The organism is Pseudomonas fluorescens (assembly GCF_902497895.1).
GTDB classification, from domain to species: domain Bacteria; phylum Pseudomonadota; class Gammaproteobacteria; order Pseudomonadales; family Pseudomonadaceae; genus Aquipseudomonas; species Aquipseudomonas fluorescens_BP.
This window is the reverse complement of the sequence record NZ_CABVHQ010000032.1, coordinates 1-57671: the sequence shown is the minus strand read 5'-3', so window position 1 is coordinate 57671 and position 57671 is coordinate 1. Positions and strand designations below refer to the sequence as shown.

The window sequence follows — 57671 nt, the reverse complement described above, 5'->3', positions numbered from 1 at the left end:
GTGGCCAAACAGCTGTGGGCCAATGCCGAGCGCTTCACACCCCACAGCCGAGTCAACAACTACACCCAGGCAATGATGGACCTCGGCGCGACGCTCTGTACCCGCAGCAAACCCAGCTGCCTGCTCTGCCCGCTGAAAAGCGGCTGCCAGGCGCACTTGCTCGGGCTGGAGACTCGCTACCCGATTCCCAAGCCGCGCAAGAGCGTGCCGCAGAAGCGCACCCTGATGCCGTTGCTGGCTAACCGCGATGGCGCCATCCTGCTTTACCGTCGTCCCTCCACGGGCCTCTGGGGCGGTCTCTGGAGCCTGCCGGAACTGGATGACCTCGGCGACCTGGAACATCTGGCGCTGCAACATTCGCTCGAACTGGGCAAACATCACGCACTGCCAAGCCTGATTCACACCTTCAGCCATTTCCAACTGGCTATCGAACCCTGGCTGGTTCAGGTCCAGGAATCCGGCCATCACGTGGCCGAGGCTGACTGGCTCTGGTATAACCTCGCCACCCCGCCGCGCCTGGGCCTTGCCGCCCCGGTGAAAAAGCTGCTCAAACGCGCGGCCGACGTATTGAACGCAGGAGAGTCGTCATGACCCGCACCATCATGTGCCGCAAGTACAAAGAAGAATTGCCCGCCCTTGAGCGCGCTCCATTCCCGGGCGCCAAAGGCCAGGACATTTTCGATCACGTCTCGGCCAAGGCCTGGGCTGACTGGCAAAAGCACCAGACCCTGCTGATCAACGAAAAACGCCTGAACATGATGAACGCCGAGGACCGCAAATATCTGCAGGGCGAAATGGACAAGTTCTTTTCCGGAGAGGACTACGCCAAGGCCGAAGGCTACGTGCCGCCGTCCGAATAACCCCGCTTTATCGGGGCTTGGGTCGTAAGCGACGGTAATAATTAAACTTTTTTTGAAAACTTGCTTGACGACCCCCCGAAAAACCAGTTTAATGCGCCCCGTTGCCCAGATAGCTCAGTCGGTAGAGCAGGGGATTGAAAATCCCCGTGTCGGCGGTTCGATTCCGTCTCTGGGCACCACATTCAGTTTTCATGTGGTGTTATAGATCACATGAAAGCCCACAAAAAACCCGCCTAGTGCGGGTTTTTTGTGGCCTGCAGTTTTTCAAGACGCGCTATTGGTTTTTCAGAAATCAGCGATCAATAGCCATCATTCCAATGGAAGACCAGATCACGAATAGCCCCGCCTTTGATCTCGGCATCATTGCGTTTTTCCTGACCATTGCGAGCGGCGACCACCGAGTATTTACCGGGCGGCAGTTGAACGTAAACGATAGGCCCTGCCTGACTCAGCTTCAGCACTGAACTGCCCTGCATGTTCTGAACCACTACATCGACATCAGGCACGTATTTATTGTCCGGGCCGATCGCAAAGGTCATGTGCAGGTTGTAACCCTTGGCCTGATGAATCGCCCGCGACTCATCCAGACCGATACCCCCCGACAAATAAGTAATTCCGTTTTGCTGTTGCGGCTCCACCTGCACGCCAGACATATTAATCGGCTCCTCGGTGGCAGCCTGCGGCACCCCTGCTGGCAACCCCGACAACATGAACGCTACCGCTCCTGAAAACGCTAGTAAGTGGAAGGACTTCATGATGACGACTCCCAGGTTCGTACAGACCCCTATGAATACGACCATTAGACGCTATGCCATAAAACGGCGGCACCCCGAGCAAATCCCCTCCCTGTACTGTTGATCCGTTCGACTGCGAAAAGTTTATGCCTTACTGACTCGCTGTTTAGATCAAGTCAGCTCTTTATTCTCACGCAAGCCTTCGATCCAACATCCCCTTCCGAAAAAGAAGCTGCCGACAGGTACGCGGGAATTTCCCTACAGACCAGAACCACCCCCCAAGGGAATGCTTATACCGGGGGCGTTAATCGGGTCAGACGCCAAATCTTCAGCAACAAGTCAGGAAGCTGAAATGCAAGCGTTAGAAGGGAAGGCAAGCGTACCTGTGACACTGCCTGTGCCGCTGATCAGTGTTGTTATCGCCGCTTACAACTACGCAACTGTACTGCCGCGGGTACTGGATTCGGTACTGTCACAGTGGGCTGAGGATATTGAGTTGCTGGTCGTCAACGACGGCTCCCGGGACCACACCGCGCAGGTACTCCAGGAGTATGCCCAACGGTTCCCGGACAGGATTCACATCATCCACCAGGAGAATGCCGGCCCGGCAGCCGCCCGCAACCATGGGATTCGTATTGCGCACGGTAAGTATGTGCTGTTGCTGGACGCCGATGATGAATTGTTGCCCGAGGCTCTGGAGACTCTGCGCGCAGTACTGCACAACAATCCCGCAGCAGGCATGATCCTGGGTGCGCACATCTGCGCTTTTGCCGACGGTCGTGAGCGGGTTCGCCTGCCTACTCCGGCCTCCGGTTCGCCGCCGGAACTGATTCGGCGTTATCTGCTGGACAAGAAAATATCCATCTCCCACAGCCGCACGCTATTTCGGCGCGACCTGTTGCTGCAGCGCCCCTACCCCGAGGAGCTGCGAGCAGGAGAAGACATTGCAGTCTTTGCATACCTGCTGGTCAGCGCACCCGTCGCGCTGACCAATCGACCCCTGGCGCGAATCCATAAGCACGCCGACAGCTTGCGACATGACCGCCATGACGAAAAGGCGGTGGCCCAAGGCATGCTGCGCGAGGTTTTCGCCAGCTTGCCCGAAGAGTGCCAGGTTTATCGAGCTGCGTATGAGGCGCAACGTTACCTGTCGTTGTTTCGTGCAGCCATGCTGGCTGGTGACAAGCCCGCGGCACGACGTTTTTATCGGCATGCCCTGGGCTTGTCGCCCTTGCAGGCACTGCGCTGGAGCTATCTGAAAAAGGCTTTGCGACTCGGGGCTGGACTGGGCTGATGCGCGTTCTAGTGTTGACCGCGGCCGAACGTCTGCCAGATCTGACAACGTTATACGACGAGCTTGCGCAACGGGCGTCCCTTGAAGTTCACCGACTGACAAAAAGTCAGCAACGTAACTTGCGCAAATTCCTGGGCGATCTCGATCTGCCTGATTTTCAGCGAATCTTGCTGGATCTGCCGTTCAAGAATGTGTATCGCCAAACGAACTATTTGGCACAACTCAACGGCTTGCTGGTTTACGAGGAAGATGCCTGCCAGAACTACCTGACCCGCTCGCGCTGGTGCGGGGCATTCAGCCGGTTCTATCGTCGTTTGCCCCGCGCACGCGTTCTGGTTACCGGAGCCGGTATCGCGGCCCGTTTGCAGGCTGAGGGTTTCAACGTGAGTTTCACGGCCAAAGGTTATGACCCGGCCAGGTTATTTGCCGAGTCGGTCGAGCGTGATATCGAGTTAGGTTTTATTGGCCGAACGACGAGTGATACCTATACGCAACGCAAATCGCTGCTTGAGCAGCTGGCCACCACTGAACCCTTGCAGGTACTGCGCACTGATCCGGGTGAGCCTTATCGGCAGATGCTCAACCGCATTCGCCTGTTTATCAGCGCCGATATCGGGCTAGGCGAGTACATGGCAAAGAACTTCGAGGCCATGGCTTGCGGTTGCGTACTGCTGGCCTGGCGTCAGGGCACGGAAGAGGCAGCGCTGGGTCTGCGCGACGGTGAGCACCTGCTGCTCTACAGCAGCCTTGAAGAACTGCGCGGACATATCACCAGGCTGCGCAGCGACCCGCAGCTGGGGCAACGCATCGCGCAGGCCGGTCGCGCCTTTGTCGAAACCCATCATAGCTACAGGCACCTGGCCAAGCAGATCGCCGGACTGCTGGCAGAGCCTTGGCCGGTCATTCCCTCTCCCACCCATTGGCGAGCCTTGTGGCAGCGCCTGTGCCCCTTCTGAGAGCGCCTGTATGACCCAGTCCGTGGCTGATCAACCCTTGGTCAGCATCATTATTGCTTCATACAATCATTGCGCCTTTATCGAGGCGAGCATCACCAGCGTACTCACGCAGACTTACCCGAACATTGAGCTATTAGTGGTCGATGATGGTTCAACAGATGGCAGCGTCGAATGCATTCAGCGATTGCAGCAACTCCATGGTTTCAGTTTTCTCGCGCAGGAAAACCAAGGCTTGTCGCGAACCCTCAACGAAACCATAGCCCGGGCACGGGGCAACCTGATCGCGCCCTTCGGTTCGGATGATGTGATGCTGCCCGCGCGCATAGCACTGCAAGTTGCGTATCTAAGGGATAAACCCGAGGTCGGGATTTGTGCCGGCAATATTCAAGAAATAGATACCGAAGGGCACCCGCTAGGGAAGGTCCGCGATCTACCGCGGCGGCGCCTGGCCTTCAAGGATGTTTTTCTCGACCGCAAACCAGGAGCGCCGGCACCGACGCTACTGTTTCGTCGTGAAGCACTGGAAAAAGTCGGTGGTTTCGATCCGCAGATTCGTTTGGAAGACTTGTTGATTCAACTAAAGATCACCCGGGCAGGTTACTCCATCGATGTACTGAACGAAGTGCTGGCCAACTACCGCGTGCACGGCAATAACACCTACAAAAATCATCGTTTCATGACCGACAACGTTCTGCGCACCTATGCACAATTCAGTGATCACCCGGCCTATGCGCGGGTGTGCGCAAACTTTCGCAACTCGATGCTGCTCAAGTGCGCGCGCCAGGACAAAAAGCTCGCTCGCGAGTTGCTGGCGCAACTCCCGCTCAGAACATGGAATGCAAAGACTTTACGGGGTCTGTGGCGCCTGGCTTTTGCCTCATAACGATAAATGACGCGGTATTTACCTGAATGACGACCACACAATCATTGAAAGCAACCCATCGAGGCTCTGCTCAGACTGGAAAAATTTCTACCTGGCTCATATTGTATTGGCTTCCCATCGGCTGGCTTGCCTTACTCAGCGGGATGTTCTGGGTCGGTGATCGCGCCTTGTATCACAAGCTTTACTACCTCACCCTTGCCGCACCGACCTTGATAGTGTTGCTCCTTGAGCCACAGCTGCTCAAACAATTATTAAGCTCTCCTTTGATAAGACTGTTTCTGTTGTTCTCGGCTTACATCCTGATTTCGGTGCAATGGTCCGGCACCGAAGAAACTTCCCTGACCATGAGTAAACGCCCGCTCTACATTTTGATGCTGCTGTTTGCCGCGATGCTGATCACCCTGAAATCCCCCGCCCGACTTGACGGCATGACCAGGCTGGCAGCGATTCTTGCGGTAGTCTGTGCCGCCGCCTCAATGGTTTATTTCTTTTATAGTGAAGAAGGTGGCCGCCTGAATGGTTATGGCGCCTTGTACAACCCACTGCTTAGCTCCCATGTATTTGGCTTTTTTTGCGCTTACTGGCTGAGCAGCTGGTATCTGGGCAGCAGATCGACCGCACTTTTACCTCTGAGCGCCATGGTCGTGCTCTGGGTACTGCTGATCTTTACCGGATCACGCACCCCGATTATGGCTATGGCCGGCTGCATCCTGTGGATGGCCATTGTTCAATGGAAACATCGACTGTGGCTGGTCATTGCCGTGGCGGTAGCAGTCGTCGTTGCCACCCAATCACTCCCGCAATCGGATGATTTAATGGCCCGCGGGGTCTCCTACCGCCCCGCGATCTGGGCTGAAGCCCTGCGGCAAATCCAGGCAAGCCCATGGATTGGCCTGGGCTTTACCCACCCGCAAGTCTTCTGGATCGAAGGGACCCAGCATGCGTTGGCTGACCCGCACAACATTGTGCTCGGCGTACTGTTTGAGGGTGGCGTGGTTGGCCTGACGCTGTGGCTGATGATGTATGCCTATGCCATGTTTTACGCTTGGCAGCATCGTGACCAACCCTGCGTGCTGATTGCCTCCACTTTGGTGGTCTATGGCTTCATGGCCGGCCTCACCGAAGGCAGTGCATTTTTTTCCCGACCCAAGGAGCACTGGTTTCTGATCTGGATCCCCCTGGCCTTATTGGCAGCGACCCGATTGCGCTCGGAGCAGCACGATCAAAGGAACGCCGCCGTTAACCACAGATCTGAAAATCGTCCATTTACCTGAGGAGCTCGCAGCGAAAAACCCCAAGAGTGTTTCCCTGGGGTTTTTTATTGCCGGGAATTTGTTAGCTTCTGACTCCTGCAACACGTCTTGCGGGGAATGCATCAACAGCATAGGGGCGCCAGCACTCATGATTCAGCAGACCACGCCTGCGCCGGAGCTCCGGGCAACCACCGCGCAGACTGCCCCCAAAACGAAACCCGGTGAATCATTCAGGGAAGTAGCCGCTGATGGTTTCACCCTCGGCGGTTTCACCTGGCGTCACCCCCGGACGGACAACAAACGCCCGGTGGTGATCATCAACGCGGCGACCTCGGTGCGCTGCCGACATTATTTTCGCTTCGCCGATTATCTGTTTGCCAACGGCTTCGACGTCATCACCTACGACTATCGCGGGATCGGCGAGTCACGACCGGCATCCTTGCGCGGCTTCAACGCGTCATGGACCGATTGGGGCGCGCTCGATTTCGAGGCTATGTTGCAACGGGCGACCCGGGAGTTTCCCGGCCAACCCATAGATGTGGTCGGGCACAGCTTCGGCGGCTGCGCAGCCGGACTGGGTAGCTCGGGATACCTGATCCGACGCCTGGTGACCGTAGGCGCACAGTTCGCCTATTGGCGCGACTACGCATCGGCCAAGCGTTGGCGAATGTTCTGCAAATGGCACCTGTTGATGCCGCTGGTGACGATGTTCTTCGGTTACTTTCCCGGCAAGCGCCTGGGCTGGCTTGAAGACACGCCCGCTGGCGTGGTCCGGGACTGGAGCACCCCGACGGCACTGTACGAGAGGCGTCCCAGCGGGCGCTTGCTCGATAAATTGCCCTTCCACGCTGTCACCGCGCAAACCCTTGCCATCAGCCTCAGCGACGATCCTTATGGCACTGTCCCGGCCATCGAGCGATTGCTTGGCTACTTCAAGGCCAGCTCAAACTCGCACCTGCGAATCGCACCCGAAGACATCGGAGAAGCGGAAGTCGGACATTTCGCCTTTTTTCGCAGCCCGTACCAAGCCACACTATGGCCCATTGCATTGTCCTGGCTGCAAAACGGCGAGCTTGCTCCCGGTACGCCTGGGCGCTTAATGCCGCGCACCTGATTGACCTGCCTGCCCTACTCAACGGAATACGGAACGAAGCCCATGGCATCCGCGAACAAACAACACAAACGCGCCACCCGCGCAAAAGCCAAGGCCAAGCAGAATCGAACTCAACGCGCAGGCGCCCCAGTCGAAGCGCTGGATCCGAATGACGATCGCATCGATTTTGAATCGGTGGATCTGACCGAGCTGTTCAAGAAAATGCGCACAGCCGAAACCACCAGCCAACAAGCCATGTGTGCGGTCTTCCTGGCAGATCCCTTGCTCGAACTGGTGCTTGAGCAGGAAGGTGAAGAAGGCGCCACGGACTTCATCCTCGCGGCGCTTATCGAGTATCGCCAGTGGTCCACCGAAGTGGACGAGGCTGCAGCCCTTGCCTGGATCGAGAGCCCGCAATTCCAGGCCGACTACGTTGCTGCGTCGGACGCGCTACTGAAGTCGTAACCCGACAAAAACGGCCGCTGTCATCATTGACGGCGGTCGCTTTCGTTTATCGCCTATTCCTTCCGATCAATCAGACCCTTCCCACAAAGACCGCTCAGCGTTTGCAGGCATCCTCTTCTTCCACCTCGGTCAACGTCCCCGACCGCGCATCAGCCCCTGCTGTGGAAGACTCATGAGCACACCCACCTCAACCCACGATCAAGATCCACAACTCGCGCCACTACTCGTCAGTCTCGGCGAACTGATCCGGCAGGCGCGCCAGAAAGCGCTGCGGGCTGTGGATACACTGCAAGTTCAAACCTGCTGGCAAATCGGTCGGCATATTGTTGAATTCGAGCAAGAGGGCGCTGAGCGGGCTGCCTATGGCAAGCGATTGCTGCCAACGCTAGCCAAGCTGCTGACTGGGGAGTTCGGAAAAGGCTTCGATGAGCGAAACCTGCGCCACATGCGAGACTTCTACCAAACATTCCCAATTTGGAACGCAGTGCGTACCGAATTGAGCTGGGAGCGTCTGTTCAGTCAGAATCCACAGTAGAAACCGCATGCCGGACGAATGATTTATTGGATCGTCACTTTGCGCTTTAATACTCAGCAATCTCCCTCCAGAAAACGACCAAAACCAATGGCATCCCTGAACAAACAGCAGAAACGCGCCAAACGCGCGAAGACCAAAGCCAAACAACTGCGCATGGGAATCAGAAGACCCACGGCAATGTACGACGAGCCGACCGGCCTGGACGACGAGGTAATTCCGGCGGACATCCTGGAGATGTTCCTCTTCATGAAAGACGCAGAAGAGACCACCAATCGCGTAGATATGCTGGTGAGAATGCTCATGTCGCTGAGCAAGATTATCGACAAACAGCCAGAGCTGCTGGACATGGAAAATGCTGAGAACGAGGCGATGGCTTCCACTCACCTGGCCGCGGACATGCTGATTGATTACCGCATGTGGGCCGACGGTACTGATCACCAGCAAGCCCAGCTCTGGCTTCAAGACCCTCAAGTCATAGCTGATTTCGGGACCGCGCTGGACAGCTATAAAAAGATGCTCGATATAGTGCTGGGAACGGAAGAGTAAACCCGTTCGTTAAAAGCACCGGAAACAAAAAACGGCAGCTGTCAGGAATGACAGCGGCCGTTTTCATTGAGCGATTAAATCAAACCATCAACTCAACACCACCACCCCACGCTTCTCGATTCTGCGGCGACGCGCAACCAACAGGCCGGCCGCAACCACCAGAACACTCAGCAGCCCAGTCGCGAGGATCTCCACGCGGTGCGCTTCCTGGAACAGCATGATCGCCAGCACCCCGACGATGAACACGATCACCGCGTAAGTCAGGCCCGGAAACAGCCACATCTTGTAGTCGATCCTCTCGCCGACAGCCATGCGCTTCTGACGCATGCGCAGTTGGGACACGGCAATCACCAGGTACACCAGCAAGGCAATGGCGCCGGAGCTGGCGAGGAGGAATTCGAACACCGCAGCCGGGGCCACGTAGTTGGCGAATACCGCGAGGAAGGCTGCCGCGGTGGACAGGATTACCGCCCAGTAAGGCGTGCCACTGTTGTTGGTGATTTTCGCGACGGCTGGGGCATCGCCGCGCTTGCCCAGGGAGAAGAGCATGCGCGAGGCGGTATACAGTGCCGAATTCAGGCAGCTGGTTACGGCAACCAGGACCACCAGATCAACGATCAGTTTGGCGTTGGGAATGCCCATGCGGTCGAGCACGGTCTGGTAGGAACCGACCTGCGCCAGACCTGAGTCGTTCCACGGCACCAGCGCCACGACGATGAAGATCGACACCAGGTAGAACAAACCGATCCGCCAGATCACCGAGTTGGTGGCCTTGGAGATTTGCTTGCCAGGATCTTTCGATTCGGCAGCGGCGATGGTGACGATTTCGGTGCCCATGAACGAGAACATCGTAGTCAGCATCGCGGCCAGGACCGCGCCCATGCCGTTGGGCAGGAAGCCTTGGGTATCGAACAGGTGCGAAACACCGCTGACCTGGCTGCCCGGCAGGAAGCCGAAGATCGCCAGCACACCAAGGATGATAAAGCCGATGATCGCGACGACCTTGACTAGCGCGAACCAGAATTCGAACTCGCCGTAATTCTTCACACTGAACAGGTTGGTCACCGTTAGCAGCAAGGTAATGACCAGCGTGAACGCCCAGATCGCCACATCGGGGAACCAGGCGTGGAGAATGGTGGCGGCGGCGTTGGCTTCCAGCGGGATCACCAACACCCAGAACCACCAGTACAACCAGCCGATGGTGAAGCCGGCCCAGTGACCGATCGCCTGATCGGCATAGGTCGAGAATGAGCCGGTGTCCGGCGACGCAATGGCCATTTCGGCCAGCATGCGCATTACCAACACCACCAAGGTACCGGCGGCGGCATAGGCCAACAGCACAGCGGGACCGGCTGCGGCGATGGCGTGTCCGGAGCCGACGAACAGCCCGGCGCCGATCACACCGGCGATCGACAGCATGGTCACATGCCGTGGTTTAAGCCCCTGTTCGAGGCCATTGGAGCTATGGGTACTGCTCATTCAATCTACCTTTGCGGGTGAAAGCGATTCAGTCCACCCCGTCTGCAGACTTTCTCGTAAAAAGTATCCAACGGGGGTGTTCCTTATTCTTTACGCAAAATTTACGCCAAAATGTTTCAAAGCCCGTGACTCCGGGGCCTGCAAGACGAACAGTCGGTCATCGCAAGTCATTGAGTTTAATGGCTATTCGCCACAGCGTTACCCAACACCCCACTTCAAGAACGAAATGCCGCACCAGAAACACATCGGAAAAGTCGGTCGCGCACAATAAAGGTGCGCATTCGCAACCTTTGGCTGACCGGCGCTTCCAACACCCGGCCAAAGCTGGCACCATCGCGCCCTTTTTTACGCGACAGCCGCCGCGACAGAGGTTCAAACGAGTGTTCGGTTGTTGATAGCGCGACAGTCTGCTGCGCCGATGCGACAACCTGCCACATGCCAGCTGTTTACCCCCCGTAGCGCTGTTGGCTGTCATTCAAACGCTATGCTAGCTTGGCCGCCTCGCCAGGAAGGCCACCAACAGCAGGAGCGCTACAAAACAATGAGGACCGCACATGGCTGAGGCCACGCCCGCGCTTGAAATCCGCAACTTGCATAAACGCTACGGCACGCTTGAGGTACTCAAAGGTATCTCGCTGACCGCCCGCGACGGCGATGTGATCTCGATCCTGGGTTCCTCCGGTTCCGGCAAGTCCACTTTCCTTCGCTGCATCAACCTGCTGGAAAACCCGCATCAGGGCCAGATCCTGGTGGCCGGCGAAGAGCTCAAGCTCAAAGCCGCAAAAAACGGTGATCTGGTCGCTGCCGACGGCAGGCAGATCAATCGCATGCGCAGCGAGATCGGTTTTGTATTTCAAAACTTTAACCTCTGGCCGCACATGAGCGTGCTCGACAACATCATCGAAGCGCCACGCCGGGTGCTGGGGCAGAGCAAGCGCGACGCCATCGAAGTTGCCGAAGCCTTGCTGGCCAAGGTCGGTATCGCTGACAAACGCCACGCCTACCCGGCCCAACTCTCCGGTGGTCAGCAACAGCGTGCGGCCATTGCCCGTACGCTGGCGATGCAACCCAAAGTCATTCTGTTTGATGAGCCGACTTCGGCCCTTGACCCGGAAATGGTTCAGGAAGTGCTTAATGTGATCCGCGCGCTGGCCGAAGAAGGTCGCACCATGCTGTTGGTCACCCATGAAATGGGCTTCGCCCGTCAGGTATCCAGTGAAGTGGTGTTCCTTCATCAAGGCCTGATCGAAGAGCAAGGATCGCCACAGCAGGTTTTCGAGAACCCGCTTTCGGCACGCTGCAAACAATTCATGTCCAGCAACCGCTAACGGAGCTACACGCATGCAGAGCTATAAAAAATTCCTTTTGGCCGCTGCCGTTACCCTGGCGTTCAGCGCCACCGCTGCTGCCGAAACCCTGAAAATGGGCATCGAAGCGGCCTACCCGCCGTTCAACAATAAAGATGCCAGCGGCCAGGTCGTCGGTTTCGACGTCGATATTGGCAACGCTCTGTGCGCCAAGATGAAAACCGAGTGCACCATCGTCACCTCCGACTGGGACGGCATCATCCCAGCCCTGAACGCGAAGAAGTTCGACTTCCTGATCTCCTCGATGTCGATCACTGACGAGCGCAAGCAAGCCGTCGACTTCAGCGAACCGTACTACTCGAACAAGCTGCAATTCATCGCGCCTAAAGCCAATGCCGATTTCAAGACCGACAAAGACTCGCTCAAAGGCAAAGTCATCGGCGCCCAACGCGCGACCCTGGCCGGTACCTGGCTGGAAGACAATCTGGGTGACGCGGTCCAGATCAAACTCTACGACACCCAGGAAAACGCTTATCTGGACCTGACTTCCGGCCGTGTCGACGCGATCCTGGCCGATAAGTACGTCAACTACGAGTGGCTCAAAAGCGACGCGGGCAAGCCTTATGAGTTCAAAGGTGAGCCGGTTGAAGAAAGCGACAAAATCGGTATTGCCGTACGCAAAGGCGATCCGATCCGCGAGAAGCTGAACGCCGCACTGAAAGAAATAGTGGCTGACGGCACCTATAAAAAGATCAACGACAAATACTTCCCGTTCAGCATCTATTGATCCTGACTTGCCTGACCGTCACCGCAACCCCGCGGTGACGGTCCTTGGCAAAGCCTGCTGCGATCTAAAAAAAAGAACTCCATGAATATCGATCTCTACGGATTCGGCCCGGCGCTCGCCGCTGGCGCGCTGATGACCGTCAAACTGGCTCTCTCGGCATTGTGCCTGGGGTTGGTTCTCGGTTTGCTCGGCGCCTTGGCCAAGACTTCCCCGTACAAGCCACTGCAGTGGCTTGGCGGTACTTACTCAACGCTGGTGCGCGGTATCCCGGAATTGCTTTGGGTACTGTTGATTTACTTTGGCACCGTCAACCTGATGCGGGCCCTGGGCGAGTTCTTCGGTAATCCCGATCTGGAGCTCAACGCCTTCGCTGCCGGTGTGATTGCCTTGGGCCTGTGCTTCGGCGCCTACGCCACGGAAGTTTTCCGCGGTGCGATCCTGGCAATCCCCAAAGGCCATCGTGAAGCCGGCGTAGCCTTGGGCCTGTCGAAATTCCGGATCTTCACCAGGCTGATCATGCCGCAGATGTGGCGCATCGCCCTGCCGGGGCTGGGCAACCTGTTCATGATCCTGATGAAGGACACCGCGCTGGTATCGGTGATCGGCCTGGAAGAGATCATGCGTCACTCGCAAATCGCGGTGAACTTCTCCAAACAGGCGTTCACCTTTTATATGGTTGCCGCCTTCATGTACCTGGGCCTGACGGTTCTTGCCATGACCGGCATGCACTTTCTGGAACGACGCGCCGCTCGCGGCTTCGCGAGGAGCACGCAATGAACTGGGAAGTGATCATCAAATGGCTGCCGAAACTGGCGCAGGGCGCAACCCTGACCCTGGAACTGGTCGCCATCGCCGTCATCCTCGGCTTGCTGCTGGCCATTCCGCTGGGCATCGCCCGCTCGTCCGGGCGCTGGTACGTACGAGCCCTGCCTTACGCCTACATTTTCTTCTTCCGTGGCACGCCGCTGCTGGTGCAGTTGTTCCTGGTCTACTACGGCCTTGCGCAGTTCGACGCGGTGCGCGAGAGCGTCCTGTGGCCTTACCTGCGTAATCCGTTCTGGTGTGCCACTGCCACCATGACCTTGCACACGGCTGCCTACATTGCCGAAATCCTGCGCGGCGCGATCCAGGCCATTCCACCCGGTGAGATCGAAGCGGCGCGGGCCCTGGGCATGTCCCGGCCCAAGGCGCTGTTCTACATCATCCTGCCGCGCGCGGCGCGGATCGGTTTGCCGGCCTATAGCAACGAAGTGATCTTGATGCTCAAGGCCAGCGCCTTGGCCAGTACCGTGACCCTGCTGGAACTGACCGGCATGGCCCGGACCATCATTGCGCGGACCTATCTGCCGGTGGAGATCTTCTTCGCCGCAGGCATGTTCTACTTGCTGATGGCTTACGTACTGGTACGCGGTTTCAAACTGCTGGAGCGCTGGTTGCGCGTCGATGCCTGCCAGGGACGCTGATCTGCCGCAGGTATTGAAGGGCGAGCAGCTGCTCGCCCGCTTCAAGGCCCTGGATGCATTCCTCATCGAGCATCAGGCGCTGTGGCGACCGCGGCCCTTTATCCATCGGCAACTGCCCTGGGAAGCGCAGCATCCCCAACTGGCCCACTGGCTGCGCCAACGTTCACTGGAAGACGCCGAAGCCAGCCACAATCAGCCACAACACCTGGATGCCCCGGCACCCTTTGCAGCGCTGGCGGCCACCTCGGTCGCGCTCAGCGCTCTCGGTGATCTGCCCAGCCATCCGCTCGATCCTGCCACCCGACGCTTGAACGTCGATGTTCCCGGACGCAAATGGCAGCAGATCGAAGCTTTCGCCGGTTGCTTGCAGTTTGCTGAGCCCCCCACCCACTGGCTCGACTGGTGCGCGGGCAAAGGGCATCTGGGTCGACGTCTGCTGCAAACCGGGCAACTACTGACTTGCCTGGAACACGACCCGGCACTGATCGCCTCCGGCCAGCAGCTCAGCCAACGCCATCGACTTCCCGCAACCCACGTGCAACAGGACGTTCTGGCAGAAGACGCCGTCTCGCGTCTGGACACCGGACACACTCCGGTCGCCCTGCACGCCTGCGGCGACCTGCATGTGCGCCTGATGCAATTGGCCAGCGCCGCGGGCTGCAAGCAACTGGCTATCGCCCCCTGTTGCTACAACCGCATCCAGAGCGATGAGTACCAGGCACTGTCGATCGCAGCCAAGGCATCAGGCCTGCGGTTATCGCTGGACGACCTGGCACTGCCCCTCAGCGAAACAGTCACCGCTGGCGCTCGTGTACGGCGCCAGCGTGACACCTCGATGGCCCGGCGCCTGGCCTTCGATCTGCTGCAGAGGGACCTGCGCGGCTGCGACGACTATCTGTCGACGCCCTCATTGCCCAGCGCCTGGCTGGACAAGCCGTTCGCCGACTATTGCCGCGACCTCGCCGCCCTCAAAGAGTTATCCACAAACGAACAGGATTGGTCGGCCCTGGAAGCCGCCGGCTGGCAGCGGTTGGCGCATGTGCGCAATCTGGAGCTGGTACGTGGCCTGTTTCGTCGGCCCCTGGAACTCTGGCTAGTGCTCGATCGGGTATTATTTCTGCAAGAGCAAGGTTATGGCGTTCGTCTCGGAGTGTTCTGCGAAACCCCACTGACGCCGCGCAACCTGATGCTGCTGGCCGAACGCAAGTAGCCACCAACATCTACCCTCCAGCCTGTGGATAACTCTGTTGATGAAAATTCTGCGGATCCAATCCCAGCGCTGTTTCAGAGCTGAATCAACAACTGTTCAATTTTGTTTCACTCAGTAAAAAAACCGAAAAAACAGCCAGTTGCGCATAGATGCGAACGGATCCAAAAAATCCCTTATAAATCACGATTACTACGAGCCAGTTGTGCATAAGCATTCAAGCCAAACGACATAAACAGCCCGGAAAACCTGAGCTATTGTCTTCAAACGCCAGAATGGTCTGGCGCAAGGATAGCAAGGAGCTGGAACACCATGAGCACAGTAAAAAGTGCACAGGAAGCTGTAGATAAAGTCGCCGATCAGGCTATTCTGGCCGCCATTCAGCAAACCTTCGCCGTCGGCGGCGCCATCATCCATAACGCGACCGGCGAAGTCATAGTCGCGATGCACAACAACGTACTGATGCCCTTCCTGGGCAGCACCACCTACTTCCTGCCTCACGACCCGACCGCCCATGGCGAGCGACAGCTGGTCGACTGGTATTACGAGAACGTAGCAGCGCTGAACCTTCCTCCGCCCAACCAACTGACGGTCGTGACCACCCTCGACCCTTGCGCCATGTGCGCCGGCTCGCTGCTTACCGCCGGCTTCAATGTCGCCGTCAGCGCAATCGATACCTATGCCGGGATCAACTACAACAGCCAGTTCAACTTCCCGTCCCTGCCGCCCCAGATTCGTCAGCAGGCGCAAAACACCTGGGCCTATTACGCCATCGGCGCCCCGGTCAACCGGGCCTATCAGGGCTCGACGAAGCCGGCATTCGGCGGCCAGGGCATCGACGCATCGAGCTACTACCTCACCGCTTCGATCTTCGACGCCAGCGTCAATACCGTGCGCGCAGCCAGCAACAACAGTGGCCTGGACCCTTCGCAACTGCAGAACCCGGCGACACTCCCGGCCAACAGTCCGGTACGCCGGGCGTTGACCATACTCAGCCCCTTTGCCTTGACCGTAACCTCGGCCAACCCGCGAGACCCCGGCGCAGAACTGGCCGCGCCGTTGCTGAAGACTGCGCAAAAAGCCGAGATCTTCAACTCCGTGGCGTTGCTCGATCCATTCGGCAACCTCCTGGTGTGCCTGGGCGGAGTAGAGAACCAGTCGCCGATCCGTACCGCCTTCATGGAGACCACCCGCAACTACGCCGTCATGCGCTGGACCTTGATGAACGACCCGGACCCGGTCGTTCGCGCACAGGCCGAGCAATACCTGACGCACCCAAAATATGGCACCTTCGTGTTCCTCTACGCCCCCGACCCGACCACCCCGCAAGCGGTGATGACCTTCGGCGCTTATGGATCAACCATGGAGGGCCCGGTGCCCCAGAGTTACCCGTCGAACCTGCAATACGTGCTGCTGCCGGGTAACACCACGCCTGAAGCGCTGGCGACCCTGGCCCAGAACCTGCCCCCCTTCTATACCCAAAGCGTTCAAGTGGCGCCGAATCAAGTCCTTAGCCAGGACCTGATCAACGCAGTCAAAAATGGCGTGTAGAGAGTGGAGTCAAGCTCCAAGCCTGATCCCTGATTGATTCAGCGGATCAGGCGTCTCCACGCCTGACTATCGGGAAGCGCAAAACCCTGCTGGTTCGTGGCTAGACGTTTGTAGGAGCTGCCGAAGGCTGCGATCTTTTGATCTTCAGATTTCCCCTAAGCGAAAGGGCATAACGATCCTTCAGAGCGGGTTTTTAACACTCAACAGCGTTAAATCACAGAATGATCACCAGTCCACTCAGGGAGACGACGCCTTGGGCTGCGCTCTTCTAGACTTAATGGGTGGTCGTAGAAAGAATCGAACACGTCGCTTTGGTGCAGATGAATCAAAGGCAGCGTGGCAAGCTGCCTGTTATGCCCTGAAGAGGTGCGGCAAAGACCGCACCGGGCCCAACAAGATGCCCGCTCAGGGTGCCTGGCCAACGGCCTGAAAATGCCACGATACCGTGACGTGGTGTGAGTGCCGCAGCCGACACTTTCGGACAACCGACAACCGCCTGGTTTGCCCGTGACCGTGAGGAATGCTGTATGCCTGATGAGATGTTGCACCTGCCTATGGTCAACAGCCTGCTGGAGCGCCACAAGGGCACTCCCGGCGCACTGTTGCCGATCCTTCATGAGATTCAGGAGGGCATCGGTTACATCCCCGATGCCGCCATCCCCGAGATTGCCCACGCCCTCAACCAGAGTCAGGCCGAGATTCGCGGGGTGATCAGCTTTTACCATGACTTGCGCACCGCGCCCCCGGCCCGGCATATCCTGCGTCTGTGCCGGGCCGAGTCCTGCCAGAGCCGCGGCGCCGAGCAGCTCGCCGCGCAATTGCGCGAACGCCTGCAACTGGACGACCACGGCAGCAGCGCCGACGGCAACATCAGTCTGCGCCCGGTATATTGCCTCGGCGCCTGCGCCTGCTCGCCAGCCCTGGAGCTTGATGGCCAGCTGCATGCGCGGCTCAGCGCCGAACGCCTGGATGCCCTGCTCGACGCTTGCCAGGAGGACGCATGATGCCGTGCCTCTATTTGCCCGGTGATTCCCTGGCCCGTGCCGTGGGCGCCGATGAAGTCGCCGTGGCCCTTGCCACTCAGGCCCGGGAACGCAATCTGCCGCTGGACCTGCAACGCACCAGCTCTCGCGGCCTGTACTGGCTCGAACCGCTGCTGGAAATGGACAGCCCGCAAGGCCGTATCGGCTTCGGCCCGCTGACCGCTGCCGATGTGCCATCCGTGCTCGATGCGCTGCAAGGCGAGCCGTCCGCCCATCCACTGGCCTTGGGTCTGGTGGAGCAGTTTCCTTATCTAAAGACTCAACAACGCCTGCTGTTCGCCCGCGCCGGCATTACCCGGCCGCTGTCCCTGGAGGATTACCGGGCCCACGGCGGCTTCGAGGGCCTGACCCAGGCCATCGCCCTGGGTGGCGAGCAGACCGCGACCGCAGTGTTCGATTCGGGCCTGCGTGGCCGTGGCGGCGCGGCCTTCCCGGCGGGGATCAAATGGCGCACGGTGCGCGGCACCCAGGCTGCGCAGAAATACATCGTGTGCAACGCCGACGAAGGCGACTCCGGCACCTTCGCCGACCGCATGTTGATGGAAGGCGACCCCTTCCTGCTGATCGAAGGCATGGCCATTGCCGGTCTCACCGTCGGCGCCAGCTACGGCTACATCTATGTGCGCTCGGAATATCCACAGGCCGTGGCCACACTGCGCGAGGCGCTGGACATCGCCCGGGCCGCCGGTTACCTCGGCGCCAATGTCGGCGGCAGTGGCCAGACCTTCGATATGGAAGTGCGAGTTGGTGCCGGCGCTTACATCTGCGGTGAGGAAACCGCGCTGCTGGACTCGCTCGAAGGCAAGCGCGGGATCGTCCGCGCCAAGCCGCCGATCCCTGCCTTGCAGGGCCTGTTCGGCCTGCCGACCCTGGTGCACAACGTGCTGACCCTGGCCTCGGTGCCGCTGATTCTGGCCAAGGGCGCGCAGTTCTATCGCGATTACGGCATGGGCCGCTCCCTGGGCACCATGCCCTTTCAGCTGGCGGGCAATATTCGACACGGCGGCCTGGTGGAACGGGCCTTTGGCCTGACCCTGCGGGAACTGGTGGAAGACTACGGCGGTGGTACCGCCAGTGGCCGGCCGCTGAAGGCCGCTCAGGTTGGCGGCCCCCTCGGCGCCTGGGTGCCACCCGGGCAATTCGACACTCCGCTGGATTACGAAGCCTTCGCCGCCATCGGCGCCATGCTCGGTCACGGTGGTGTAGTGGTGGCTGACGACAGCCTGGACATGGCCCGCATGGCGCGCTTCGCCATGCAGTTCTGCGCCGAGGAATCCTGCGGCAAATGCACCCCATGCCGCATCGGCTCGACCCGAGGTGTAGAGGTGATCGACCGCCTGCTGGCCGCGCCTGACCAGAGCGGTCGCGATGCGCAGGTGATCATCCTCAAGGACCTGTGCGACACCCTGCAGTACGGTTCGCTGTGCGCGTTGGGCGGCATGGTCTCCTTTCCGGTAGCCAGCGCCCTCAAGCACTTCCCCGCCGACTTCGGTCTGCAGCCCTCGGAGGCCGACCAATGATCAATCTCTTCGACCCTGCCACAGATATCGCTCTCGGCACTCTTGACCTTGGAACCCCGGCCCGCGACAGCCAGGTGCAGGTCACCCTGAACATCGACGGCCGCAGCATCAGCGTGCCCGAAGGTACCTCGGTGATGCGCGCCGCCGCGCTGCTGGGCACCACCATTCCCAAACTATGCGCCACCGACAGTCTGGAAGCCTTCGGCTCCTGCCGCATGTGCCTGGTGGAGATCGACGGCATGCGCGGCTACCCGGCGTCCTGCACCACGCCGGTCAGCGAAGGCATGAGCGTGCACACCCAGACGCCGAAGCTCGCGACCCTGCGCCGCAACGTCATGGAGCTGTACATCTCCGATCACCCGCTGGACTGCCTGACCTGCTCGGCCAACGGCAACTGCGAGCTGCAAACCGTAGCCGGCCAGGTCGGCCTGCGGGAAGTGCGTTACGGCTATGAAGGCGACAACCATCTGGCCGACCTGAAGGACACCTCCAACCCCTACTTCGACTACGACCCGAGCAAGTGCATCGTCTGCAACCGCTGCGTGCGCGCCTGCGAAGAAACCCAGGGCACCTTTGCCCTGACCATTACCGGACGCGGTTTCGAATCCCGGGTCGCGGCCGCCGGTGGCGAGAACTTCCTCGACTCGGAATGCGTGTCCTGCGGCGCCTGTGTGCAAGCCTGCCCCACCGCGACCCTGATGGAAAAAAGCGTGGTCGAACTGGGTCAGCCCGAACGTAGCGTGATCACCACCTGTGCCTATTGCGGCGTGGGCTGCTCGTTCCGCGCCGAGATGAAAGGCGACCAGGTGGTGCGCATGGTTCCAGACAAGAACGGCCAGGCCAACCACGGCCACTCCTGCGTCAAAGGGCGCTTTGCCTGGGGCTACGCCACCCACCCGGATCGCATCACCAAGCCGATGATCCGCAAGTCCATCAACGACCCTTGGCAGGAAGTCAGCTGGGATGAAGCGGTGACCTACGCCGCCAGCGAATTCCGCCGGCTGCAGCAAAAATACGGTCGTGACTCCATTGGTGGCATCACCTCCAGCCGCTGCACCAACGAAGAAACCTACCTGGTGCAAAAACTGGTGCGCGCCGCTTTCGGCAACAACAACGTCGACACCTGTGCGCGGGTCTGCCACTCGCCTACCGGTTACGGCTTGAAGCAAACCCTGGGCGAGTCCGCCGGCACCCAGAGCTTCGACTCGGTGATGCAGGCCGACGTGATCCTGGTGATGGGCGCCAACCCCAGCGACGCCCACCCGGTGTTCGCCTCCCAGCTCAAACGCCGCCTGCGTGAAGGCGCCCGGCTGATTGTCATCGACCCACGACGCATTGATCTGGTGGACTCGGTGCATGCCCGCGCCGAACTGCACCTGGCCCTGCGCCCGGGCACCAACGTCGCCATGCTCAACGCCCTGGCCCACGTCATCGTCACCGAAGGCCTGCTCGACCAGGCCTTTATCGACGCCCGTTGCGAGGGCAGCGATTTCGCCCGCTGGAGCGAGTTCGTCAGCCGCGCGGAAAATTCGCCGGAGATCCTTGGCGCCATCTGCGGCGTAGCCGCTGCCGACATCCGTGCCGCCGCCCGTCTGTATGCCACCGGCGGCAATGCGGCGATCTACTACGGCCTGGGCGTCACCGAACACAGCCAGGGCAGCACCGCGGTCATGGGCATCGCCAACCTGGCCATGGCCACCGGCAACATCGGCCGCGAAGGCGTGGGCGTGAACCCGCTGCGTGGGCAGAACAACGTTCAGGGCTCCTGCGACATGGGCTCCTTCCCCCACGAGCTGCCCGGCTACCGGCACATCTCCAACGAGGTGGTACGGGCGCAGTTCGAACAGGCCTGGAACGTCACCCTGCAACCCGACCCGGGCCTGCGCATCCCCAACATGTTCGAGGCAGCCCTGGGCGGCAGCTTCAAGGGCCTGTATTGCCAGGGTGAAGACATCGCCCAGAGCGACCCCAATACCCAGCACGTCACCGCGGCTCTGTCGGCCATGGAATGCGTGGTGGTGCAGGATATTTTCCTCAACGAAACCGCCAAGTTCGCCCACGTGTTCCTGCCGGGCAGCTCGTTCCTGGAAAAAGACGGCACCTTCACCAACGCCGAGCGGCGCATCTCCCGGGTGCGCAAGGTCATGGAACCTCTTGGCGGCAAGGCCGACTGGGAAGGCACAGTGGCCCTGGCCAACGCCCTGGGTTACCCCATGAACTACCGGCACCCGTCAGAAATCATGGATGAAATCGCCAGCCTGACGCCGACCTTCAGCCACGTCAGCTACACCTCACTGGAGCGCCACGGCAGCCTGCAATGGCCGTGCAACGCCGCGGCACCGGACGGCACGCCGACCATGCACATCGAGGAATTCGTGCGCGGCAAGGGGCGCTTCATGCTCACCGGCTATGTGCCCACCGAGGAAAAGGTCAACAATCGCTACCCCCTTCTGCTGACTACCGGGCGCATCCTCAGCCAGTACAACGTCGGCGCCCAGACCCGGCGTACCGACAACGTCGCCTGGCACGCCGAAGACCGCCTGGAAATCCACCCGACCGACGCCGAGAGCCGTGGCATCAACGAAGGTGACTGGGTCGGCATCGGCAGCCGCGCCGGCCAGACCGTACTGCGTGCGCGGGTCACCGAACGGGTAGCCCCGGGAGTGGTGTACACCACCTTCCACTTCCCTGAATCGGGGGCCAACGTCATCACCACCGACAACTCCGACTGGGCCACCAACTGTCCGGAGTACAAGGTCACCGCCGTGGAAGTCAGCCGCGTCTACCACCCTTCCGAGTGGCAAAAACGCTACCAGGAGTTCAGCGACGAACAACACCGCCTGCTCGACAAACGCCGCCAGACACGCAGCGCCGGAACAAAAGCCGAGGTACGCCGATGAGCACCGCCAACCTGATCAAGATGGCCAACCAGATCGCCCAGTACTTCGCCGGCGAACCGGACCAGCAACAAGCCGTGCTCGGCGTGCGCAATCACCTGCAGTTGTTCTGGACGCCCGGCATGCGCAAGGAGTTGCTGGCCTGGCAGACCGCGCATCAGGGGGCAGACTTGCACCCACTGGTGCAGGCGGCGGTAAGTGGGGCGGGCTGGGAGGCTTAGGTTCACACAATCCCTTGGGATTCCCCTTGGCCTGTGAAGACAGGCCAAGGGGCGTTCCAGAGGCTTTTAAAGTCGACAATTCGAGGGCGCGGATAACCCACACACACCCCAGCGCAAAGCATCAGCACGCCCCACGCAAAAATAGTCTGAATTCAGGGGTTTACAGATCCAAACCAATCGATATAATCGTCGCCCTAACACGCCGGTATAGCTCAGTTGGTAGAGCAACTGACTTGTAATCAGTAGGTCCCGGGTTCGACTCCTGGTGCCGGCACCATACAAGGTTCCAGAGAAGGCTTTCAAAATCTCTTGAACCCCCGAGAAACCCGCCTTCTGGCGGGTTTTTTCGTTTTGGCGCTCCATCGGTTTCCGTCAAAAACTGGTGGATTCCAACCATTTTAAGGGTAGAGTTTGGGATACAGGTCACTTCGATAAAAGGGAGTACCCTTATGTCGCGCACCACAGCTCCGCTCTCTGACGCAGCTTGCCGCTTGGCAAAACCGACAGACCGCGCCTACAAGCTTTTCGACGGCGATGGCCTCTACCTCCTAGTCCAACCCAATGGCCGCAAAGGCTGGCGGCTCCGTTACGTCAAACCTGACGGACGGGAAGGACTGACCTCGTTCGGCAACTACCCCGTCATCGGCCTCGCCGATGCGCGCCGCAAGCGCTTGGAGGTCAAGCGAATGCTGGCGGATGGCATTGATCCCATAGAAACCAAGCACCAAGCCAAGGCGGAAGCTGTGATCAAAGGCAGAACCTTTGAAAGCGTTGCGCTGGACTGGCACACGGAAATGTCGGCCAAGTGGGCACCTGGCCACTCGAAGACTGTGATGAGCCGCCTCAAAACCCACGTATTCCCGCTGATCGGCGCACGCGCCCTTGTTGATCTCGACACCCATGACCTTATGCAGCCCTTGGAAGCGATCAAGAAGCGCGGAACGATCGACGTTGCTTTAAGGGTACAAAACTACCTGCAGAGCATCATGCGCGAGGCAAAGCGCCTCCGGCTTATCACCATAAACCCTGCTTACGATCTCGAAGGCTCGATCAAAGCCCCGCGGGTGGTACATCGCCCCGCTCTACCCTTATCGCGACTGCCGGAACTGCAGGAGCGGATCGACACCTATAAAGGCCGAGCACTTACCCGTCTGACGGTGATGCTGTCGCTGCATGTGTTTGTACGATCCAGCGAGCTGCGTTTCGCACGCTGGAGAGAGTTCGACCTCAAGCGCGGCACCTGGGAGATACCGGACACTCGACCCGCGTTGGAGGGCGTACCCTTTTCCACAAGGGGTACTAAGATGGCAGGGGATATCCATTTAGTACCCTTATCGCCACCAGCAGTGGCCCTGCTTGAGCAGATCCACGCAATCACAGGCAAATTCGACTTGGTCTTCGCAGGGGATGCCAAACCCTGGAAGCCCATGTCCGAAAATACCGTGAACAACGCGCTTCGGACGATGGGATACGACACCAAAACCGATATCTGCGGGCATGGATTTCGTTCGATGGCCTGCAGCGCACTGATCGAGTCAGGATTGTGGTCGGAGACAGCTATTGAACGGCAGATGAGCCACAAGGAGCGCAACAACGTCCGCGCCGCTTACATCCACAAGGCCGAGTTCATCGAGGAGCGCAGGCTGATCATGAACTGGTGGAGCCGGTACCTGGAGGCCAACTGGCAGGAGCATGTCACTCCACACGAATTCGCGAACCAGACCGGACCGAACGTCACTCGCTTAAAAGCAAAACGTGGCGCAACTGAGTAAGCGCTCGGTCTTTATATCTCAGTGATCCGCTTATCCACGCGGGTCCATCCAAACAGGGCTGCAAAGCCGCCCTGTTTGGATGGACCTCACTTAAAAAATCTAAAGCCCGCGCAACTGTCTGTGGAAAACCACTGATTTCCACCGGTGGATAATTTCATCCACAGCCGCAGAACTCCTGAAAATTCGAGCCTTGACCCGAATTATCCACAGGCGTAGAAAAGATCGGGCAAAGCGCTGTCGTTGACAGCAACCCAGGTAGCCAGAACCTTTGAGGCTACGCCACATCGTGGTGGTTCACCCCCAAGTGCGATTAGCGTCCGGCGGCTCGCACAGTCACAGCGATGTGATGGATGCCTACTTCTACCAGAGTACCCACTGCGGCAACTCATACCTCTACATTCCTGCCCTGCAGCAACCTATCCTCTTGGCCATTTCACTGCGCCAACCTGCGCCCGTCTCTTTCTTCCGGAAAGAGACGGGCGCTCCTACCGCTGCTGCAGCCCAACTCGTACAAGGCTTTGCGGCATTCCCCCTAGTGACAATCGGCGTGACAACCACCGAAGTCGCCAGCAACAGTGATGCAGATGATGGTGCCGCAGCCCACGGAATGGACTGCACCTGACTGACAGTCAGGCATGCCCCGGTCATCGCTTCACTGCCTTCACCCGACTCAGGATCTTGCGGCATTGGTCTCGTCAGCCAGCGCAGCCTCCACCCGCCCACGTCTTCGGAAGTGTTCAGGAGGCCAGATCATGAGATGCCCAAGCTCCCGGTCGTAAAGAGCCGCCAGTCCCGCGTGAGTGGACAACCCTCACAGGTCGCAGGGGCCTTGATCCCTGATAGCACTCAACATCCATGGCGGGATGACGTGGGGAAAGTTTCAAGGGTTTTGGCTTTGAGAGGAGTTTGAGCATGGCATTGGTCGGTAGACGGGATGGGCGCAATTTTGGATGGGGTCGGCAACTGAGCTATGCCGGGCCGCAGGCATTGAAAGACATGTTTGGCGGCGGACATTACGGCACGGTCAAAGCGCACAGTGATCGCTGGCAGGCGTTTGTGCGCTGGTGTCGGTCGGAGGATGGACCGGGGTTTAACGATGCGCGAAAAATTGATCGGCAAACCTTGCTGGACTACGCCGGACATCTGCGGCAGCAAGTTGAACATGGGGCTCTCTGCATCGCCACCGCGCAAAACCGGTTATCCAGCGTGAACCGGACCATGGCCGCGCTTCGCGGTGATCAGTATGTGAAAGTGCCGAGTCCGAGCAAGGTGCTGGGGATGCGCCGCACCAGTGTTCGTCGCTCGGTGCCGCAAGGCCAAGACCGCGAACACGTGAAGCAGATCGTCGAGGTGCTTTGCGAACACCAGCAGCCGCGCGCTGCGGCCATCGCGCAGTTGGCCCGAGCCACCGGCATGCGCTTGCGTGAGGCCATTTTGGCCAACCTACCGCGCCTAAAACGTGAGGCCGAACACTACGGCAAGATCAACATCCAGGATGGCACCAAAGGTGGCCGCTCCGGTGCCTCGGCACCTCGCTGGATTACGGTGGATGAGCATATTCGTGATGCGCTGAGGTTTGCCGAACAGGTCTCGCCCGACGGCAGCCGCAACCTGCTTGCACCGAATGAACGCTACCTTGACTTCCAACGGGGAATCGTCCGCCCCGCACGGGTCATTCTCCATACGCACAACCTCACAGGTTTCCACGAGTTGCGGTCAGCCTATGCATGCGAACGCTATGAGCGAATCACCCATCATCCCGCGCCCATCAACGGTGGCCATTGCTATCAACTCGACCGATATCTCGACCGGGAGGCCCGAGACCAAATCAGCTATGAGCTGGGACACAGCCGTATCGACGTGGTATCGGCTTACATCGGGGGTCGAACATGAGCAAGCCATTCGATATGGAGTTGTTCCTGGCAGGCATCCTGACCGGGTCACACACCACGCGCCAACGCCATATTCATCAGGCGCAGACCATCCAAACAGCAATTGTTGAGCGCTGGCAACGGGACAATCCATGGACTTGGCAGCGTAAGCATGTCCTATGGTTTCTGGATCACAGGATGGGTGATCGATCAGAAGCGACGCGCTATTACTACAGCCTAACCCTACAGTTGATCGCCCTACGCCTTGGAAAACAGTGGTTTCAATCGTAAGAAATTCTGTTCGCGACAAAAGTCCAGCCTACAGCCACGATGTATTACAGACGTCAGCCAGCTCAGCAATCCAAAGGAAAGATCACCCCAAGGCGGCCAGTAATCACAGGCAGAAAACGGCCAACTCTGTTGAAAAAGTCGCTTTGGTTTCACCTTCTGGCAGGCGTTTGTACGTTGATGTCGGTCGGAGGATAGGCTGGGGTTTAACGATGCGCTGTAGATCGATCGGCAGACCTTGTTGGACTATGCAGGGCATCTTCGGCAGCAACTTGAGCAGGGTAAACTTGCTATCGCCACCGCCCCAAACCGATTACCCAGCGTCAACCGGACCATTGCGGCGCTCCGAGGAGGTCAACGCGTTCAAGTTATAATCCGAGCAAGGTTTGGGGGCTAAAGCGCTCGAAAAAAGGAACAACATCGAGTCTCCGCCATCGTTCACTTAGTACGTGAAACCGGTATGCCCCTGCGCGAAGCAATGCTGGCAGCCTTGCCGAGACTATAACGAGAGGCGGAGCAGTGGACCGGACCAAGCAACGTCACCTCAAACAAGATCGGGTAATGCAAACAGCCAATATAGAATATTGGAAAATCACTATACCATGACACTGGAGACTAAAACACTTGATCTGGCTCCACAAAACACATTTAAGGAAGCACACCGAACAAACAAGGTATCACTACATGATAACAACACTGCTAATAATAAAGCGATTACAAAAAATCTATTTGAGCACCAAAAACAACTAATCGCACAAACAGCATACAAACTCGAAATCAGTTAAAATCAATACAACCTACCGTTCTGCGTACTACCTATAGCAGCAAACCAGATGTAACGATGACTCACATAGCAAAAAACACTTTACCTATAGAAAAAAAACGTTTATTAAAGCTTCACCTCTTCGATCATCATGGACGCTATCATGACCTCTATGGATTTTTCCGGCTCGGCAGACATCACTGATGCTGGTATAAAAAAACACTTCAAAAATTATGATCCTTCCAAGGCACTATTCGAACTAATCTGGAATGGATACGATGCAGAAGCGACAACATTAGATGTTAGCGTCCGGTATACTGAGTTAGGCGGAGTTGAATCTGTCACCGTGCTTGACAACGGGAACGGAATTGATTTTAAAAACTCAGAAAATAATTTTAAAAAATTTAACGACTCCGCTAAACGCGGTATAGCCGATCAGCATGGGTCACATGGTCGCGGTCGCTTGGCCTTTTGCAAGATGTGCAATGATGCTGTGTGGTACACCCGTTTCAAGCAAGAAGATGCGGTTATAGAAATTAATGGCGTAGACATTAAAAATTTCAAAGGCACCATAATTTCTGCCAACGAACAAAATGTTCTTCTCGTAGAGCAACAAAAAGGTACATGCGTTGAGCTTAAAAACTTTAAAAGCAACCTCCCCACAGAACAATCGCTTTCCGATCAATTATCAGATGCATTTGGTTGGTTTCTAGCACTAGACAAAAACAAGCAATTAAAACTTAATAACCAAGCCATTGAAATTCCCGAGCATGAGATCTATACCCAAAACTTTCAAATCGCCAATGAAATTTTTGACGTGAGCGTTGTTAGATGGGAGCGCCAACCCAGCTCGGAAAAGTCGCATATTTATCTACTTAATAGTTCAGGAAAAGTAGTCCACAAAGAGCTAAGCAGCCTCAACAACAAAACTGATTTCTTTACAAGCGTCTCTATATCTTCCATTTGGGCAGATACTTTTAGCAACTCAGGCGATGATATTTTTAATGGCCCCGTAAGCAGTCCCGACTCAAAAACCTGGAAAGAGCTAAACAAAATACTCTCTGAGTTCACACAACGAATCTATGAAGAGTTCCTCAGAAAGCTCGCTGATAAAAAAATAGAAAGTTATATTGAAAGCGGTGAGTTCCCTGAATATAACGGAATCGATTCAGAGTACGCGAAGTGGAAGCTAAACCACATCAAGGGCATAGTAAAAACAATATTCATTAGCGATCCATCATTCATAATATCTCTTAAGAAAAAGCAACGAAAAGTCTTAATTCGCTTACTTGATAAGCTATCCGTATCAAGTGAGAACAATAGCTTAATCGATATTTTGGAAAGCGTTCTTGATCTTGACCAACCTTCGATAGAAAAGCTAGCAGCACAATTAAAATATACCAAGTTAGAAAATATCATTAGCTCAATTGAAGCTCTTCAAAAGCGAGAAATCGCTGCCCATCGATTGAGAGAGCTAATGGTCAATCACTATAAAGATGTATCCGAAACGCCTGATTTACAGCAGATTATTGAAAGCAACACCTGGTTATTTGGCTCGCAATACGAAACTCTCGGAGCCGAAGAAGATACGTTCACTACAATAACGAAGAGACTCCGCGCGCAGATAAAAGATCGCGATCTTGAAGAAGGGCTTGACCTGGAAGATGGAGCCACTGTATCCGGAGCTAATCGTCAAACGGATATTTTCCTAGCACGAAAAATACTGGAACAAGATTCCTCAGGAAATAAATTTTATCGATGCATTGTCGTGGAAATTAAAAAACCAAGCATATCACTTAACTGGAAGCACCTCCAACAGCTTGATGACTATGCTCGAATTCTAAAAAGCTACCCAGAATTCAAAAGTGACTCGATTCGTTTAGAGTTAATTTTAATAGGAAGAAAAATTTCAGAAAACGATACTGAAATTGCCGACAGAATCGAAAGCCATCGAAGTAAAAATGAAGCCGGCCTCGTGATGGATGATGGAAAAACGAAGCGCTATGTAAAAAACTGGTTTAGCATCCTGGACAATTTCCATATAAGCAACGACTTCATGTTAAAACAACTAACTACAAATCGAAATAACTTGGAAAGCTTCACGAAGCAGCAGCTGGTTGAAAAACTGCAAGAAGAGACAATTTAGCTTACTTTTAAAATACCTACCTATCAATTCTATGATTGCGGTCGACGGGCCCTGCCGCCAGGTCGACCAAATCAATTATCGTGTACTAAGTTAGGCAGAAGCAGAGGACAACCTCTAAATAACGCCTATTCAAATCACCTATTCAAGCGGAATATGAAGCCGCCATTGTCACTTTCAGTATTTTCCTGCTCAGGATGCGCTGTCTTGAACAACGCATAACCAAGTATAGGTGTTTCTTCCTCAACTACGTCTAGCGTCTTAATAAATGAGGCTATCGCATTTATATGAGCGCCTGAAGTCACAACATCATCAACGATAATTACATAGTCTATATTATCTTTCTTCTGTGCTTTCTCAGAAAACATTCCAAGCGTATCGAAATGTTCATCCATAGTTCGCCGCCCCTCAGATTGATGAGAGGGTTGTCTAGGCCAAAATCTTTCGAATGCGTCAAGCACCTCAATATCCATGTCTTCGCATTCTTTACTGATCCAAGTCGCCCACCAATCGCAGATAATACCTATTGTAAAGCTCAGATTACATTCACGGGGAACAGAAGAGGGAACCGGAACCAACAATATTTTTCCGGAAATTCCATTTACCACGCACCATTTCAAAAAATCTCTTTTGAAATGCCCTGCTTTACTTTTTAAAGGTGTTGTTTCGTATGGTCCATCGCGGCCATACATAGGCATCGAGCGCATGTAATTATGATGTTGCCTAGTGAAATTTTTTGCTTTCTTAACAATCCATCTTAGATCTCTAGAGGACCATTTATCTTGGTCATTTCTATAGTGGTTATGATCCGGAACATATTCATGCCCATAACCAATCTCTGCTTCACTTAACTCAACCCGACACAACTTATCCACATCCAGAGTTATATAATCACCACTAAAATTGTAGTCTTCGAAATTTAAATCACCACGCAAAAATGCCATGATATGCTCTCTCAGCTGCTCTACACCTGAGGCAGTACAACTAGGTCGAGAGTACTCAACCATAGAAAATTCATGCCGCGTCCCCCAGCTTGCAAAAACGGACGGAGAACGAATTGAGTGTGCGAAATAAATATCTTTTGGACTATCACCGATTACAAGAAACTCAAAGTCTCCCGCGTCGACGCCTAATACCTCTTCCAAGCTTTCTAGAAGCGCTTCAAAGTTAACTAAAGGCTTAGATTGAGCCCCAAATACTAATCGGCTATCTATTTTATAACCACCAAGCGCCAAGATCTGCAAACAATAGTCTTTTGGCGAATCCGATACAACAACTACGCAGCAGTTATCGACTTCCTGCAAGCTATTAAAATCATTCGCCAAGCGTGCATCGTAAAATGAAACATTTACACTTTGATTATGCAATGCGTCCGCAATCGCACCTCGCCCCCTAACAGTTGTCAGATAGGGCTGACAGTTTTCTGTCGAGGCAAGAGTGAAATCCAAGTCAAATATTATCACCCGCATCGAAATCCTCCCTGACCAATTTAATTTTATTCTTGTACTTACTGACCCATGTATAGTCAGCTTCCTTTAAATTATTTTCCAACACATACAGCTGCTTGCCTTGTTCCATACAGATTCTAATCGCGTATTGGGTTCCACTTTTATCACCAGCACGAATTACAACTACTCCATCGCTAGATAGCGCAACAGTAGTTCTATTCCGATTTGCAAAATAAGATCCAAACGATCCTACGCCGATAGGGTATTCACTCACGACAAGATTATCTCGAGCAATTTCGCTCTGAAGTGCAGAATTCTCTCGAGGATAAAAAGTGTCAATTGGAGTGCCTAACACTGCTATGGTCCTGCCTCCGTATTGGATAGCTGAACTATGCCCTAACGTATCAGACCCTGAAGCTAAGCCACTAACGATAGTACGGTAGCCTGAGCTTATCAGCCTTTTAACTACACGCCGCCCATGCTCGACATGAGCGACCTCATCAAGATGGCGAGTCCCTACAACGGCAATACTTTTCCCAGTTTGAAGGAGAGACAAATCTCCTTGGGTATAGATTATTGGCGGAGTGCCGGGAAACTCATTCAATCTTGACGGATAATCATCATCAACACATGTAACAGCACGGAAACAGTGAGTATATTTGTTTAATTTTGAAGTTACTTTCTTTGCGACTTCATCATCAACAGGAATAAGTGAGAAAAAATCCTTATAAAGATTTTCTACAGAGCCAGCACTGAGAATTTTTTTCCTCAGATCATCATTGGCTTTAGCACTTCCAATTGCAATTTTCTTTGAAAGCACCAAAACAGCATGTATCCAGGCGACTCTTCGACTTTGATCATCGATTTCTTCAAGATACAATTCGATATCCTCTCACAGAGATAATTCTCATGTGGTGCCCCTCTCCCTTCTCACAGCCCGCTCTCGACTGATACCCCACAGGGGAAAATATCAAGCAATGATGGCAATCTAACATTCATAGGCAGATGGCGAAAGGTGCTTAGAGAGGAACCACCACTCTCGATGGTTTCGGCCGCCTTCTTGGGCTAAAGCCGACCAGAAGCGACCCCCTAGCGTAGCGTCAATTTTTCTCAAAAAGTAGAGCACACGAGCCTGCGGTCGTTCGAATTAAGAGCCAACGAGCCAAGCAGCTCTCTCGGAGGGGAGCCACTTAGCTTCAAAGCGTGCTATCGCCCTTTAGGGTAAAAATAGGGATAGTAAAATCCGTAACCAGCATCAACAGCCCTTATTTTACTGGGGCTTATGGTTAAATTCGACTCCTGGTGCCGCACCATACAAAACGAAGGCTCGCAGAAATGCGGGCCTTTGTTGTTTCCGCCATCCAAAAATCTCACGGCTGCACATCCCCCCCGTAGGAGCTGCCGAAGGCTGCGATCTTTTGATCTTCAAATCTCCGCCCCAACCGCGAATCCGGTTGCCCCTGAAAAAATCGCAGACTGCACCACCCTCCATCCTGCCCAGATATGCCTGATCCCAAATCCTCTGTTTGTCCAGGTAGCCCCCGTTACAATTTCACTTCAGCGCAACGTTGACGACCTCTTCCACAGACCTAAAATGCACCCCAACACACCCGCCAAGCCTAGGTTGACCCAGTCAGCAAGCTCAAATCGTGCGGGTTTTTTTTGCCTGGAGAAAACTACATGAGGCCCTTCGACAAGCCGGCCCTCAGCGTAGAACAGCAATTGGAACTGCTAAAGCAACGAGGCCTGCACGTCGCCAACGACGACCGGGCCATGCGCTTCCTCGAAGTGGTCACGCTGTTTCGCCTGAGCCCCTACATGCGCCCCTTCCAAGAACCTGGTGTTGAACACATCTTCAAGCCCGGTAGCACCCTGAAAGCAGTCGTCGACATCTACCGCTTCGATGGTTCGTTGCGGCGCATAACCATGGATGCAATCGAACGTGTCGAAGTCGCCATACGAGCGACTATCAGCAATCACATGTGCCCAAAATATGGACCTGACTGGATAGCTGACGCGTCAATCTTCTCCTCGTCATACTCGCATCCCGAACTGTTGCGTCCCTTGCGGGACCAATTGAACAAGGAGCGCAACAAACTCGGTCGTGAGATTGATCGCATCAAAAAGGGCAGACACGCCGATGGGCTTCAGCAACAGCGGATCGAAAACCGCATGCGCGATAACTATTTCCGATTCTATGGAGCGAACTATGCTCACCCTGAGCTGCCACCCGCATGGGCGGTACTGGAAGAACTCAGCCTTGGGACGGTATCTACCCTCTTCAATGCCATAGGCAGAAGTGCCGATAAGAAAGCTATCGCCACCAGATTCAGTCTGCCCTTCGATGTATTTGCCTCCTGGCTACACACTCTGACCTTCATTCGAAACTGCTGTGCCCACCACTCACGACTATGGAACCGAGATCTCTCGATTCGACCATCCTTACCCAAAGAATGGGTCATCCCAACTGCCCCTGCCGACCGGCCTCAGCCCAAGCAGCGGCTATACATCGTATTGACGATGCTGGCCTACCTAACCGACTTGATCAGTCCAGACAGCCAGTGGAAGCTTCGCCTGGCCGAAATCATGGATCAGCAGGAGCTGGGTTATTTGAGACTCATGGGATTTCCAAATGATTGGAAACGTCAGCGGCAATGGTGTCTGGAGTAAGGAAGCCAGAAACAAACCACGATTAATTTTCCGCGTATACCGGAGGCGGTATGAAAATGTTATTTCTCATTCGCCATGCCAAGTCGAGTTGGGATGACGCTGCGCAGCCCGACAAAGACCGCCCATTGAACGATCGCGGCAGACGCGACGCGCCCAAGATTGGTGAGCGCTTGGCCAAGCGCGATCTGAAGCCCGATCTGATCCTGTCGAGCCCGGCCGTGCGTGCGCTCGAGACGGCGAAGATCATCGCCAGGAAACTCGATTACCGGCGCAAAGACATAGTCGTGGACGATCGGCTGTATGCCGTCGAGGCGAATGACTTGCTCGAGGTCATCCGCACGCTGGGCAACCGGCTGAAGTCAGTGATGATCTTTGGCCATAACCCCGCGTTGGTCGAACTCGCGCAGCGGCTCTCCAGCAAGATCACCGACATGCCAACGTGCGCCGTCGCCGAGTTCAGGTTCGATGCGAAGTCGTGGTCAGAAATCGGCGAGCTCGAGCCCGCACAAGTGGCGCTCGACTATCCAAAAAAACCCTAGGGCAATCCTGGAAAAGTCATCACCCTTGCGAACGCGGGGGTTCAGATGCCGCTCCCGCCTGGGGCCCTTCGCCGAGAAAGGGGGCGGTTTCCACTTCCAGCATCAGCAACACCATTTCCGTCAACTCGGCGTCGGACTTCTGTCCCGCATAGAGGTCATGGAGTGCTTTGGCGAAGGGAATGCGCAGGTCCTGGTTTTCTTCGCGGGCGGTATCGCTGTATTGCATTAGTTCGGTGATGGCTCGCAGCACAGCCGCTTGCCACCGAGCGGTGGTCCGAGGACCATCGCTGGTGATTGCAATCAACTTATCCTTCGTCAGCTGGCGAAGGGCAGGTTCGCGCAACGGCTTAAGCGGCTTTGGATTGCGAGTGATCTTTGACATACCGGATGATACTCAGCGTTTCCTGCCGGAACTGCTCGTAGTCGATCTGCTGGGCGTTAATATAGGTGCTGCCCATCATGGTCACCGCGCCCATAAAGCTGGCTTCGGAAATCTCCTCGTCGCTCGCGCCAAACAAGCGCGCGGCTTCGGTATGGAACAGGGCGCAATACTTACAACGGGTCGCCCCGGACACCGCCAGACCTATCAGCTCCTTGTACTTATTAGGAATCTTGGTATCCGCCAGCCAGAAGTCCCGGGCCACGCCCCAGAATCCGCTCGCTCCGCTTTCCGGCATCTGCTTAATCCACTCTGGTACCTGACCCAGGGTTTGTTCAATTTCCCGATAGGTATCTTGAATGGCCATTTGACACCTCCTGCCTCTATAGAGACATCTGCTCCAGAGATACAACTAGTAGTTTAGTTCGCTGGCGGCCATGCCAGAGCCGGCAGCAGGACGACTCCAGCAATGAATTCTTAAACATCGTAGAAACAACAGGATGGATTTAGATTTTTTTGGCGCAATGACGTACCACTAAGTACTTGGAGTTATCAACGTTGGCGGTTGGCTCACGCGCCAACAAAAGTGAGCTAACGATAGCGGGCTCTTTGGCGTCGTGATTCCTCAGTACGAATCACTGGGGAAACTCCAACACTCCGCCGTTAGGTCCTTTCATAGCAGTAGCGCACAAAAAATGCCCATATCTTGCGATACGGGCATTTTTATCCAGCCTTTAGCCATTTACTCAGTCCACAGCCTGCAAATGACCGAGCACTTAATAGCTGAGTGCGGCCAGCACATGTTCCGGGTCATTGTGAATCGCTCGTAACAGGGCACGGGCAGGGCCTTCTGGATCGCGGCGCCCTTGTTCCCAGTTGCGCAATGTCCCTACCGCGACATCGATTCTTTTGGCAAATGCCGCCTGAGAAAGGCCGGTGGCCAAGCGGATTTTCTTTACTTGAACAGCATCGACATGGAATTCACGCGATGGCTGGCGCTCACCACGATCGATCTCATCCATCTGCGTCATGCTTTCTACTAGACGATCGAAGAGATTTTTTTCCATTATTTCCATCCTTTATTGATGGCACAAAGAACTGCTTTTTCTTTATCCGAGAGGGTGTCTTGGATACCTTTGCGGTAGATCAGCAGCAAACGTATCTGATAAGCAGTGATCACGTGGTAGTAGATAACTCGTACACCACCACTCTTTCCCTTGCCATGCGCTGCCCAGCGGATTTTTCTCAACCCGCCCGTCCCTTCAATCAACGCTCCTGCTTCTGGGTGCTCGGCAAGGTACTGCTGCATTTCTCCGTATTAGTGATCGCCCAGATGACTTGATAGATCAGCAGTGAAAATTGGCGTCTCGATGAAAATCATGCAATCCCTGCTATGCGTCAATGGCGTATGTCGATTCTAGAAGCCTACCCAAAGAAGCGCAACTGATTGCTAAGCATCAACCCCAGAAATAAATGCCACCCACTCATTGTAAATGCGAACCGTTATCTTTAAAGTCTCCAACCTTTCCCGTCCCATGACTGTGCCGAATGTCGAGCATGACCACCGAAGAGCTGGAATTGGCCTTCAAGGCCCATGCGGGAGAGTTGCGCTCGTTTTTGTATCGACATTTGAGAAACACTGAGACCGCCGCCGACCTGGCCCAGGAAACCTACTTGCGCTTGCTGCGCCAACCGCCGCGCAAACCGGTGCTCAATTTGCGTGGGTTTATTTTCCGGATTGCCCGCAACCTGGCCATCGATCACGCCCGCAGCCGTGGCACGCGGGATCAGCATGATCAGGGCATGGCCTATCTCTATGAGGTCACCGGCGAAAGCCCTGAGCTGTTCGAAGTGGTCACCGCTCACCGCGAGCTGGCGTCTCTGGCCGACGCCGTGCAAAAGCTGCCGGCGCAATGTCAGCAGATATTTTTGCTGTGCCGTTTGCAAGGGATGCCCCACAAGCAAACGGCCGAGCAACTAGGTATCTCAGTCAGCACCGTTGAAAAACAATTGGCCATCGCTCTCGACTTTCTTCGCCAATGTCTGCAACGTTAACCGTTATGCACGATCGCCCGTTCACCCATGCCCTTGAACCCGATGTTCACCGCGTTGCCCATGCCTGGGTGATTCGCCTGACCTCCGGCGATGTGCTGCCCGCCGATATTGCCGCGGCGCGAGCCTGGTGCGAGCAGGATCCGGCCCATCAAGAAGCCTTCATCGAGGCCCGGCGATTGTGGCAACTGAGCGGGTACTTGTCCGTTCCGGTCGCCAAGCGTTCGTTCACCCGGCACTGGGCGATGGCGAGCGCGGCGGTGCTGGTGCTGGGACTGGGCCTGTTGCTGGTGCGGCAAAACGCTTGGGATGCGGATTACCGTACCGCTCTGGGTGAACAAAAACAGTTCCAGTTGGCCGATGGTTCACGGATCACGCTCGACTCGGATTCCGCGCTGGATGTGCAGCTGACACCGAACGGCCGGCAGGTCGTGCTGCGCAAAGGCGAAGCGCTGTTCGAAGTAGCCCATGACCCTGGGCGTCCGTTCAGTGTGCAAGCGGGGGATCTGCGGGCCACGGCGCTGGGGACGGTTTACGCGGTGCGCCGCCAAGGTGCGCAAGCGGATGTCACGGTTGCCCGAGGCCGAGTGGCGGTCAGCGATGCGTCAGCCAATGTGGTGTTGCAAGCGGGGGAAGCGGTCGCCCGGCAGGCCAATGGCATGGGCACCAAACATCGGGTCGATACCGACAAGGCACTGGCCTGGCAACACGGGCGACTGGTGTTCGAGCTGACGCCCTTGGCGCAAGTACTCAAAGAGATCGAGCGTTATCGTCCGGGTTTCATCCTGATCAGCGACGACCGACTGCGTGATCTCAAGGTCAGCGGCACCTTGCGGCTCGACCGCCTCGATGGAGGGTTGGCCGCGCTGGAGCAGGTGTTCCCGTTAAGGATCGAGCGCTATACCGACTATTTGATCGTCCTCAAACCTCGCGACTGACATATTTTTTTACGGGTCTGGGCGGCTCGTACGTCTTTCTTCTCTAAAACGATAATGCTTCGCATTTCATTAGAGAGGAACCCCGATGCACCGTCCGTTACCCCCAGGTTTTCAGCGTAAACCTCTGGCTTTGGCCCTGGGCCGAATCTCGTTCCTGTTGGCCTTGATTCCCGGGCTGGCATTGGCCGAACCTCTGCAGTTCGATATCAGTGCTCAGCCGTTGGGCAGCGCGCTCAATCGCCTGGCGGCGCAGAGCGGTTTGCAAGTGATCTATGACGGTAACATGGTGTTGGGCAAATCGAGCCACAGTGTCAGCGGTCGCCAGGAACCGGAAGCGGCTCTCGCACAGATGCTCCAGGGCAGCGGTTTGACCTGGCGCGCCACAGGCAGCGGTAGCGTGATGCTGGAAAAACTGCCAGAGCAAAACGGGACGCTGGAGTTGGGCGCGACCAACATTAATGGCAAACAACTGGGCGAAACCACCGAAGGTACTGGCTCGTACACCACGGGTACCACGCAAACGGCGACCAAACTGCCTTTGTCGATTCGCGAAACGCCGCAATCGGTGACGGTGATTACCCGTCAGCAGATGGACGACCAAGGCGCACCGGACGTCGGCGATGTGTTGCGCAATACCCCTGGCATCACCCAACAGGCTTACGACAGCGACCGCATGGAGTTTTCCACCCGCGGCTTTGCCATCACCAACTACCAGTACGATGGGGTCAATCGCATCTACGACGGTGTTTACGGTGAAGCGGCCACCAACGTCGACGCGGCCACCCTGGATTGCATCGAAGTCATCAAAGGCGCGACCGGCCTGATGACCGGCTCGGGCGACCCGTCCGCCACCGTCAATCTGGTGCGCAAGAAGCCGACCAAGGAATTCAAGGCATCGGTCAGCGGCACCGCCGGCTCCTGGGACAACTACCGCACCGAAGGCGACCTCTCCGGCTCGCTGAACGACCCCGGCACCTTGCGCGGTCGCTTCGTGGGCGCCTACCAGGACCGCAATTCGTACCTGGACCATTACAGTCAGAAGAAAGACCTGTTTTACGGCATCCTGGAAGCCGACCTGACATCCGATACCCTGCTGACTTTCGGCATCGACAAGTCAAGTGTGACGCCGCGCGGTACGTCCTGGACCGGTAACCCGACCTACTTCTCTGACGGCGGCCGTACCGACTTTTCTCGTAGTTTCAACCCGGGTGCCGACTGGAGCCGTCGCGATTTCGACGACATCACCTATTTCACCTCGCTGGAACAGGCGCTGGCCAACGACTGGAAACTCAAGGTCAGCCTCGACGAAAAAATCACCGATCACGACACGCGCCTGGCTTCGGCCAGCGGCGGCAACCCGGACCGGGCCACCGGCGAAGGCATGTTCCTGTTTTGGGGGCGCTGGGAAGGCCATCGCGTCCAGGACACCGCCGACGTGAATGTCTCCGGTCCGTTTACCCTGGGCGGTCGCGAACATGAACTGGTGGCCGGGGTCATGGCGTCCCACTCCCGCCAGACTGGCGCGACATTCGACACCAGCGCGTTCAGCATGGTGCCAGGCAGTATTTACGACTGGAGCGGCGACCTGCCCGAACAGGACTTCCCGAAAAACGGCAAGTACGAACGCACCCAGAGCCAGAACGGTATTTACCTGGCGACACGCTTGCGTCCGACCGACGACCTGTCGTTCATCCTCGGCAGCCGTCTGAGCACTTTCAAGTACAACGAAGACTACACCTACGACGCAAGCGCCGGCCTGGACGACACCCACGCCAGCTACAAGGAACATGGGGTCGTCACACCGTACGCCGGTGTGGTCTATGACCTGAACGATGTCTACTCGATCTATGCCAGCTACACCTCGATCTACCAGCCACAGATCTACAAGGACGCCGATGGCACAACCCTGGCCCCGGTTGAAGGCGATAGCTACGAGACCGGCCTGAAAGCGGCCTACCTGGATGGCAAGCTGAACGCCAGCCTGGCCTTCTTCCGCATCGAGCAGGACAACGTCGCCGAGTCGATCGGTACCAATCCGATCACCAACGAAGGCATCTACAAAGCCATCGACGGCGCCACCACTAAAGGCGTGGAACTGGAACTGGCCGGCGAACTGCAAGAAGGCTGGAACCTCTCCGCCGGCTACACCTACGCCCGCACCCGCGACGCCAACGAACAACGGATCTTCGGTTACCCGCTGTCCACCAGCAAGCCGGAACACGTGGTGCGCATGTTCACCACTTACCGCCTGCCCGGCGCCCTGGACAACGTCACCGTCGGTGGCGGCGTCAGCTGGCAGAGCGCCTTCTACGGCAAGATCTACAGCCCTACCGTCGGCGACTACACCCAGATCAAACAAGGCGGCTACACCCTCGTGGACCTGATGACCCGTTATCAGTACAACGAGCACCTGAGCTTCACCGCCAACGCCAACAACGTGTTCGACAAGCAGTACCTGACCGGCCTGGGCAACTTCGACACCACCTTCTTCGGCGAGCCTCGCAACCTGATGCTCACCACCAAGTGGGACTTCTAAGTCGCTGAAGGTGTAACGCCAGCGAGCTGAAAGCAAAAATGCCCGTATCCTGAGATACGGGCATTTAGCCAGACCGGCCAAAATCGGCTGCGTCTGTCGACGACGCTGCGTACGGTTCTTAGTGACCGGCGCTCTGACCACCATCGACGTGGAGGATTTCACCCGTGACAAAACCGGCGCTGTCCAGGTAAACGACGGCCTGGGCGACGTCGCTGATCTCGCCCATGTGCCCGACCGGGTGCAAACTCCCCAGCGCTTCATGGGTTTCTTCGCCGTGCATCGGGGTTTTGATGATGCCGGGGGAAACCGCGTTCACACGGATGCCGCGCTTGGCGTACTCGATGGCCAGGGATTTGGTCGCGGCGTTGAGGCCACCTTTGGTCAACGACGCCAGTACCGACGGCACACCTTCGATGGCGTGGTCCACCAGGCTGGTGGTGATGTTGACGACGTGGCCGCTGCGCTGTTTTTCCATCTCGGTAATCGCGAGTTGGGTGATGTAAAAGAAACCATTCAGGTTCACCGACAGCACAGCGGCGTAGTCTTCGTGGGTATAGCTGGTGAACGGCTTGGCGACGAAGATCCCGGCGTTGTTGACCAGGGTATCGATACGGCCAAAACGTGCAATCGCTTCACGGATAACTCGCTGGGCGATCGCCGGGTCGGCAATGTCGCCAGCCACGGTGAGAATGTCCGGGTCGGTGGACGGTTTGATCGAACGCGAGGTGGCAACCACCCGGTAATCGAGATCACGGAAGGCCTTGACCATACCTGCGCCGAGACCTTGGGATGCACCCGTAATAACAATGACTTTTTTCGAATTGCTCATGATGAACCTCTACTGAAAATGATGGTTTGAAAAAGCGCTCAATCAGGCTTCGGCAGGGGTTTGCGCCATTTGCCTCAACATCTGTTCGTAGTACTCGACCGATTGCGAACCGGACACCAGGTGACGACCGTTGAGGATCATGGCCGGTACCGAATTGATACCGCGCTCGCGGTAAAACACTTCTAGGGCGCGCACCTCGTTGGCGAACGCTCCGCACGTCAGCACCTCCTTCGCGCGCGCCCTGTCCAGCCCCGCTTCGCCGGCCAGACGCACCAGCGTCTCGTGATCGCTCGGGTTCTGGCCGTCGGCGAAATAAGCGCGCAGCAAGGCTCGCTTGAGCGCAATCTGCCGCCCTTCCTGCGACGCCCAGAACAACAGACGGTGAGCATCAAAGGTGTTGTAGAAGTGGCTGCGTTTGTCCAGATCGAAACGGAACCCGATGGCCTGACCGCGAGCGATCTGCAGCGCTTTGCCGGCGGCGACTTCCTCGGCGCTGCGGGCGTATTTGCGCATCAAGTGCGCGACCGCGTTCTCGCCTTCGGCGGGCATGTCCGGGTTCAACTCGAAAGGTTTGTAGGTCAGCTCGACCGAGATTTCATCGGCCAGATTCTCGATGGCTTGCTCCAGCGCCGTCGCGCCCAGGGCGCACCAAGGGCACACCACATCGGAGACGAAATCGAGGGTGACGGACGGCCTCATGACTTCTTCGATCACGATATGGGTCAGGTCCGGGCGTTTGTTGAGGACGCGTTCCAGAGTTTCAGTGATTTCAGCGATCACCTGAGCTTTCTGCTCTGGGGTAACGCCATCGCGGGTGATGCGTACGCTGACGAAAGGCATGACAACTCTCCAATGACCTTCCCTTCGGGATGATGGGGAGGTAAGTGGAGGTCAATGTAGGAGGTTGTTCTGGAGGGATAAAGACAGGCAAAAGAACATCATTTGTGACGTGGTGTAATGAGTGCGGGCGGGGGTATCGAAGGTGAGAAACGTTATTTCCCCCAGGCAAATTTTTTGCACCTGACTCAACGCTTCCGCAGGCCCTGCCCCCGGAAACTGGAAAATTTTTGGGTGATTGACACTCTCCCCAACCGGGTCGAAAATAATCACTGAGGACTGCAATTGCGCATTTCTGGATATGGGCTCCAGTAACGCTCCCCCAGAATTTCGGCAGCAGAGAAACTGGCTCTCTCTGAAGTAGTGACGATGAGTCCGCTCATCGGATCCTGAACCCAAGGTCGGTGATGACCAGTGCTAAAGAATCGCTGCGACTACTCCTCACGAATCATTAAAGGCGCCCTGCAAGGCGCCTTTTTTATGGGACTCTACAGGCCTGGCAACTCGACCGGCCAAGGTCTCGGCAATCAACCTTGCAATCGATTCCCGGCGCCAGCCAATAAGGTGCTGCTCAGGGCTTGGCCTAATAATGTCATCTACCGACTGGCTGATTGGGGTGATATCGATCGATCATGCTACTGTCTATCGGCTCTTCCTCACGTACAGCCTGAGCCACAGCTTTGGTAATGGCCTCCCAGATTTCCGGCCTTGTGAGTACAGGCATTTCCTTTGCCAACACATTGCTGAGTTCACCCTTGTTCTGCTCCATGGAGCGCAAGAGCCGATCCGCCTGTTGGTCTGGCATCTCAACGATCTCCTTGATGGCTTGTCGGGCCTGGATGTGGCTACGCAAGTACCTCGACTCCTCACGCATCTGCTCGGTGATTGTGCGACGAATGACGTTGGATATGAAAACCACGTGTGGCCCCAAATTCGGGTAACGCCATACCGGGCGCGCCTGATCCTGGCCTGTGAATTCAATATTCGAGACAACACCGTCAGGATAGTGTGTACGAGTGCTGGCGAACGCTACCTGGTCACGTATGCCCTGCATGAGCGGTTTTGAAACCTGATCCAGAACACTGTCATAAGCTCGCCTCTCCCCAGAGTCGTCCGTGATAACGGCTGAAATGGGAAGAATCACCGAATCTGGAATCGCTCCATCGCGACGCAGAATATCGTTGATCAGGAAGCGATGTACCCGACCGTTGCCATCAGCCAAGGGATGGATATAAACAAAAGCAAACGCTGCCACGGCGCTACGCATAACAGGGGATTGGCCCTTGGTACGATTCAGAAAGACGCGAATACCATCCAACATCCGCTCCAGGTCATTTTCCGGGGGAGCGACGTAATGGACAATTTCCTGATAGCGCATCGTCTCGCCAACGAACACAGGGGACTGACGAATCCCCAAGCGTGTCAGTGTTGTCACTGCACCCAGGATATCCTCTTGCATCTCAGCAAGCGCAGCATCGGTGAGCGGCAATTCACCCTGCCCGGTGCGTCGCGCCATGACATCTGCGAAACGCTGGATACGTGTGGAACGATCAGCCTCCCCCTCAATGGCGAAGCTGGCTTTGCTTTCCCTGAGCGTCATCCATGCTGCGGCACGGAGCAGAAGCGCTTCGCCAAACTCCGCGGTCAGTTGGCCGAAGAGTCGAGGAACATCAAGGTCGGCTGCTGCCTTGACTGCATCCGTCTTGACGACGGTTGGGCAGAAGTAGTTCGTCCCCGGCAGATTGTCATTCACTCGCCAGCGCTGCACCTTCACCACCTCATCAGATGAAGCGGCCACCATTACATTGGCGTTGATGGCGTCCACATAGTTACCACCTATGCGTTCTGGCACCTGCAGTTGATCGCCTGTAAGCCACTCGAACAGGAAAGCCGCCCGTCGTGCGTACTGGCCGGTGGGCTCGGCATTCACCCACCCCTGCACTGATGCGGAGCCGACTTTAGTAAAAAGTCGCATCAAGAACTCAAGGTTCGGCACCTCATGTCGTAGGTGGAACTGCAGATTTGATAAGAAGTCCGGATCGGGGCGCATATTCTCTGTATAGGTCTCCAGACGAAATCCGTCTTCGACCTGGGTCGACCGCCGACCTCCAACCTGGCTCAGCACCGATAGCCTCGCCATTGGCAAGACTTCAAATGTCGTAGCTAACCAGGCCGCCCCGATGGGGTCTGCGGGGAATTCGTTCACAGTCATACTCCTTTGAACAATTCAGCCAGATCAAAAAGGTTTACGAATGAAGACTTACGATCAAAAGTAAGTTTTTCTGCGTAAAAACGATTATTTTTCAGCAATCTTGAATAAAAACGAATATAGACCACTGAGGAGTGAGCGCAACTCAAATTGAATATGTTTAAACATGAGGGCTCAGCACTATCCCAACGCGTAAAATTGGTTTTAGGTGCTCAAAAACGATTATAAAAAAGATTTTTTGCTCAAAAACTTTTAGAAATACCTTGGCACGCCCAATAAAAAGCCCTGAACCAGTCGGGGCTTGTTTTGTTCAGCCTGAAATCAGGCTTGGGTGACGCAACCGATCGTCAGAAAACGTTGATCGGGTAATCGACGTACACCCGCAGTTCGTTGCCGCTGACGTTGTATTCGCTGGATTTCTGCGACACCCGCAGGATCGAGCTGCGCAGTCTTACGCTCAGGTCTTTGGCCGGGCCGTTCTGGACGACGTACTTGAACTGGTTGAAGATTTCGCGCTCGGTACCGCCTTCGCTGGTGGAGGTGGTGATGTTGTCGCCGCGCACGTAGGCGAAGTTGTAGGTCAGGCCGGGAACCCCGAAGGTGCTGAAGTCGAGGCCATAACCCAGCTGCCAGGAACGTTCGTCTTCGGCGTTGAAGTCGGACCAGTAGGAGTTGGCCAGGTAGATGGAGTTGCCACCGTCACCCACGCGATTCTGGTCTTTCTGGTAGCCGCCGTACGGATAGCCGAGATTGCTGTCGCCGGTGCTGCGCTGGTGAGCGAGGGTGAACGAGTGCGGGCCGGTGGCAAAGATGGCTGCCAGGCTCCAGATCTTGTTGTCATCACCGGTGGCGCCGGTGGATTGGACATAGGAATCGTCCAGCTTGGTGCGATAGCCGTTGAAGTCCAGGGTCAACGATTGTTTGCTGGCCAGCGGGAACACGTAGTTGGCGTTCACGTACTGTTTCTTCAGCACGTCTTCGACGTCGGAAGCGTACAGCCCGGCCTTGAAGTTGTCGGTGAACTGGTAGCTACCGCCCAATACGTTGATGCTTTTCAGACCGCCGCTGTCACGGCCTTCAGCGCTCTTGCGCGATTCGGCGGTGAAACGACCGGCGTTCAGCTCCAGGCCTTTGATTTCCTTGGAGGTGATCAGGGTACCGGTGTAGCTTTCCGGCAGCAGGCGCGTGTTGTCATAGCTCAGGACCGGCAGGGCAGGCATCTGATCGCCGTAGGTGAGCACGGTGCTGGAAACACGAAACTTGACTGCCGCGCCGGCCTTGGACAGATCGTTGGCAGCGCTGCCGCTGTCACCTTGCTTGAAGAAATCTATCCCGCCAGCGCCGCTGCGACCTTTGCCGCCGTCCAGACGCAGAGCGTACAAACCGAATGCATCGACACCGACACCGACCGTGCCCTGGGTGAATCCGGAGGAGAAGGTGCCGATGGCAGCCTGGCCCCATTCGGCTTTGTCCGGATTACCGTCTTTGAAGTCACGGTTTATGTAGGCGTTGCGCAGCAGCACTTTCAGGCTGCTGTCTTCAACAAAACCTTTGGACTCGGCCTGGTCGTTAGCCATTGCTTGAGTGGTGCTCAAAATCCCCAGTGCGATCAGACTGATCCGCTTGTTCAACATTTTGTTATTCCTTATGACCGGTTGATACGCCCTGCAACTGCAGGCTGAAGTGGCGCTTGGACGCTCTTTTTTCAGCCAAAACAAAAAGGCCCGCCCACGACTGATCGCGGCGGGCCTTTTTATTATTTTGAAGTCATGGCTGATAGCCACAGGCGTTAGGTCGAATCCTATCCGCGCCTTCAATGTCATGTCAATTTCGTGAATCGTCTGGTAATAGATGAAAATCGTCCAGGAACTTAATTATCGGCGATGGTCACTTGCACCGATTGGCTCAGCCAGGCGGCGAAAGCTTCAGGTTTAAGCCAGGGGCTGATGTCCATCAACATGAACTGGCCGTCTTGCTCCAGCACTAATGTCGGGCCCCCCTGCAAAACCTGGTGCGGTGTTGATCGCTGCGTATTTCCCGAACAAAACCTTCGCCCATAAAAAAAGCGCTGCCATCCGGGCAGCGCTTTTAACAATCCGTTGTTTTTTCTTATCCTTCCATTACATCCCGCAACGCTTCCAGTTCCGCTTCGCTGAATAAACCAGCGGGGTAGCGCTCGATCAACATCCGGCGCGGATCAGAATCTCTGATCTGACGCGTTCCATTGGACTTCAACCAGTGCGCCAGAACCTGGAGCGATTCGCTGTTCATTGCCAAGGAAGGTGATGTCCGCTCGCTGACCGTGTTCACTTCGGCGTTCATTTCAGCGCTCTCTCCTGGTGTGTGAGCGGCTAACTTATCCAAGGTTTATGACAGAACATCGCAGTTCCACACCTCCTAGATTTACCCCCGAAAAGATACAAGAGCTGTGCCAATCTCGCGCTTTGGAGGTCTGGCAGTACAAAAAAGCCCGCAGTCCAGTCGGGCTGCGGGCTTGGGGCGGGCTGGGCAATTGGATCCACGGCCGTTGTCGACTTTCAGGCGACAACTGCTGTTACAACTGCACTCAATCTTTGTGGGGTGCCGGCTGCTGTTGGGTAAGGCAATGGATATTGCCACCCCCCAGTAACAGTTCGCGGCCGGGGACCATCACTACTTCGTGCTGCGGGAACAGGCTCTGGAGAATCTCCCTGGCCTGGTCATCCAGCGGATCGTCGAAGCTCGGCGCGATGATGCCGCCATTGACGATCAGGAAGTTGACGTAAGAACCCGCCAAACGCACTGAAGGATTACGCTCCTGAGTGCCGTCCACCGGATCAACGCCAGCACACTCTTCTTCGGTCGCATACAGCGGCCCCGGAATCGGCATTTTATGCACGATAAAAGTGCGGCCCTTGGCATCGCGGCTGCTTTCCAGCACCTTCATTGCCGCTTGGCAGCGCGGGTAGTTCGGATCTTGCGGGTCATCGGTCCAGGCCAGCAACACTTCACCCGGGCGCACGTAGCAGCAGAAGTTATCCACATGCCCGTCGGTTTCGTCGTTGTACAAACCGTCCGGCAACCAGATGATCTTATCCACAGCCAGCTGCGCACTGAGGACCGCTTCGATCTCCGCGCGCGTCAGGTGCGGGTTGCGATTGTGGTTGAGCAGGCACTCTTCAGTGGTGATCAGCGTGCCTTCGCCGTCGACATGGATCGAACCACCTTCGAGCACGAAGCCCTGGGTGCGGTAGCGCTGGCAACGTTCGATCTCCAGCACCTTGCCGGCGACCTGCTCGTCGCGGTTCCACGGAAAATACAGACCGCCCTCGAAACCGCCCCAGGCATTGAAGTCCCAATCGACACCACGGACCTCGCCCTTGTTATTGATGACAAAGGTCGGCCCGGTATCACGGACCCAGGCGTCGTCGCTGGACATTTCCACCAGGCGGATATTCGGCACGTCGAGACGGGCACGAGCGTTCTCGTACTGCCCGGCGGAAACCGCAACGGTCACCGGTTCGAACCGGGCGATGGCCTTGGCCACCGCCACGTGCGCGGCCTGCGCTGGCTTGCCGCCCAGACGCCAGTTGTCCGGGCGCTCGGGCCAGATCATCCAGGTCTGCGTCTGGGTTGCCCATTCGGCCGGCATGAAAAAACCGTCGGCACGAGGCGTGCTGTGCAAAGTGGTCATGGCGATCAGGACTCCAGCGAACCGTCGAGAGTCTTGATCGCACCGTACAGGTTCGGCCGACGGTCACGGAACGAACCCCAGGCACTGCGGGTGTGCTCCAGTTCGTCGAGGTCAAAGCTGTGGACCAATACGCCTTCTTCGGTTTCGTTGAGCTCCTGGACTTTCTCGCCGAACTGGTTGGCAATGAACGACGAGCCGTAGAAGGTAATGTCGTAGCCATCCTGCTCTTCATTGCCAATGCGGTTGCTGGCGATCAGGGGCATCAGGTTGGCGCCGGCATGGCCTTGCTGTACGCGCTGCCAGTGGTCGCGGGACGAGATGGTCTTGTCGTGCGGCTCGGTGCCGATGGCGGTTGGGTAGAACAGGATTTCCGCGCCTTGCAACGCCATGCTGCGAGCGCATTCCGGGAACCACTGATCCCAGCAGATGCCCACGCCGATTTTCGCGTAACGGGTGTTCCAGACTTTGAAGCCGGTATCGCCCGGGTTGAAGTAGTACTTTTCGTGGTAGCCAGGGCCGTCCGGGATATGGCTTTTACGATAAATCCCCAGGTTGCTGCCGTCCGCATCGATGATCGCGATGCTGTTGAAGCGGGCGCGGCCAGCCAGTTCGAAGAAGCTGATTGGCAGAACGACCTGCAGCTCTTTGGCGACCTTCTGGAAGTGCTTGATGGCGACGTTGTCTTCAACCGACGTGGCCAGTTGCAGGTAATCCGGATTCGGCTTCTGGCAGAAGTACGGGCTCTCGAACAGTTCCTGGATCAGGATGATCTGCGCGCCCTTGGCTGCAGCCTCACGGACCAGCTTCTCGGCGGTCTCGATGTTGGCTTCAAGGTCCCAGGAACAGGCCATCTGGGTAGCGGCGACGGTAACGATACGGCTCATGAATCATCTCCTGGGCGAGTACAGAGGGTCGATTTTGACCTCGACCGATGACAGAAATGGGAACAGCAACCTGTGGCCATCCACACGCCGCTGTTATGGCGACTTTATAGCCGATAAAAATCGGCTTTAAAAGCATCTTGCTCTCCGCGCACCGAAATTAATTCAAATATTACCGATAACAATCGAGTTAATGTCAGGCGACGCTTGTGTAGGAGCTGCCGAAGGCTGCGATCTTTGCCGGTGGTAAATGCCCTGAAAATCTAGAGCAAGATCAAAAGATCGCAGCCTGCGGCAGCTCCTACGGGGGGCATCAGCGTTTAAAGCCCCTCATCCAACACCTTCGACAAGGTATCGACAAAAAAATCCACGCTTTGTCGGGTGGTGACCATCGGTGGTTTGATCTTGAGGATATTCAGGTAGTCGCCGGTGGGTTGCATGAAAATCCCCAGTTCGCGCAAGCGATCGCACAGCGCGGTGGTTTCCTCGGTGGCCGGTTCCAGGGTTTCGCGGTTGCGGATCAACTCCACCCCCAGATAGAAGCCCGAACCGTGCACCGCGCCGACCAGCGGATGATGGTCGATCAGCGCTTCAAGACGCTCCTTGAAATACCCGCCGACGATTTGTGCGTTGTCCCAGAGTTTCTCTTCCTCCATCACGTCCAGTACTGCCACGCCGATCCGGCAACTGACCGGGCTGCCGCCGGCTGACGAGAAAAAGTAACCCTCGGCTTCCAGCGCTTCGGCGATTTCCCGGCGAGTAATGACTGCACCCAGTGGCTGCCCGTTGCCCATGCCTTTAGCCATGGTGATGATGTCCGGCACCACGCCCTGCTCTTCAAAGCCCCAGAAAAATTTACCCATCCGGCCATAACCGACCTGCACTTCGTCGGCGATGCACACGCCGCCTTGGGCGCGGACCAGAGCGTAGACCTGTTGCAGGTAGCCCGGCGGCAGCGAAATTCCGCCGGCATTGCCGTATACCGGTTCACAGATAAACCCCGCCAACTGGCGATTCTGCTCAGCCAGCCTGGCCAGATTGTGCTCGACGCTGCGCACGTAATCCGGCGCACTGTCGAGACCGCGGAACTCACCGCGATAGGTGTTTGGGGCGGTCACTGGATGCACCCAGTCCGGACGGGTGCTGAGGGCTTTCGGGTTATCGGCGATCGAAGTGGAGATTGCATCGGTAGCCACCGACCAGCCGTGATAGGCCTCGAGCACGCTGAGCATGTCCCGACCGCCGCTATAGGCCCAGGCCAGACGGATCGCCAGGTCATTGGCCTCGGTCCCACTGTTGACCAGGAACACCCGATCCATGGAATCCGGCGCCAGCGCCAGCAAACGTTCGGAAAACTCGGCAATCGCCGCGTAGTGGAACCGCGAGTTGGTGTTGAGCAGCGACCATTGGCGGCTGGCTTCGGCGGCCATGCGCGGATGACCATGACCGAGCACCGCGACGTTGTTGAGCATGTCCAGGTAGGAGCGACCCTGCATGTCGATCAGGTGGTTGCGCCAGCCACGCTCGATGCGCGGTGGGTCGATGTAGTAGTGTTTTTGCGAGCGAGCGAAACTGGCGTCGCGGCGGGCCAGCAGGGTGTGCGGGTCGAGTTCAGGTTCGGCATCGCAAGCCAGCCCCAACAGCGCCGCCGGCGAGGGGCACAACGCCTGCCAGGCGGGGGCATGTGAAGGGCTGCAGAACAGTGGAGGGCTGAGTTCCAGACCCCGGCACAACTGCACTCGCAACAGACCACTGACCTCGCCCAGGACCTGGCCTTTGACCAGCGCGGCGCCCGAATGCAACGAAGGCTCGACGCCCCACAGACGCACGCGCAACTGCGCGCTGTCGAGCTGCAGGGCGCCATCGGCCGCCCTATGCACTATGCCCGCAAACGGCGCCTCGACCGTAGTGCCAAGGGGCACCTGCAACTGTACATGCAGCGGGCAAGTGTCCGGTTCAACGGAGCTGTCCGGACGGGTCCGGGACAACCGGTATTGCCCATAACGGCTGGCCGCCAGACCATGAGCGGCGGCGGCTTCGATCAGCAAACGTTCATCGATCCCCTCCTGCTCCCAATTGCCGGCCTCGAAATGCGGGCTGAGCACGCCCAGGTCAATCAAGGCGAATTCACCTCCCACCAGGCTCGGCAGCAACGGCGCAAAGCCTTCGCTGGCAATCGGCGGCAACGAATGCCCGACCGCCGTGAGGATCGCCGCTTCCATCAAGTCAAAAGGCGCTGAGGTGGCGACGCGAAAGATCTCCCATTCATGGGTGAGATTGTCGCGACTGTATTGATTCTGCGGATCGATGCTGACCTGTTGCTCGCCGCTGAGCACCAACACCGCCGCGCGCGCGACGATCAACGGCCAAAGCGCCAGCAGCTCCTGGTGCTGCAGCGGATTGACCGCGTGGTAGGCGCGGATCGCCGGCAGAATAAAGAACGGATCACCCTCGGCATGATGCAGCAGCGCCGCGCAGGTCACCGACAGATCAGTAATGCGCCAGGTGCGAATCAGGTCGCCGAAATCGATAACCCCCTGCAGCTGCCATTGGCGCTGCGGGTCGCGCTGCCAGACCACATTGTCATCGGTAATATCCATATGGATTGCCTGCACCGGCAGGTCCGCCACCAGCGGTTGCAAACGGCGTTCAGCTTCAAACGCGGCGGTGGCGATCAACGCGCGCTGACGTTCATCGTCGATCACCGGCAACAGGTGATTGATCAAACCATTGGCATGCCGTGCATCCCATTGCAGCGCGCGTTCCAGCCCCGGATGATGGAAGTTCGCCAAGGCCAGATCCATCTCACCACAGAGTCGCCCCAGGCCGCAGACCAGCTCATGGCCCAGATGCTTGAGGTGCGTCAGCGACTGGCCTTCGATGTAATCGAGCAAACGTACATGCAGCACTTGCCCGGCCACTTCCAGAGTGAGCAGGTCCTGACCGTTGATCGCCGCAATCACCCGAGGCACATGCAGCCCGGGATGCGCGCCCAGATGGTTGAGGGCCGCGTGCTGCGCTTCAAGTTCTATCCCCGCGTAGTCGCCACGACATATTTTCAGGACGAAGCGGCCCTGGTCGCTGTCGAGCCGGAAGTTGAGATCCTGCTGACTGCCCAGCGAATGCAGCGTCCCTGTCAGGCCGTAATGCACCTGCAGCAGCTCCAGCGCTTGCTGCGCAGTGACCTGCGGGCTCGGCAGACTGGCGCGATGAATCAACGTGGCGAGCGACATACAACGGACCTCTGGATTTTGTTATCAGGCGCCTATATCGCCATTACGACCGCCGATACGCAACCCCCGGATGCTGCGCCCCCTCCTGGCCTGCCAACACGCTATGATCCAATGGCTCTACGCCCGTCTTGAGGAGTAAGACCACCGACATGCGCATTCTTATTACCGGCGGCGCCGGCTTTATTGGTTCGGCCTTGATCCGCCATCTGATTCAGCACACCGAACACGAAGTGCTCAACCTGGACAAGCTGACCGATGCTGGCAATCTGGAGTCGCTGACCAGCATCGCGACCGATACCCGCTATGAGTTCGTGCAGGCCGATATCGTCGATCAAGCCGCCGTTAGCGCAGTGCTGGCACGGTTCCAGCCGCACGCCATCATGCATCTGGCGGCCGAGTCCCATGTCGACCGCTCCATCGACGGCCCGGCGGACTTCATCCAGACCAACATCGTCGGTACCTACTGCCTGCTGGAGGCTGCTCGCGCCTGGTGGCAGACATTGCCCGAGCCCGAGAAAAGCACCTTCCGTTTCCACCATATCTCCACCGACGAGGTCTACGGTGATCTGCATGGCGTCGATGAGCTGTTCACCGAGACCACGCCCTACGCCCCAAGCTCTCCGTATTCGGCCAGCAAGGCCGCGTCCGACCACCTGGTTCGTGCCTGGCAGCGCACCTACGGTTTGCCGGTGCTATTGAGCAACTGCTCGAACAATTACGGGCCGTTTCATTTCCCCGAGAAACTGATCCCGTTGGTGATCCTCAACGCGCTCTCCGGGAAACCCCTGCCGGTTTATGGCGACGGCCTGCAGGTACGCGACTGGCTGTACGTCGAGGATCACGCCCGTGCACTGTTCAAGGTGCTGACCCAAGGTGTGGTCGGCGAGACCTACAACATCGGAGGCCATAACGAGCAACGAAACATCGAGGTGGTGCAGAGCATTTGCAGGCTATTGCAAGAGCTGGTGCCGCAGCGCCCGGCCGGTGTCGAGCAATTTGCCGAGCTGATTACCTTCGTCAAGGACCGCCCGGGTCACGACCTGCGGTACGCTATCGATGCCAGCAAAATCGAGCGCGAACTCGGCTGGGTTCCCGAGGAAACCTTCGACAGCGGGCTGCGCAAAACCGTGCAGTGGTACCTGGACAACCTCGACTGGTGCCACCGCGTTCAGGATGGCAGCTATCAGGGCCAACGCCTGGGCAACAGCGACTTCAAGGATCTGATTGCATGACCACGCCCCTGAAGATCCTGATCAGTGGCCAGCACGGGCAGGTTTCCCGCGAGCTGCAACTGCACCTCAAGGGCCTCGGCGAGCTGATCGTGCCGGGACGCGACCGGCTCGACCTGACCAAGCCCGAGCAGATCCGCCAGCAAATGCGCAGCTTGCGCCCGGATTTGATCATCAATGCCGCCGCACATACGGCAGTCGATCAGGCCGAAAGCGAGCCGGAGCTGGCGTTCGCGATCAATGCCACGGCGCCAGGGATCCTCGCCGAACAAGCCTTTGAGCTGGGCATCCCGCTGATTCACTACTCTACCGACTATGTCTTCGACGGCAAGAAGACCGCGCCATACACCGAGGATGATTCACCCAACCCGTTGAACGTTTACGGCAAAAGCAAGCTCGCCGGTGAGCAGGCGATCCGCAATGTCGGCGGCGAGCATTTGATTCTGCGTACCAGTTGGGTCTACTCGGCCCATGGCCGCAATTTCCTGTTGACCATGCAACGCCTGTTGCAAGAAAAACCGCACCTGCAGATTGTCTCTGACCAGATCGGCGCCCCCACCTGGGCCGGAACCATCGCCCACAGCACCCGCCTCCTGATCGAGCGCTGGAAAACCGGCCAAATCGGGGCCTGGGGCACCTACCACCTGACCGCCCGCGGCGAAACTTCCTGGTTCGGATTTGCCCAGGCAATCGGTGAGCAACTGCAAGCCCTGGGCAAGCCGTGCGCGACCCTTGAAGCGATTCAGTCCATCGCCTACCCGACGCCAGCCACCCGGCCATTGAACTCGCGTCTGGATTGCACGCGCTTGCAACAACAATGGGGCGTCACTCAGCCGGACTGGCGCAGTGCTTTACGCGAGTGTCTTGCGCAGCAAGGCTAGGCATAATGCGTCTGTACCCACAGGCGTTCGACACCCATGACTCCCACCCTTCCCCGCAGACCCCGATGGCGCAGCCTGGCACTGCTCGCGCTATGCCTGGCGCCGTTGCTGTGGCCACTGGAGCACTTGGCCGAGCGCTATTACCGCAGCGAACTGGTGGGGCAGAACCGGCAAACCCTCGACCTCTACGTCGCCAACCTGCTGGGCACCCTGCATCGCTACGAAGTGATGCCGCAAATCGTCGGTGACCTGCCAGCCTTGCGTGCCACCCTCGCCGCCCCTGAACAGGGTGCCAGCCAAGACAACGCCAACCGCTTGCTCAAGGACATCTGCGCCCAGACCGGCGCCGAAGTCATGTACCTGATGGACCCCACCGGCAAGACCCTGGCGGCGTCCAACTGGGACAAAAAAGACAGTTTCATCGGACGCAATTTCTCCTTCCGGCCGTATTTCAGCGAAGCCATGGCCGGACGCCTGGGACGTTTCTTCGGCCTGGGCACAACCTCGGGCAAGCGCGGTTACTTCTTTGCCGCTCCGGTACGCGACGGCGAGCGGGTCATCGGCGTGCTGGTGGTCAAGGTCGACCTCGATCACACCGAAAGTCTCTGGGGCAAGACCCCCGAACAGCTGCTGGTGACCGACCACAATGGCGTGGTAATCCTCACCTCGAGAGCGGAATGGCGCTTTCGTGCGACGCGTCCGCTGACCGACCAGGAGCGTGGGGCGATTGGCACCGTTCAGCCTTATCCGATCCGCGATCCACAGCCGCTGAACTTCAGTCCCAATGCCTGGCTGACCCAGACCCGGCAGATCGATGAAACCGGCTGGAGTGTCAGCATCCTCGCGCCGCGCACCCTGATCGACCGCCCGGTCCGTACCGTGGTTGCGGTAGGCGGTGCGACCCTGTTGGTGCTGATGTTGCTGCTCGGTCTGATGATACAGCGCCGCCGCCATTACCTGGATCGCATCGCCTTCGAAGCCAAGACCCGCCGCGAGCTGGAAATGCGCGTCGCCGAACGCACCAGCGACCTCGAAGGCCTCAACCGTCGCCTCAAACAGGAGGTGCTGGAGCGCGAGCATGCCCAGCAAGAGTTGGTCCGCGCGCAGGATGATCTGGTGCAGGCCGGCAAGCTGTCGGCGCTGGGCACCATGTCGGCGAGCATCAGCCACGAACTCAATCAACCGCTGGCGGCAATCCGCAGCTACGCGGAAAACGCCGAAGTGCTGCTCGATCACCAACGCACAGAGGACGCTCGCGGCAACCTGAAACTGATCAGCGAGCTGACCGGACGCATGGCCTCGATCATCGCTCATTTGCGAGCCTTCGCCCGCCGCGACCGCCACGCGCCGGAAAGTGTTGCCCTGCAACCGGCGCTGGATGACGCACTGGCCTTGCTGGCCAAACGCAGGCGCGCCATGGAAGTCGAACTGATCCGCGACCTGCCAGCTGCGACCCTGTGGGTGGAGGCTGGCGAAACCCGCTTGCGCCAGGTGCTCGGCAACCTGCTGGCTAATGCCCTCGACGCACTGACCGAAAAAGCCCCGCCGCGCAAGCTCTGGCTGAGTGCGCAAGTCACCGCCGATGGCGTCAACCTGTACATTCGTGACAATGGACCGGGTTTTTGCATGGAGGCCCTTGGCCGCGCCAGCGAACCTTTCTACACCACCAAGACCCGTACCCAAGGGCTCGGGCTGGGGTTGGCGATTTGTGACACCCTGATGCGTAACTTTGGCGGTGAACTGTCGTTTGCCAACCATCGCGATGGTGGTGCCCTGCTAACCCTGCGACTGCGCGCCGGTGCGCCAGGAGTCAATTTGCAACCCTCCGAGGACCTCAGTGCATGAGCAATGTTATCGACAGCCGCATTCAGGTGGTGTTGATCGACGACGATCCCCATTTGCGCCAGGCCCTGGGCCAGACCCTCGACCTCGCCGGGCTGAAAATCCTCCCGCTGGCTGAAGCCAATGGCCTGGCCGGGCGTCTTGGACGCGACTGGCCGGGGGTGGTGGTCAGTGACATCCGCATGCCCGGCATGGACGGCATTGAGTTGCTGAACGAACTGCACGCGCAAGACCCGGATCTGCCGGTACTGCTGATCACCGGTCATGGCGACGTACCACTGGCGGTACAGGCCATGCGCGCCGGGGCCTATGACTTCCTGGAAAAACCCTTCGCCAGCGATGCTCTGCTCGATAGCGTGCGCCGCGCCCTGGCCTTGCGCCAACTGGTGCTGGACAACCGCAGCCTGCGCCTGGCCCTGAGCGACCGGCATGAACTCAGTGCGCGGCTGGTCGGCCACTCGGCACCCATGCTGCGCCTGCGCGAACAGATCGGCGCACTGGCGGCGACCAAAGCCGACGTACTGATCCTCGGCGAAACCGGGGCCGGCAAGGAAGTGGTGGCCCGCGCACTGCACGACCTGTCGAGCCGTCGCAGCGGTCCGTTTGTCGCGATCAACGCCGGGGCCTTGGCCGAATCAGTGGTCGAAAGCGAACTGTTCGGCCACGAACCCGGCGCGTTCACCGGAGCGCAAAAGCGCCGCATCGGCAAATTCGAATTTGCCAACGGCGGCACACTGTTCCTCGATGAAATCGAAAGCATGAGCCTGGATGTGCAGGTCAAATTGCTGCGCATGCTGCAAGAGCGGGTGGTCGAGCGCCTGGGCGGCAATCAACTGATCCCGCTGGATATACGCATCATCGCCGCGACCAAGGAAGACCTGCGCCAGGCGGCGGATCAGGGGCGCTTCCGCGCCGACCTGTATTACCGGCTGAATGTCGCGCCACTGCGTATTCCACCGCTGCGCGAGCGCGGCGAAGACGCGCTGATGCTGTTCCAGCACTTCGCCGACGAAGCCAGCACCCGCCACGGCCTCCCGCCCCATGAACTGCAACCGGGGCAAAGGGCCTTGCTCTTGCGCCATACCTGGCCGGGCAACGTGCGGGAACTGCAGAACGCCGCTGAACGTTTCGCCCTCGGTCTCGAACTGGCTCTGGACAACAGCGCCCCGGACAGCAGCGGCCCCCCCATCACCGCCGACCTCAGCGGTGGCCTGAGCGAGCAAGTGGAAAACTTCGAGAAATCCTTGATCGCCGCGGAGCTGGCCCGCTCCCACAGCTCGCTACGCAGCCTCGCCGAAGCGCTGGGCATTCCACGCAAGACCCTGCACGACAAACTGCGCAAACACGGTCTGAATTTCGCCGACAGCGCTGCCGGCAGCAACGCCGACGAACTCGATTAAGCCATCGACTAATCTTCACACCAGCATTCTGCAAAAGAGGCCCGTGCATGAACCGCGACAGTCGTTACCTGGAATCGCTGCTCCATCACGACATCCCCCTCACGCGGGACATGGGCCTCAAGGTGCTCGACTGGAAAGCCCGACAACTGCGCCTGCACCTGCCGCTGGAGGCCAACGTCAATCACAAAAGCACCATGTTCGGCGGCAGTCTGTACTGTGGCGCGGTATTGGCCGGCTGGGGCTGGCTGCTGTTGCGCTTGCGTGAAGAGGGCATCGAAGACGGGCACATCGTGATTCAGGAAGGCAAGATCAGCTATCCATTGCCCGTCACCGGCGATGCCAGCGCAATTTGCGATGCGCCGAGTGACCCGGTGTGGAAGAAGTTTCTGGCGACGTACCAGCGTTACGGAAGGGCCCGGCTGACGCTGCATTCACGCATCGTCAATGCCGGTAGTGATGAGGATGCCGTGGTCTTTACCGGGCAATATGTATTGCATCGGTAACGCTTCGCATATCAATACAGCGCGCAACTTATTTCCATCTGGATCAAAGTGACTTACTTGATGCTGAAAGCAATGATGACGCTGCTGGCAGCGGTGTCGCCTTTTTGAATAATTATCTTTTCGTTTCCAGAGCAGACCACCTCTCGATAACCAACAATCTCAATAGTCGCCGTATAGCCTTCTTTCATACTGCAGCTTCCTTGATTTTTTACATATTCCCCTGGCGTCTGCTTAATATCCGAATTTCCCAAGATAATTTTCCCTTCAGCTAAAACCGGGGCAATAATCACTGTCACAGGGTCTCTTGTTATTTCCCAATCCTTATCTCCGGGATGCATTTCGAAGTCTTCGCCCGGCCCTATTCCTACTAATAAATACATACCAACAGGAGGCGCAATAATTTTGATAGAAGCCTGGCGATCATTCGTATGGGAGGCACACCCCGAAAAAAGGCAGAACACCGCGATCAGAGGCAATTTAAGTATTTTCATGGAAATCTCCATAGCTGAAGCAAAAAACATGAGTACTTCTTATTGATCTAAATTACTTATGCACTCTCAGCACGAAAGAATCTTATCCGGCAATTTAAAATTGCGAACATGATTTCTTGGCTATTACAACGCTCATCAAAAAATGCATGACTTGATGCTAGCATCAAGTC

General features: G+C 57.1%; 50 protein-coding genes, 2 tRNA genes and 3 pseudogenes (1 of these 55 running past the window's edge). 37 read left to right on the top strand and 18 right to left on the bottom strand.

Going from position 1 to position 57671, the window contains the following annotated elements; translation table 11 throughout:
- The 3 genes from mutY to F8N21_RS17295 form a co-directional block, all read left to right on the top strand.
- Nucleotides 1-591 carry the 3' portion of an A/G-specific adenine glycosylase gene (gene mutY / locus F8N21_RS17305; RefSeq protein WP_150643274.1) on the top strand. Its footprint begins 477 nt before the window's first position, so the window shows 591 of its 1068 coding nt (coding positions 478-1068); the start codon falls outside the window, past its left edge; the stop codon is at nucleotides 589-591.
- A complete protein-coding gene (locus tag F8N21_RS17300) occupies nucleotides 588-860 on the top strand; it encodes an oxidative damage protection protein (protein WP_150643273.1) in 273 nt (90 codons plus the stop codon). Before mutY ends, F8N21_RS17300 begins: the two co-directional genes overlap by 4 nt.
- Before the next feature lie 103 nt (nucleotides 861-963).
- Nucleotides 964-1039, top strand: a tRNA-Phe gene (locus F8N21_RS17295).
- 120 nt (nucleotides 1040-1159) lie between these two features.
- Here the strand turns inward: F8N21_RS17295 and F8N21_RS17290 are convergent.
- Nucleotides 1160-1615 carry a carboxypeptidase regulatory-like domain-containing protein gene (locus F8N21_RS17290; RefSeq protein WP_150643272.1) on the bottom strand — a complete coding sequence of 152 codons (456 nt, stop codon included), beginning with the start codon at nucleotides 1613-1615 and terminating at the stop codon, nucleotides 1160-1162.
- A 331-nt stretch (nucleotides 1616-1946) separates the two neighbouring features.
- On the opposite strand from F8N21_RS17290, the gene F8N21_RS17285 reads away from it, so the two are divergent.
- From F8N21_RS17285 to F8N21_RS17250, 8 genes and pseudogenes are all read left to right on the top strand, one after another.
- Nucleotides 1947-2888 carry a glycosyltransferase family 2 protein gene (locus F8N21_RS17285; RefSeq protein ID WP_150643271.1) on the top strand — a complete coding sequence of 314 codons (942 nt, stop codon included), beginning with the start codon at nucleotides 1947-1949 and terminating at the stop codon, nucleotides 2886-2888.
- The gene (locus F8N21_RS17280; RefSeq protein WP_150643270.1) at nucleotides 2888-3844 is read left to right on the top strand and encodes a glycosyltransferase; all 957 of its coding nucleotides are present in this window, start codon (nucleotides 2888-2890) and stop codon (nucleotides 3842-3844) included. Before F8N21_RS17285 ends, F8N21_RS17280 begins: the two co-directional genes overlap by 1 nt.
- 10 nt (nucleotides 3845-3854) lie before the next feature.
- A complete protein-coding gene (locus tag F8N21_RS17275; protein WP_150643269.1) occupies nucleotides 3855-4727 on the top strand; it encodes a glycosyltransferase in 873 nt (290 codons plus the stop codon).
- 26 nt (nucleotides 4728-4753) lie between these two features.
- Nucleotides 4754-6001: an O-antigen ligase family protein gene (locus F8N21_RS17270; protein WP_150643268.1), complete on the top strand. Its 1248-nt coding sequence runs from the start codon at nucleotides 4754-4756 to the stop codon at nucleotides 5999-6001.
- 127 nt (nucleotides 6002-6128) lie between these two features.
- Nucleotides 6129-7094 carry an alpha/beta fold hydrolase gene (locus F8N21_RS17265; protein ID WP_150643267.1) on the top strand — a complete coding sequence of 322 codons (966 nt, stop codon included), beginning with the start codon at nucleotides 6129-6131 and terminating at the stop codon, nucleotides 7092-7094.
- Nucleotides 7095-7136: 42 nt separating this feature from the next.
- The gene (locus tag F8N21_RS17260) at nucleotides 7137-7538 is read left to right on the top strand and encodes a hypothetical protein (protein ID WP_150643266.1); all 402 of its coding nucleotides are present in this window, start codon (nucleotides 7137-7139) and stop codon (nucleotides 7536-7538) included.
- A 172-nt stretch (nucleotides 7539-7710) separates the two neighbouring features.
- Nucleotides 7711-8043, top strand: a pseudogene (locus F8N21_RS17255) (DUF1016 N-terminal domain-containing protein); the annotation flags it as partial.
- A 117-nt stretch (nucleotides 8044-8160) separates the two neighbouring features.
- Complete coding sequence (locus tag F8N21_RS17250; RefSeq protein WP_150643265.1) at nucleotides 8161-8619, top strand: hypothetical protein; 459 nt, start codon at nucleotides 8161-8163, stop codon at nucleotides 8617-8619.
- A gap of 87 nt (nucleotides 8620-8706) precedes the next feature.
- Here the strand turns inward: F8N21_RS17250 and gabP are convergent, their stop codons facing one another.
- Complete coding sequence (gene gabP, locus F8N21_RS17245) at nucleotides 8707-10098, bottom strand: GABA permease (protein WP_150643264.1); 1392 nt, start codon at nucleotides 10096-10098, stop codon at nucleotides 8707-8709.
- A gap of 554 nt (nucleotides 10099-10652) precedes the next feature.
- Between gabP and F8N21_RS17240 the strand changes: the two genes are divergently transcribed.
- The 16 genes and pseudogenes from F8N21_RS17240 (at nucleotide 10653) to F8N21_RS17165 (ending at nucleotide 28934) form a co-directional block, all read left to right on the top strand.
- A complete protein-coding gene (locus tag F8N21_RS17240) occupies nucleotides 10653-11426 on the top strand; it encodes an ABC transporter ATP-binding protein (RefSeq protein WP_150643263.1) in 774 nt (257 codons plus the stop codon).
- A 13-nt stretch (nucleotides 11427-11439) separates the two neighbouring features.
- On the top strand, nucleotides 11440-12192 hold the full coding sequence (locus F8N21_RS17235; protein WP_150643262.1) for an ABC transporter substrate-binding protein: 753 nt from the start codon (nucleotides 11440-11442) through the stop codon (nucleotides 12190-12192).
- 81 nt (nucleotides 12193-12273) lie between these two features.
- The gene (locus F8N21_RS17230) at nucleotides 12274-12969 is read left to right on the top strand and encodes an ABC transporter permease (protein WP_150643261.1); all 696 of its coding nucleotides are present in this window, start codon (nucleotides 12274-12276) and stop codon (nucleotides 12967-12969) included.
- Nucleotides 12966-13655, top strand: coding sequence for an ABC transporter permease (locus F8N21_RS17225; RefSeq protein WP_150643260.1), 690 nt, complete (start codon nucleotides 12966-12968; stop codon nucleotides 13653-13655). Before F8N21_RS17230 ends, F8N21_RS17225 begins: the two co-directional genes overlap by 4 nt.
- A complete protein-coding gene (locus F8N21_RS17220; protein ID WP_150643259.1) occupies nucleotides 13636-14865 on the top strand; it encodes a methyltransferase in 1230 nt (409 codons plus the stop codon). The genes F8N21_RS17225 and F8N21_RS17220 overlap by 20 nt, the downstream gene beginning before the upstream one ends.
- A gap of 309 nt (nucleotides 14866-15174) precedes the next feature.
- Nucleotides 15175-16413 carry a nucleoside deaminase gene (locus F8N21_RS17215; RefSeq protein ID WP_150643258.1) on the top strand — a complete coding sequence of 413 codons (1239 nt, stop codon included), beginning with the start codon at nucleotides 15175-15177 and terminating at the stop codon, nucleotides 16411-16413.
- Between the two features lie 527 nt (nucleotides 16414-16940).
- Nucleotides 16941-17417 carry a formate dehydrogenase subunit gamma gene (locus F8N21_RS17210; protein ID WP_150643257.1) on the top strand — a complete coding sequence of 159 codons (477 nt, stop codon included), beginning with the start codon at nucleotides 16941-16943 and terminating at the stop codon, nucleotides 17415-17417.
- Entirely contained in the window at nucleotides 17414-18976 is a 1563-nt protein-coding gene (locus F8N21_RS17205; protein ID WP_191624343.1) for a formate dehydrogenase beta subunit, read from the top strand. The genes F8N21_RS17210 and F8N21_RS17205 overlap by 4 nt, the downstream gene beginning before the upstream one ends.
- The gene (gene fdhF / locus F8N21_RS17200; protein ID WP_150643256.1) at nucleotides 18973-21876 is read left to right on the top strand and encodes a formate dehydrogenase subunit alpha; all 2904 of its coding nucleotides are present in this window, start codon (nucleotides 18973-18975) and stop codon (nucleotides 21874-21876) included. The genes F8N21_RS17205 and fdhF overlap by 4 nt, the downstream gene beginning before the upstream one ends.
- Nucleotides 21873-22094 (top strand): formate dehydrogenase subunit delta, encoded by a 222-nt coding sequence (locus F8N21_RS17195; protein ID WP_150643255.1) that lies wholly within the window; start codon nucleotides 21873-21875, stop codon nucleotides 22092-22094. Before fdhF ends, F8N21_RS17195 begins: the two co-directional genes overlap by 4 nt.
- A 201-nt stretch (nucleotides 22095-22295) precedes the next feature.
- A tRNA-Thr gene (locus F8N21_RS17190) sits at nucleotides 22296-22371 on the top strand.
- A 172-nt stretch (nucleotides 22372-22543) separates the two neighbouring features.
- A complete protein-coding gene (locus F8N21_RS17185) occupies nucleotides 22544-23866 on the top strand; it encodes a tyrosine-type recombinase/integrase (RefSeq protein WP_150643254.1) in 1323 nt (440 codons plus the stop codon).
- A 912-nt stretch (nucleotides 23867-24778) separates the two neighbouring features.
- Nucleotides 24779-25759, top strand: coding sequence for an integrase domain-containing protein (locus F8N21_RS17175; protein ID WP_150643252.1), 981 nt, complete (start codon nucleotides 24779-24781; stop codon nucleotides 25757-25759).
- Complete coding sequence (locus F8N21_RS17170) at nucleotides 25756-26028, top strand: hypothetical protein (RefSeq protein WP_150643251.1); 273 nt, start codon at nucleotides 25756-25758, stop codon at nucleotides 26026-26028. Before F8N21_RS17175 ends, F8N21_RS17170 begins: the two co-directional genes overlap by 4 nt.
- Nucleotides 26029-26185: 157 nt before the next feature.
- Nucleotides 26186-26527: pseudogene (locus F8N21_RS30975) on the top strand (integrase); the annotation flags it as partial.
- A 424-nt stretch (nucleotides 26528-26951) separates the two neighbouring features.
- The gene (locus F8N21_RS17165) at nucleotides 26952-28934 is read left to right on the top strand and encodes an ATP-binding protein (protein ID WP_150643250.1); all 1983 of its coding nucleotides are present in this window, start codon (nucleotides 26952-26954) and stop codon (nucleotides 28932-28934) included.
- A 134-nt stretch (nucleotides 28935-29068) separates the two neighbouring features.
- Here the strand turns inward: F8N21_RS17165 and F8N21_RS17160 are convergent, their stop codons facing one another.
- Entirely contained in the window at nucleotides 29069-30400 is a 1332-nt protein-coding gene (locus tag F8N21_RS17160) for a hypothetical protein (protein ID WP_150643249.1), read from the bottom strand.
- Nucleotides 30381-31259 carry a DNA-processing protein DprA gene (locus tag F8N21_RS17155; protein ID WP_150643248.1) on the bottom strand — a complete coding sequence of 293 codons (879 nt, stop codon included), beginning with the start codon at nucleotides 31257-31259 and terminating at the stop codon, nucleotides 30381-30383. The genes F8N21_RS17160 and F8N21_RS17155 overlap by 20 nt, the downstream gene beginning before the upstream one ends.
- Nucleotides 31260-32059: 800 nt before the next feature.
- Here F8N21_RS17155 and F8N21_RS17150 point away from each other — a divergent pair.
- Together F8N21_RS17150 and F8N21_RS17145 are read left to right on the top strand one after the other, a co-directional pair.
- Nucleotides 32060-33049, top strand: coding sequence for an Abi family protein (locus F8N21_RS17150; protein WP_150643247.1), 990 nt, complete (start codon nucleotides 32060-32062; stop codon nucleotides 33047-33049).
- Between the two features lie 50 nt (nucleotides 33050-33099).
- Complete coding sequence (locus tag F8N21_RS17145; protein ID WP_150643246.1) at nucleotides 33100-33588, top strand: SixA phosphatase family protein; 489 nt, start codon at nucleotides 33100-33102, stop codon at nucleotides 33586-33588.
- Between the two features lie 19 nt (nucleotides 33589-33607).
- On the opposite strand, the gene F8N21_RS17140 is transcribed toward F8N21_RS17145, so the two are convergent.
- The 4 genes from F8N21_RS17140 to F8N21_RS17125 form a co-directional block, all read right to left on the bottom strand.
- Entirely contained in the window at nucleotides 33608-33892 is a 285-nt protein-coding gene (locus F8N21_RS17140) for a hypothetical protein (RefSeq protein ID WP_224788243.1), read from the bottom strand.
- Between the two features lie 43 nt (nucleotides 33893-33935).
- Nucleotides 33936-34334 (bottom strand): carboxymuconolactone decarboxylase family protein, encoded by a 399-nt coding sequence (locus F8N21_RS17135; RefSeq protein WP_150643245.1) that lies wholly within the window; start codon nucleotides 34332-34334, stop codon nucleotides 33936-33938.
- Between the two features lie 409 nt (nucleotides 34335-34743).
- Nucleotides 34744-35034: a helix-turn-helix domain-containing protein gene (locus tag F8N21_RS17130; protein WP_050681828.1), complete on the bottom strand. Its 291-nt coding sequence runs from the start codon at nucleotides 35032-35034 to the stop codon at nucleotides 34744-34746.
- Nucleotides 35034-35276, bottom strand: coding sequence for a type II toxin-antitoxin system RelE/ParE family toxin (locus tag F8N21_RS17125; protein WP_224788242.1), 243 nt, complete (start codon nucleotides 35274-35276; stop codon nucleotides 35034-35036). The genes F8N21_RS17130 and F8N21_RS17125 overlap by 1 nt, the downstream gene beginning before the upstream one ends.
- A gap of 239 nt (nucleotides 35277-35515) precedes the next feature.
- Here F8N21_RS17125 and F8N21_RS17120 point away from each other — a divergent pair, with 239 nt between their 5' ends.
- From F8N21_RS17120 to F8N21_RS17110, 3 genes are all read left to right on the top strand, one after another.
- Nucleotides 35516-36022 (top strand): RNA polymerase sigma factor, encoded by a 507-nt coding sequence (locus tag F8N21_RS17120; protein ID WP_224788241.1) that lies wholly within the window; start codon nucleotides 35516-35518, stop codon nucleotides 36020-36022.
- Nucleotides 36023-36027: 5 nt separating this feature from the next.
- Nucleotides 36028-36957, top strand: a complete 930-nt coding sequence (locus F8N21_RS17115; RefSeq protein ID WP_150643244.1) for a FecR family protein — start codon at nucleotides 36028-36030, stop codon at nucleotides 36955-36957.
- A gap of 85 nt (nucleotides 36958-37042) precedes the next feature.
- Complete coding sequence (locus tag F8N21_RS17110; protein ID WP_150643243.1) at nucleotides 37043-39493, top strand: TonB-dependent siderophore receptor; 2451 nt, start codon at nucleotides 37043-37045, stop codon at nucleotides 39491-39493.
- 118 nt (nucleotides 39494-39611) lie between these two features.
- On the opposite strand, the gene F8N21_RS17105 is transcribed toward F8N21_RS17110, so the two are convergent.
- From F8N21_RS17105 to F8N21_RS17065, 9 genes and pseudogenes are all read right to left on the bottom strand, one after another.
- Nucleotides 39612-40322: an SDR family NAD(P)-dependent oxidoreductase gene (locus F8N21_RS17105; RefSeq protein ID WP_150643242.1), complete on the bottom strand. Its 711-nt coding sequence runs from the start codon at nucleotides 40320-40322 to the stop codon at nucleotides 39612-39614.
- 42 nt (nucleotides 40323-40364) lie between these two features.
- Complete coding sequence (locus F8N21_RS17100) at nucleotides 40365-41162, bottom strand: DsbA family protein (protein ID WP_150643241.1); 798 nt, start codon at nucleotides 41160-41162, stop codon at nucleotides 40365-40367.
- A 589-nt stretch (nucleotides 41163-41751) separates the two neighbouring features.
- A complete protein-coding gene (locus F8N21_RS17095; RefSeq protein WP_224788240.1) occupies nucleotides 41752-43371 on the bottom strand; it encodes a Fic family protein in 1620 nt (539 codons plus the stop codon).
- 344 nt (nucleotides 43372-43715) lie between these two features.
- The gene (locus tag F8N21_RS17090; RefSeq protein ID WP_150643239.1) at nucleotides 43716-45002 is read right to left on the bottom strand and encodes an OprD family porin; all 1287 of its coding nucleotides are present in this window, start codon (nucleotides 45000-45002) and stop codon (nucleotides 43716-43718) included.
- 236 nt (nucleotides 45003-45238) lie between these two features.
- A pseudogene (locus F8N21_RS17085) lies at nucleotides 45239-45370 on the bottom strand (DsbA family protein); the annotation flags it as partial.
- Nucleotides 45371-45477: 107 nt separating this feature from the next.
- Complete coding sequence (locus F8N21_RS17080; RefSeq protein WP_150643238.1) at nucleotides 45478-45690, bottom strand: hypothetical protein; 213 nt, start codon at nucleotides 45688-45690, stop codon at nucleotides 45478-45480.
- A gap of 244 nt (nucleotides 45691-45934) precedes the next feature.
- A complete protein-coding gene (gene aguA, locus F8N21_RS17075; RefSeq protein WP_150643237.1) occupies nucleotides 45935-47041 on the bottom strand; it encodes an agmatine deiminase in 1107 nt (368 codons plus the stop codon).
- A 5-nt stretch (nucleotides 47042-47046) separates the two neighbouring features.
- The gene (aguB, locus tag F8N21_RS17070; protein ID WP_150643236.1) at nucleotides 47047-47925 is read right to left on the bottom strand and encodes an N-carbamoylputrescine amidase; all 879 of its coding nucleotides are present in this window, start codon (nucleotides 47923-47925) and stop codon (nucleotides 47047-47049) included.
- Nucleotides 47926-48242: 317 nt separating this feature from the next.
- The gene (locus tag F8N21_RS17065) at nucleotides 48243-51155 is read right to left on the bottom strand and encodes an aminotransferase (RefSeq protein ID WP_150643235.1); all 2913 of its coding nucleotides are present in this window, start codon (nucleotides 51153-51155) and stop codon (nucleotides 48243-48245) included.
- A gap of 149 nt (nucleotides 51156-51304) precedes the next feature.
- Between F8N21_RS17065 and rfbB the strand changes: the two genes are divergently transcribed.
- Genes rfbB through F8N21_RS17040 form a run of 5 tightly spaced genes read left to right on the top strand, consistent with a single transcriptional unit; the run spans nucleotide 51305 to nucleotide 57010 of the window.
- Complete coding sequence (gene rfbB, locus F8N21_RS17060; RefSeq protein WP_150643234.1) at nucleotides 51305-52387, top strand: dTDP-glucose 4,6-dehydratase; 1083 nt, start codon at nucleotides 51305-51307, stop codon at nucleotides 52385-52387.
- Entirely contained in the window at nucleotides 52384-53265 is an 882-nt protein-coding gene (gene rfbD, locus F8N21_RS17055; RefSeq protein WP_150643233.1) for a dTDP-4-dehydrorhamnose reductase, read from the top strand. Before rfbB ends, rfbD begins: the two co-directional genes overlap by 4 nt.
- 36 nt (nucleotides 53266-53301) lie before the next feature.
- The gene (locus F8N21_RS17050) at nucleotides 53302-55110 is read left to right on the top strand and encodes a sensor histidine kinase (RefSeq protein ID WP_150643232.1); all 1809 of its coding nucleotides are present in this window, start codon (nucleotides 53302-53304) and stop codon (nucleotides 55108-55110) included.
- The gene (locus tag F8N21_RS17045) at nucleotides 55107-56507 is read left to right on the top strand and encodes a sigma-54-dependent transcriptional regulator (RefSeq protein ID WP_150643231.1); all 1401 of its coding nucleotides are present in this window, start codon (nucleotides 55107-55109) and stop codon (nucleotides 56505-56507) included. Before F8N21_RS17050 ends, F8N21_RS17045 begins: the two co-directional genes overlap by 4 nt.
- 47 nt (nucleotides 56508-56554) lie before the next feature.
- Nucleotides 56555-57010 (top strand): thioesterase domain-containing protein, encoded by a 456-nt coding sequence (locus F8N21_RS17040; protein ID WP_150643230.1) that lies wholly within the window; start codon nucleotides 56555-56557, stop codon nucleotides 57008-57010.
- 53 nt (nucleotides 57011-57063) lie between these two features.
- On the opposite strand, the gene F8N21_RS17035 is transcribed toward F8N21_RS17040, so the two are convergent.
- Nucleotides 57064-57501: a hypothetical protein gene (locus F8N21_RS17035; RefSeq protein ID WP_150643229.1), complete on the bottom strand. Its 438-nt coding sequence runs from the start codon at nucleotides 57499-57501 to the stop codon at nucleotides 57064-57066.
- Nucleotides 57502-57671 lie beyond the last annotated feature (170 nt).

Coding starts and splice junctions, on each gene's coding strand:
- F8N21_RS17300 (WP_150643273.1), top strand. CDS start 588: ATGACCCGCACCATCATGTGCCGCAAGTACAAAGAAGAATTGCCCGCC.
- F8N21_RS17290 (WP_150643272.1), bottom strand. CDS start 1,615: ATGAAGTCCTTCCACTTACTAGCGTTTTCAGGAGCGGTAGCGTTCATG.
- F8N21_RS17285 (WP_150643271.1), top strand. CDS start 1,947: ATGCAAGCGTTAGAAGGGAAGGCAAGCGTACCTGTGACACTGCCTGTG.
- F8N21_RS17280 (WP_150643270.1), top strand. CDS start 2,888: ATGCGCGTTCTAGTGTTGACCGCGGCCGAACGTCTGCCAGATCTGACA.
- F8N21_RS17275 (WP_150643269.1), top strand. CDS start 3,855: ATGACCCAGTCCGTGGCTGATCAACCCTTGGTCAGCATCATTATTGCT.
- F8N21_RS17270 (WP_150643268.1), top strand. CDS start 4,754: ATGACGACCACACAATCATTGAAAGCAACCCATCGAGGCTCTGCTCAG.
- F8N21_RS17265 (WP_150643267.1), top strand. CDS start 6,129: ATGATTCAGCAGACCACGCCTGCGCCGGAGCTCCGGGCAACCACCGCG.
- F8N21_RS17260 (WP_150643266.1), top strand. CDS start 7,137: ATGGCATCCGCGAACAAACAACACAAACGCGCCACCCGCGCAAAAGCC.
- F8N21_RS17250 (WP_150643265.1), top strand. CDS start 8,161: ATGGCATCCCTGAACAAACAGCAGAAACGCGCCAAACGCGCGAAGACC.
- gabP (WP_150643264.1), bottom strand. CDS start 10,098: ATGAGCAGTACCCATAGCTCCAATGGCCTCGAACAGGGGCTTAAACCA.
- F8N21_RS17240 (WP_150643263.1), top strand. CDS start 10,653: ATGGCTGAGGCCACGCCCGCGCTTGAAATCCGCAACTTGCATAAACGC.
- F8N21_RS17235 (WP_150643262.1), top strand. CDS start 11,440: ATGCAGAGCTATAAAAAATTCCTTTTGGCCGCTGCCGTTACCCTGGCG.
- F8N21_RS17230 (WP_150643261.1), top strand. CDS start 12,274: ATGAATATCGATCTCTACGGATTCGGCCCGGCGCTCGCCGCTGGCGCG.
- F8N21_RS17225 (WP_150643260.1), top strand. CDS start 12,966: ATGAACTGGGAAGTGATCATCAAATGGCTGCCGAAACTGGCGCAGGGC.
- F8N21_RS17220 (WP_150643259.1), top strand. CDS start 13,636: ATGCCTGCCAGGGACGCTGATCTGCCGCAGGTATTGAAGGGCGAGCAG.
- F8N21_RS17215 (WP_150643258.1), top strand. CDS start 15,175: ATGAGCACAGTAAAAAGTGCACAGGAAGCTGTAGATAAAGTCGCCGAT.
- F8N21_RS17210 (WP_150643257.1), top strand. CDS start 16,941: ATGCCTGATGAGATGTTGCACCTGCCTATGGTCAACAGCCTGCTGGAG.
- F8N21_RS17205 (WP_191624343.1), top strand. CDS start 17,414: ATGATGCCGTGCCTCTATTTGCCCGGTGATTCCCTGGCCCGTGCCGTG.
- fdhF (WP_150643256.1), top strand. CDS start 18,973: ATGATCAATCTCTTCGACCCTGCCACAGATATCGCTCTCGGCACTCTT.
- F8N21_RS17195 (WP_150643255.1), top strand. CDS start 21,873: ATGAGCACCGCCAACCTGATCAAGATGGCCAACCAGATCGCCCAGTAC.
- F8N21_RS17185 (WP_150643254.1), top strand. CDS start 22,544: ATGTCGCGCACCACAGCTCCGCTCTCTGACGCAGCTTGCCGCTTGGCA.
- F8N21_RS17175 (WP_150643252.1), top strand. CDS start 24,779: ATGGCATTGGTCGGTAGACGGGATGGGCGCAATTTTGGATGGGGTCGG.
- F8N21_RS17170 (WP_150643251.1), top strand. CDS start 25,756: ATGAGCAAGCCATTCGATATGGAGTTGTTCCTGGCAGGCATCCTGACC.
- F8N21_RS17165 (WP_150643250.1), top strand. CDS start 26,952: ATGACCTCTATGGATTTTTCCGGCTCGGCAGACATCACTGATGCTGGT.
- F8N21_RS17160 (WP_150643249.1), bottom strand. CDS start 30,400: ATGCGGGTGATAATATTTGACTTGGATTTCACTCTTGCCTCGACAGAA.
- F8N21_RS17150 (WP_150643247.1), top strand. CDS start 32,060: ATGAGGCCCTTCGACAAGCCGGCCCTCAGCGTAGAACAGCAATTGGAA.
- F8N21_RS17145 (WP_150643246.1), top strand. CDS start 33,100: ATGAAAATGTTATTTCTCATTCGCCATGCCAAGTCGAGTTGGGATGAC.
- F8N21_RS17135 (WP_150643245.1), bottom strand. CDS start 34,334: ATGGCCATTCAAGATACCTATCGGGAAATTGAACAAACCCTGGGTCAG.
- F8N21_RS17130 (WP_050681828.1), bottom strand. CDS start 35,034: ATGGAAAAAAATCTCTTCGATCGTCTAGTAGAAAGCATGACGCAGATG.
- F8N21_RS17125 (WP_224788242.1), bottom strand. CDS start 35,276: ATGCAGCAGTACCTTGCCGAGCACCCAGAAGCAGGAGCGTTGATTGAA.
- F8N21_RS17120 (WP_224788241.1), top strand. CDS start 35,516: ATGTCGAGCATGACCACCGAAGAGCTGGAATTGGCCTTCAAGGCCCAT.
- F8N21_RS17115 (WP_150643244.1), top strand. CDS start 36,028: ATGCACGATCGCCCGTTCACCCATGCCCTTGAACCCGATGTTCACCGC.
- F8N21_RS17110 (WP_150643243.1), top strand. CDS start 37,043: ATGCACCGTCCGTTACCCCCAGGTTTTCAGCGTAAACCTCTGGCTTTG.
- F8N21_RS17105 (WP_150643242.1), bottom strand. CDS start 40,322: ATGAGCAATTCGAAAAAAGTCATTGTTATTACGGGTGCATCCCAAGGT.
- F8N21_RS17100 (WP_150643241.1), bottom strand. CDS start 41,162: ATGCCTTTCGTCAGCGTACGCATCACCCGCGATGGCGTTACCCCAGAG.
- F8N21_RS17095 (WP_224788240.1), bottom strand. CDS start 43,371: ATGACTGTGAACGAATTCCCCGCAGACCCCATCGGGGCGGCCTGGTTA.
- F8N21_RS17090 (WP_150643239.1), bottom strand. CDS start 45,002: ATGTTGAACAAGCGGATCAGTCTGATCGCACTGGGGATTTTGAGCACC.
- F8N21_RS17080 (WP_150643238.1), bottom strand. CDS start 45,690: ATGAACGCCGAAGTGAACACGGTCAGCGAGCGGACATCACCTTCCTTG.
- aguA (WP_150643237.1), bottom strand. CDS start 47,041: ATGACCACTTTGCACAGCACGCCTCGTGCCGACGGTTTTTTCATGCCG.
- aguB (WP_150643236.1), bottom strand. CDS start 47,925: ATGAGCCGTATCGTTACCGTCGCCGCTACCCAGATGGCCTGTTCCTGG.
- F8N21_RS17065 (WP_150643235.1), bottom strand. CDS start 51,155: ATGTCGCTCGCCACGTTGATTCATCGCGCCAGTCTGCCGAGCCCGCAG.
- rfbB (WP_150643234.1), top strand. CDS start 51,305: ATGCGCATTCTTATTACCGGCGGCGCCGGCTTTATTGGTTCGGCCTTG.
- rfbD (WP_150643233.1), top strand. CDS start 52,384: ATGACCACGCCCCTGAAGATCCTGATCAGTGGCCAGCACGGGCAGGTT.
- F8N21_RS17050 (WP_150643232.1), top strand. CDS start 53,302: ATGACTCCCACCCTTCCCCGCAGACCCCGATGGCGCAGCCTGGCACTG.
- F8N21_RS17045 (WP_150643231.1), top strand. CDS start 55,107: ATGAGCAATGTTATCGACAGCCGCATTCAGGTGGTGTTGATCGACGAC.
- F8N21_RS17040 (WP_150643230.1), top strand. CDS start 56,555: ATGAACCGCGACAGTCGTTACCTGGAATCGCTGCTCCATCACGACATC.
- F8N21_RS17035 (WP_150643229.1), bottom strand. CDS start 57,501: ATGAAAATACTTAAATTGCCTCTGATCGCGGTGTTCTGCCTTTTTTCG.